This is a genomic window from Ruegeria sp. YTSC325 (assembly GCF_059609525.1).
In genome coordinates this window covers 1-57671 of the sequence record NZ_JBXWLY010000013.1, presented here as the reverse complement: position 1 = coordinate 57671, position 57671 = coordinate 1, and the positions used below count along the sequence as shown (strand labels likewise).

Below are 57671 nucleotides of genomic sequence, written 5' to 3'. Positions count from 1 at the left end.
TCGCTCACCCGACGACCTCAGCCAGATCAAACGCCCGGTCCCTGTCGAAGTGCATGGAATTGTCCGAACACTGAACCGACTGTTTGGGCAGGTCGAACACAGCATTAACGCCCATCAAGTGTTTATCTCTGAAGCCGCGCATCAGCTACGAAATCCGGCAGCCGCAGTCCAGTCCATGGCCGAGGCTCTGCGCGATGCAAAAACGGATGAGGACAGGGCCAAACGCATTGTTGAGCTTGTGGCAGCCGCAAAGAATTCGGCCACAGTCGCGGATCAGTTATTGTCATTGGAACGGCTACGGCAACCTACGCATCAAGATCAGATGGAGAAGATTGATTTCCGCTTGGTCGTCGAAGAGGCTTGCGCGGAAATGGGGGTGCACATCCTCGCAAAAGGGATCGATTTTGAGGTGTCGATGCCGGGCTCGGCAATTATGGCTTCAGGAGATCAGGTCTTCTTGACTGAGGCCATAAAAAACCTGCTGGATAACTCAGTTAAGCACGGTGGTACTCAGTTGAGCCGAATTTCTGTCACGCTGCGCCGTGATGGCGGGCACGTAAAGCTTACGGTGGCCGATGACGGAACAGGTCTTTCGCCCGACCAAAGCGAAGCAGCATTCAGTCGGTTTTCGCAGCTGGAGTATTCCCAAGGCAGCGGTTTAGGGTTGTCAATTGTTTCAGCGGTGGCGGAGCGCCATCGAGGAACGGTCGCAATCAATCAAGTCGAAAAAGGAGCGAGCATTACACTGGAGCTCCCAATAGTCCTGTAAGTCGTTTCGGTTTTTAGGAGCCCGAAACACTTCATGATCAAAGCGCATTCTTTACTACTGCAACTAAGTGCCTCTCCGTTACGCATTGCAATTGTCGTCGCACAGCACCCTGAATGGCCGGTTTCGCAACCATTGGATGATTGGCAAGATCATAACGAACCGCGAACACCGTTGAAGCCGTTTTATGTGAAGCGATCTCTGGTTGCGTAGTGGTCATTCAGTGGAACAAGTACGAAAGGCTGCCTCTTGGAAAAAACGGTCTTTTGATCATTCGACGCGAACTTGCCTTGTTGCGGTGCGTAGAGACATTGATGCGACGGCAGGTTGAACTTTCCTGCCAGTCCTATCGTATGTTAAACAACTATGTTCCATGTACATTCGCCAATGCCTTCGAAAGCTGGACTATTCGGGATCGGCCAGCGATCGAAAGCCGCCAACCCACTACGCCAGCGGTTTAGCCTCAGAGCTTTCGGCGCGTTCGACCTTGCCGATCAGAATTCGGTGCGTGCCGAAGGAAACAGTTTGGATGTGCAAGCAAGTAAAAATTGCTGTCGCGCCAGATAGAACCGGCAGGCCTGTCTGTTGATCAACCATCCAACGCACAGATGCGAAGTTACGCTGACCCACGAATTCGGAGGCACCGGCAAAGGCAAGCGCCAGCTTGTCATGCTGCTGCGCGATGTAGTTGACACAATAAACACCGTGTTCCTTAATCATCTCCAGAATGCGGCTTTTCTTGTTGATACAAATCAACACTGCTGGTGGCGCCGCCGTTAGGGAACAAACTGCGCTGACGGTGGCGCCATAGGGACGGTTTTCGCCGCTTTGCGCATTGCGTTTGTGAATTCGGTCGGGGCCAACATTTCGCCCCTTTCTGTTTCGAACCCTTCTGCCGGTGCCACCGCCTTGATCACAGGAACGAATTACTTACGCTTTGCCCAACGAAAACTTATGCAGGTATGTGATGCGACATGCCCTTTAAAACAAATTGGACCTTCTTCGGACCGGTGCATTGTCAAGACTTGAACCGGTTGGCTTTGACAGCAACCGAATGCGGCGTCTGCTGCCGCCGTTGCAGACTTTGATCGCCTTTGAGGCCGCCGCACGAGCAGCCGTTCCATAGGTCATGACCGCCTGAAAAGCCTCGACTTGGCGAATGTCCATGGCTGCCCCATTCCTTTTTGGCATACGTTAATCCAGATTTTCTGTTAATGGAGTTGCCTGATGCAGCGGTCGCAGGCCCCAAATGTTTAGGACCCCGTCAGACCACCAGGCTTGATCCAGATGCTTTGATCAGTGCTATAAGCACATAACCGGACAATTGTTCGACGTATGCGTCGGTTCAGGATCGGAGGCGCTCCAAGTGCTCAACCAAAACGCTTCATTTTGGGGCCCTAACGGTCTTCTCTGCACTTTCCGGGGGCGTTTGATCCGGTTTTCGAGTCTGACCCTATTGGTCATCGGCGCATTTCTGGCGGCAATTTCGTACCCTCACTCTGCGCACGCCTGCCCGGTTTGCGTCACGTTACCAAACGCATCGCTTGCCGATCATTTGATCGGGGCCGAGATCATCGTATTGGCTGCTCCGTCCGCCGAAAATCCATTTAGTTTTGCCCCGGTGAAGCTGATCAAAGGGACCCAACAGCGCCTCGAACGAGCGCCCGAGATTCCGTTTCTCATCGACAGCACAACCCGGGCGGCCTTTCGCACTGATCCGCAAATGCGCATTCTCTTTACCTACGGAGCTGTCAACAAAGATGCCGCGGGCCGCAGTTTTTCGCGCAGTTGGAAGAGAATTTTCACACTGACCCCCGAAAGGGAGAAATTTCTGGAAAGCCTTGAAGCTGCGGCAAAAATTTGGAAACCTGACGACGTAAGTTCTCCGGAGCGTGCCGCGTTTTTTGTTCACCACATAACCTCCGATGACCCCGTACTGCGCGACACTGCGTTGATTGAGATGGATCGAGCGCCATATTCTGTAGTCCAGTCACTTCGCCCAAGGGTGCCAAAAGATCAGCTGCTGAACGAGTTTCGCAATATTTACCGTATCAGTTTTGTTCCTGTCTCGATTCGACTGTTGGGTCTGCAGACAGGAGATGCCGAGGCGGTTTCAGTCGTTAGGTCTCGGTACCCACGCGCATTGCGTTCCAGTGGAGGTTACGTATACGAATGGGCGCTGGCCGGAATTGAAGTCGATCGATCGCAAGCAGTGGAAGCCATCGATAATGCGCTGAAAATGAAGAACCGGAATTTGGAAAGCAAGCGCGGTCTTATTCGGGCATTAGCGGATGGCGGCACGGCTCTCCCAAGCCTTCGAGGCCAAATTGTTAAAGTCTTTTCCACTGAGTTGAATAGCAGCGGCGACTTGGCGTTGGATGTCGCTATCGTCGCTCGTAACTGGAATATCGCAGAATTGGATGATCAGCTTTTGGCGATGCTGGAGAACGAAGACACCGATCCAGTGACCCGATTTGTTATTGAAACCAATATCTCTTCAAACCAGTGAACCCCGAGGCTTTGGGGTGGCCAGAGAACCAGCAGCATCGCTTAAGCCTTACGGCTTAGCCAGTCCAAGACCCTCTGCGCCGTCGCCTGCCATGTGTGGTCAGACTGAGGGCAATGGCGGCCACAAAGCACGTTTTCGACGATCCCAGGGTCATGGGCGGGATCTGTTGCGAAGTCTCTGACTGAACGAAGATTTTATACCTAAACTGCCACTTGTACTGTCAGTTATGCAAATTGAGCGATCGGACAGATGCCTGACTCAAGTTGAGCTTTGTAAACCAAGTGCATCACTTCAATGTCGCCCACTGTAGCAGGCGCTGAAGCATAGGCCTTGATCGAAACGTCCGATTACTTGGAAACGACGATCCATTTGCCAAGCGCAGAGAAGGTTAGCTTTCCGCCCGATTAACTAGAATAGCAACGCGTCCTGGCGCAAAAAGTACCGGCGAGGTCTGCACCGCCGCGATTGTTTTTGGGGCTGCAGGATTTGGACAAGCCACCCCCCTGGCCATCAGGGATAAGACGCTGCCTTCCCCCTCGGGCAGCCGCAGGCGTTTTTGTGCTGTCTGGTGCATACAGTGTACCCGGCCTGTCCTCATGCATCGTCAAAGACTTGATCGACGGTCTGGATGAGATCGACCTGATCGACATTGCAATTCTGCCGGGCATGGCCTATTCCGCACTCCACCTGCTCTCTAAGGCGCTCTATCCCTTCGGAAGCGATCGCTGCGGCATGGAGGTGAGTGTTTCCGGGAAGCTCGATGGGCATCTTATAACCCACACATGGAAGTTGATCGCGGAGAAAGGGCACGGACCGTTTGTGCCTGGCGTTATGTGTCGCGCAATCTTGCGGGAGCATGCCAACATCTATGTCGGTGCGCGCCCTTGCCTGGCATAGCTGCCAAGGCCGATAGTTGAACGCGCGATGGGAGATATGGAGATTCGAACCGGGTTGGTTGAATTGCCTGATCAACACGCTTTTGTTCCGCGACGCGCTGACAAGGCGGGCAGATACCTTGGGCAGCCAGATAGATCTGGAGATAAAATCTAGTATGGACAACTACCCAACCTTTTGGACGTTTCGTCGATGCCCTTACGCGATAAGAGCCCGGCTCGCACTTGCGAGTTCAAGTGTAAAAGTCGAGCTGCGCGAAGTTCTCTTGCGGGACAAACCAGAAGCTTTCTTGCAAACATCTCCGTCCGGCACAGTGCCCGCGCTTCGACTTCCAGACAAAGTCATAGATGAAAGCTTGGAAATCATGGTTTGGGCGCTCCAACAAAATGACCCGCAACGGCTTTTGGACATGCCCTCTGAAGGCTGGGACCTAATTTCGGCAAATGACGGCCCGTTCAAAACTGCACTGGATCACACAAAATACGCTACGCGTTATCCGGATCTAGACTTCAATGAGGAACGCAAGAAAGCGATGGGATACTTGCTCGACCTCAACGAACGGTTAGTTGGGCGGGCCTGGCTTTTTGGGGAGAGACCCACCCTAGCCGATGTAGCGCTTCTGCCATTTGTTCGCCAGTTTGCACATATAGACAGGGCTTGGTTTGATGCACAGAAGTGGCCAAGTTTAATCGCTTGGTTGGATCAGTTCCTAAACAGTGAAGCTTTTTTGCTGGTGATGAGAAAGTATGCAACTTGGTCAGAAGACGATGCGCCGATTTGGTTTAACGGCTGAATGCAACAAGTCATATTCGGCCCAAACTGGGCTTTGAGTGGGGTCTGGGTCGCCGCGATGCGGTATTCGCTGAAGCTGACATTCGCAGCAGGTATTGAGCTTCCCCAACTGAACTGGTCCACCACTATGCTTGCGCCATTTATAGCGGTAGCAAGAAGCTTTTCATAAATCGCATGATCCCTGTCCCCGGACCATCTCCACGGCGGGTTGAACTATCCCAGACGACTGCATCTTTTGGCGCTGTTTTGAGATTGTATCCACTTAAGAAAGTGTCCATCGTTGTAAGAGCGGCAAAAATGCTGAATCTTGTACTGCTACCCCAGGCGACCAGCTTGGGCATTGGAGCAGGTTTTTCCGCCTCAGATGAAGGCGTAAGACGCGCAGCCGCGGTGCTTCGAAGGATCAGGGTTCCTGGACCTTCTGCATAATAGTAGATCATACGCCCCAGTATCAGCGTCGAAAGACCCAGACTGGCAATGCGTCCCATTTTCAATGTTTCGCTCATTCTGACGAAATCTGAAAACCTGAAAATCACACGCTCACCAGGTTGAAGGGACCAAGAAACAAGTTCTGCAGGCTCGTCGACTTTCAGTTCCGCGTCAAATTCATCGGGTTTCTCTGCGCGGTTGCCCTCAATCCGATTCATCGCCCATGTACCGCTGGCAATGCGTGCGACAGGCATTCGAAACCCAAGCGGGCGGCGTCGGGCGGGCGGAGGCCCTTCCAACGTTACGCCCCAACGCGCTACAAAATACGCATCTTTTTCGGTAATGGGGATGCGGTAGTGCTGCCCATGGTTAGCCAAAACAGACGCTGAAGATGGGGGGTCATCTGGCAGAAACTGTGCATGCAGACTGGCGGCCCCGTTTGGCGCAAATATCACGCGCGAGAAAACAATAAGGAAAGTCTTGAGCAGAATAATGACACTGTACAACGTCAAAAGCAGCGATACGTTGCGCCAGGTTCTAAAGCCGCCTGTTACGGTCGATGTGGTTGTCGTGTGCGTGGTTAGATAAACCTGTTGGTAGTAGCTTTGAACCCGGGTTGAAGCATCTGACACGTCATCAGCCAGAGCGACATCGCTGGGGCAGTTTCGGGGCCTGTTCGGGTCAGACGATGCCAGAGTAATGCATCCCGCAAAATCGGTGGTGCCGTCTATCATTCCGGTCCGCGCATCCACCATCATCTGGTTGGCCCCTTCGACGATCCATTCCTTTGTCTTGCAGACAGGATCAAGTGGAAAGCACCAGCCCGGCTTTTCCAACAAGGGCAAGACCTCTTTGGGAAAGGCTGTATTCATCTGGTCTTTTACAGCTAGGGGTACACGAGCAAGGTCGTTCTTTGCGTCCCGTTCAACCGTCTTAAGGTTGAGACTCACACGTTTATGCACCGAAATCAGATACAGATCCGACCACTGATTGATAGCGCGTTCCAGCGGGTCCGCGCTTGGATAGCTACGGGACCAAGACTTGACGTACGGAACATGGCTGTCTTGCGCCATCGGCTCGCTTTCGATCACCCAGATAATTGCCCGGTTTTCTAACTCGGCCGTCCGGCGTTCAACATCGGCAACCATCTGTGGTTCGATCCACAAATTTACGAGCGCCCACCAAAACCCACCGAAAAAAACAAAAACAGCCAATGCAGGGCTCCAGAGTCGTAATGTCTTGCGACTGGCGGAGCGTAGATCCGATTTAGAAAGTGTTGTGACAAACTGCCAGTTGTCACGGACCATCATCCACAGCATTCGAACCAGCACCGATATCGTCAGGAACAACAGTGCGTTCACCGGTTTGGGTTGATAGCCAAAAAACATCATACCCAGCAAGCTGGTACCCGGCGCTGCACCGAAAAGTTGCGCAATCTGTGACCCAGCTACATCCAGAAACAGAATAGTGGTAAACCCTATGAATGACGTGGAAAGCAAATGACCGTGGCGCAGAAAAAGATAGGTGCATGCGGCAGCAAGAGCGGCATAAATCACGTGCGTGGTCATCTCAAATGCGCCGCCGGCCCCCATCGAATTGAACTGATAAATCAGCGACGACCACAACAAAAAGGCCGGAATTGGCCAAAGCGACAAACGCCCGAGCCGGATGACTAGGCCCGCGGAAACAAGCCCTGCCAACCCCAAAATACCAATGGCCGGATGCCCCCAACCACGCTGCTGATAAAGCGTTATTTGATCGGTAATCGTCGTCAGAACACCCGTCTTGCCAGTGGCCACCGGGTCCAGCACAAATGCATAGGACGCCAACATAGGGACCCAGCCAATAAACAGCAGGAACCAGAGGAGTTCTTGAAAAAACCGAGATTGTTGCGTTTCGATTTTGTTCAGCTCCGTGCAAAAGCGCTTCAAAAAATAATCGAATACATAAATTTCTAACGGCAACTATGGCGTCTGTGCTTAATTCTGACAAGATGGCATCCAAAGCACACTGAAAATGGCCTAGCTCACCGTGGGTTGGGCATTAAATACCCTGTTCTAAGGCCAAGTCTTGAATACCAGAGTCTGTGACGCCGCCCGTGCCTTCGATCAGAGCGTTGTTTACTTTGGCCCTATGGTTTGCATACGATTTCGATGAATTTTCCTGAAGTTTTTACGAAAGGTTTATTGTCATGACCGAGACGCTCAACTTGCACAAATTTGAACATCTTAGCCCTTTTCAGATCAAAGACGAACTCATCAAGCTGGCTCAGAAAGAGTCGCATCAGATGGCCCTGCCCTATCTGAATGCAGGGCGTGGGAATCCCAACTGGATCGCAACCAAAGCACGCGAGGCGTTCTTCCTGCTGGGCCAGTTTGCGATGACCGAGGCAAAACGGCACCGCAATGAACCTCAGGTCGGGTTGGCCGGAATGCCTCAAGGCAACGGTTCTTACGTGAGGTTGAAAGCCTATTGCGCCAATTCTTTGGAACAGAATGGACCTCCAGGTGCCGACACGCTGGCGGCAATGGTGGATTACGCCGCTGAAAAATTTGGTTTCACGCCTGACGACTTCGTCCTTGAACTAACCGATGGCATTGTGGGCGACCACTATCCAATGCCTGACCGATGCATGAAACACAACGAAGCCATTGTGCACGAATACATAATGTGGGCGATGTGCGCCGGGCATCGGCCCGAGGCAAAATTCGACATATATGCTGTCGAAGGTGGTACCGCCGCGATGTGCTATATTTTCAAGGCGCTTAAAAACCAGCGACTGCTTAACGCAGGCGATACAATAGCTTTGGGCACACCTATCTTTACGCCCTATTTGGAAATGCCGCTTTTGGAAGACTACGGGTTGAACGTGGTCGACATATCGTCAGAGGAAGAACACCATTTTCAGTTGACGGATGATCATCTGGAGCTCTTGGCCGACCCGAAGGTCAAGGCACTTTTCCTTGTCAATCCAGGCAACCCTTCGTCGGTTGCGATCAGCCCCGAGGTCATGGCCCGGCTGGTGCATTTCGTCAATACCCGACGTCCGGATCTGATTATCCTGACCGATGATGTCTATGGCACCTTCGTGCCAGACTTTCAGTCGGTGATGGGACATTTGCCGGAAAACACGATCGGCGTTTATTCTTTTTCGAAGTATTTTGGGTGTACCGGTTGGCGTCTCGGCGCAATCCTGGTGTCTGAAAACAACATCTTCGACAAAATGATTGCCCAAGCCCCAGCGGATACGCGTGCAGTCGTTGAAGCGCGATACGAAACGCTGACCCCTGATCCGTCCTCGTTCAAATTCATCGATCGAATTGTGGCGGACAGCCGAGATGTCGCGTTGAATCATACTGCGGGTTTGTCTCTGCCACAGCAAGTTATGATGACGCTGTTTTCACTTGTTGAACTAATGGACGAAGAGAAAAAATATCAGGCGTTTTGCTGGGGTATTCTCGATCACCGTTTCAATGAGCTGGTCGAAGGTTTGGGGATCGAGGTTTCTGACAATCCGCTTTTCGACAAGTATTACGGCATTATCGACTTTGAATTCTGGCTAAGGAAATATGTAGGTGAAGAGGTTGTGGAGTGGATTAAGGAGAACGTTCACCCTCTGGATATCTCATTCAAACTGGCGCAAGACCATGGGATTGTTCTGCTCAATGGGTCGGGCTTTGACGCACCAAACTGGTCGGCACGTGTCTCTTTTGCCAATCTAGATGACAGCGCCTATCGCCAGATCGGCCGGGCAGTTCGGGCGGTCGCGGTTGGCTATGTGCAAGCCTACCGCGCCGCGAAAGGCCTGCCACTTCACGGTTAGTTTGCGACTACGAACGCTTTGATCAGGGAACAAAGGCCACAACAAGCGGGCCCCAGAGCGTTAAAAAGATATTGGCGACCGCGTAAGTCATCGTAAACGCGGGGGTTGGCGTCGCGTTTCCGGTTTTTTCCAACAACGTCGCAAAGCCTGGGTTGCCTGAGCGGGATCCGGTTACGACCGCGCATGCCTCGACCGGGTTTTTTATGCCCAGAATAAAGTAGTTGATCGTGAACTGCACAATCATCGGCATCAAGGTGACGACCACACCCAGCAGGAGCAAGGTAATGCCGTATTGCTGGATGGCTTCCAGCGCCGGTTTGCCAGCATTCAAGCCAACAACGCCGACAAATACCGCCAGTCCAAAGCTCTGAAGGAAGTTTGCAGCGCCGTGGTTGATGCCACCAATCTTGGGTCGACGAATGCGCAGATAGCCAATGATCAATCCGGTCACAAGACAGCCAAGCCCCGACCCAAGTGCGACCTTCGTTCCAGCAATGACAAAGCTGATCTCACCAATCAGGTAACCGATGGCAACACCAATACCCAGAGCGATGAAGTTCGTAGCCGAGGCCGAGGGCGGCACGTAGCCTGCCAATTTGGCCACCCGGTTCAGGTCATCTTTGTGGCCAACGATGCTGATCTCGTCACCAGCGTGGAGTTCCGTATTGTGCAGTACCGGCACGTCATGACCCATACGCGTGATCTTTGAGATGTGAACTCCACGACGCTGATCGGCGGTCAATGCAGCCCTCAGTTCTGCCAGAGTTTTTCCTGTCAGTTTGCGATTGGTGATGATCACGTTGCGGCGTTCCGCCACGACAACCAATTCCGGTGGATATTCCCCGATTTCGCCGCTTGCGGTGTCTTCGAAACTGGTAAGTGAGGCGACAAGGCCCGAGACAACGATTACATCACCTGCCCCGACAACGGTTTCAGGTTCAGGCTCTACCGGAATTCCGTTCTGCATCAGCTTCTCGACAATCAGATCGCCGCCATACCGTTCCTCGATGGCCTTGACAGATTGCCCGGCAAGTTGCGCATCAGCAGTCACTTGATAGGCGCGCGCCTCAAACCGGTTCATTGGAAGAAACTCACCCTCCTCCAGTTTGCGACCGCCGCCGCTGAGTTTGCTGGCCAGTTTGATCGCTTCTTGCCGAAGATCGCAGCGCAGAATGATAGGAATGACGCTGACGGCCAGAATCGGCCCAATTGAACCAAAGATATAGGTAACCGAGTAGCCAACCGCGATATTGGTTTTTAGCTTTTCCGCTTCATCTGCCGCGAGCCCTAGCAAATCAATCGCGTTGCCCGCTGTGCCGATGATCGCCGACTGCGTCAGCCCTCCGGCAGCCAGTCCAGCCGCAAGCCCTTTGTCCAGCCCCGCCATGCGAGCCACGACGATCACGAAGAAAAGCCCCCAAGCCGTCATCATGAACGCCGCCAACAGTTTTGTCAGAGCCGAGCGGTTAAGGGCGGCAAAGAATTGCGGCCCGCCGTTATAGCCAACCATAAAAATAAACAGGGAAAAGAAGACGTTTTGCACATCAGTGCTTAGGGTAATGCCGCCGATCTGGCCTACAAAAACCGCGACCAGAAGGGTTCCGGCAATTCCGCCCAGTTCAAACTTTCCAACCCTGAATTTCCCAATGCCGTATCCTAGACCCAGGCAAAGGAAAAGCGCCATAATCGGAAACGCGCGGAGTTGTTCTGCTAAAATATCCATATCGAAATCCCCAGAGCTTCACACTGGTCAACTTAATTCAAGATACAGGGACTGATGATTTATAAAATACTAAATTTTGATTTCGACCACAGGCACAAGGTTACATGTGGCGCAGTGCTTAATTAACTGCGCCACGAGCTACAGACTTACCCCTTCGATCGGAAGGCCAGAAAAGCCATCACTGCAACGCCAGCGAGGATTAAGAAAACCTCACTGCCATGTGTGTGAAACGCGTGATCGGTGTGGGCCATCGCGGGCGTTGCGGCCAATGCGGCTAATGATGCGAGTCTTACAGATTTCATGCTTCGATCTCCTGTTTGCGTTGGTGAAGAAAGTCGCGGATGTCTAAAGTGGATTTATCATCCATAGAGACATAGATCAGCGACATATTGGTGCGCTCCTGCACCATCTGACCGGGGAAGGGCAGATAGCTCAGCTCGCGCGAGCCGAATGAAGGCGAGGCGGTGCCCACCTGCCATTCGGTCTTCAATTCGATGTCGATCAGTTTCAGCGCCTTGGCGCCGTCCTTGGACGGGCGTTCAAAGGGGACACCGGCCAGTTTCAGATAGCTGGTTTTGTCACCGGCCTGCAGGAAACCGTCAATGAATTGCGTGGCTAGAACCTGCAGGTCCGCTGCCTCATCCTCGTGATGCATGTGGCTGTGCAGGTGGTCGCCATGGGCGTGGTTGTGGCCATGCCCGTGATGGGCATGGTCATGATCGTGGTGGTAATTGTGTGGGTGATCATGTGGCATTCGACCACCTCCGCCCTTCAAATTCGCCGTGAGGGATGGCGACGGGTTTGTCGATGAACTTCTTATGCGCGCCCATCTTGCCGTTCGACACCAACGCGCCGAGAACATCCACGATCACGCGGGTGCCCATCAGGGCGGTGATATCGGATGTGTCATAAGGCGGTGAGACCTCGACCAGTTCCATGCCACAGATGCCTTCGGCAGCGATGCCCGAGGCAAGCGCCAGCGCTTCACGCGGAAGGAAACCGCCGGGTTCAGGCCAACCGGTGCCGGGGACAAAACCGCAGTCGATGCTGTCGATGTCGAAGGACATATAAACCATATCGACACCGTCCCACGCCATCTCCAACGCCATCTCGATGGTTTTGTCGACGCCCATCTTCTCCATATCGCCCATGGTGATGATGTTGGTCTCGCGCTCGCGGGCGACCTTGACGGCCTCACGCGGGACTTGCCAGCCGCCGATGCCGATCTGCACAAGGTTCTTGGCGGGCACATTGGGCAGGTTGGTGGAGTGAAACCACGGAGTCGTGTGCATCCTCTCATCCAAGTCTTTTTCCTGAATATCTGCGTGGCGGTCGAAGTGGACGATGCCGATTTTCTTCGAGGTGCATTCGGCGATCCCGCGCACACAGGGGAAGCCAATGGAATGGTCGCCCCCGATCATGATCGGCAGCGAGCCCGAGCTGAACACATGGCTGACCGCGCGGCTGATCTGGTCAAAGCTTTTCTCGATATTGGCCGGGATGGTGAACACGTCGCCCGCATCGCACAGGGTCATCTGTTCGCGCAGGTCGACCCCGATCTCGTAGTTGTAAGGCGTATATAGCGCCGAGATCTTGCGCACCCCCTGCGGCCCGAAGCGGGTTCCGGGGCGATAGGTGGTGCCGCCGTCAAACGGGATGCCCAGCACAGTGGCGTCATAGTCAGCAACCTCCAGCACGTCTTCGGCATAGGGGGCCTTGAGGAAGGTGTTGATGCCTGCGAAATGCGGCAACTCACCCCGTGCGAATGTGGGGATCGACTTGTCCTCGATGCTGTCAGCGCCGGTCAGGCCCATGCGCAGGGCCCAGCGGCGTTCCTCGTCCCAGCGGCCTTCGGGCAGGTCGGCCTCTTTCTGCATGGCCTTCCAGCCCGCCAGTTTGGTCAGGTCAGGGTGGTGTTGGCGCTTTTCGCGGCGTTCAAGATGAGTGCGCAGGTCCATCGGGTGATGGGACTGCGTGCGCTTTGGATCCGAAAACACGGTATGTCTCCCAAATCAGTATCCCGCTGTCGGGCGGGGAATCTCCGGGCTTTGGTGAACGCAGCATGCGGAGCCCGGCGGCGCATGATGCGGTTGTTCAGGCCCCTGCCAATGAGGGGTACTGATCGAGAATGTCCTGATACGGCATGCCCTTGTTACGGGCGTCGAAATCATAGGTGATCGTGGCTCCGAACAGGCCCGGATCGTCCGGGTCCCAGCGGGGTTTGTCGAAGACCAGAACCCGGTCGCCCAGCTTGAACCCTTCTTGCAGGTCATGCGTGACCATGAAAACGGTCATGTTGGTTTCGTCCCGCAATTCCATCAGGAAATCATGCATTTGCAGGCGGGTGCCCGGATCAAGCGCACCGAAGGGTTCATCCAGCAGCAGGATGCGCGGCCGCGCCGTCATGGCCTGACCGATGGCCAACCTCTGCTGCATCCCGCCCGACAGCGCCGCCGGGAATTGATCGGCCACATGGTTCAGGCCGATCCGTTCCAGCATCGCGTCTGCACGCGCTGCGGCCTCGGTGCGTGCAGTCCCGCGCAAACGACCAAAAGGCTGTTCAAAGCTTTCGCCCGCGATCAGGTTGTCGCGCACGGTCATATGCGGAAAGACCGAGTATTTCTGAAACACCACGCCGCGTTCGCGGTTCGGCTCGACTGCCGTGTCGCCACCATCAATACTGATCTCGCCCTTATACGGTCGCTCTTCAGCCAGCAGCATACGCAGGAAGGTGGACTTACCGCAGCCTGACGCGCCGACGATCGAGATGAACTCGCCTTCATCGACCGAGACACTGACCCGCTCCAGAATGGATCGGTCGCCGTAGCGTTGCCAGACATTGCGGACGGATACAAAACTCATAGTCCGGCCTCCATCCACGGGAATGCACGGCGCGAGGTGGTTTTCAGCGCCCAGTCGATCACGAAGGCCAGCAGGGTGATCCAGATGACGTAGGTCAGGATCACATCCATCGCCAGATAGCGGCGCACCAGAAAGATGCGATAGCCAAGGCCTACGTTCGAGGCCACCGCCTCGGCCGCGATCAGGAACAGCCAGGCCGAACCTAAGGACAGACGCATATTCGAAATCAAGCGCGGCAGAATCTGCGGCAGCGCTACACGCAGAGCAATCACCGAGGTCGAGGCCCCAAGCGTTTGCGCCTTGACGATCTGTTCCTTTGGGATCTCCATCACGCGCTGCGCCAGATCGCGAGTCATAAAGGGGGTGATGCCGATGACGATCAGAACAACCTTGGACAGCTCGCCCAGCCCGAACACGATGAACAGGATCGGCAACAGGGCCAGCGGCGGCACCATCGAAATCACCGCAACAAAGCTGGACAGCAGCGACCGCGCATAGGGCAGCAAACCGATGGCCAGCCCCAATACCAAAGACAGCGCCGCCGAAATCCCGACCCCGCCCAGCAAACGCGCCAGACTGGCGAACGTGTCATTCCACAGCAGGATCTCTTTTGACCGGCGGTCAGGTTCCGTGAACAGCCGGTGCGCCGTGTCCAGAATGGTTGAGGGCGCGGGCAGCAGCTTGTCCTGCGGGTTCGCTGTCAGCCGGATATCCGAGGCAACCGCATAGGCCACAAACAGCACCACGAAGGGCAGCGCGGCCAGCAGCAACGCTCCGGGGCGTCCGGGTTTGTGATTGATCAGGCGCATGAGTGGGCGATCCTTGGCACGTCGGGGGATCGGGGCAGCCGCGCGGGCCGCCCCGAAGCTTGCTTACAGGTCGCCGTCAGCGGCCATCTGCATGTAGGTCGTGTCAAAGCGGAACTTGACGTTACCCGCGTCGCCCGTGGTCGTGCCATCGGGATAAGCGATGCCCACGAAATCAGCGCTGGGAGCGCCTTCGCCCAGAATGCCTTTGTCGAACAGGAATTCGGCGACATTGGTCATGGTCTCCGGCAGATCCCCGGCGCTAGCCTGTGCGACGGCGGCGGCCGGGTCAAAGAACATCTCAGTCGCGGCAAGCTGCGCCTTGTAGCCTTCCAGATCGGTGCCCGAGGCTTCGGCCATGGCGGTCAGAACCTCTTCGTCGCCCGCAGCCATCAGCGCCATGACCTCATACCAGGCGCCTGCCACGGCTTTGCCGAATGATGGGTTGGCTTCAAGCGTTTCAGTGTTGACCACCATCAGGTCCAGAATCTCACCGGGGATTTTCGAGCTGTCGAACAGGTTCACTGCATCAGGGTTGCTGCCCATGATTTCGGACACAAGCGGATTCCATGTCACCACTGCCTCGACATCAGGCGTGGCGAAGGCCGCGATCATGTCAGCGTCCGACGTGTTGATGACTGAGGCCAGATCAGATTCCTCAAGCCCCACGGAATCCAACCCCCGCGCCAGCAAGTAATGCGACACCGAAAGTTCCACCAGATTGACCGGCTTGCCTTTGAGGTCTTCCAGGCTGCCTGCGCCCTTCATGATCACCGCATCATTGCCGTTGGAATAGTCACCCACGATCAGCGCGGTCGTATCAACCCCGCCCCCTGAGGGGATCGACAGTGTGTCCATATTGGTGGCCGAGACACCGTCAAAGGCACCGGCGGTGTATTGGTTGATCGACTCGACATAATCGTTGAACTGCACGATCTCGACATCGATGCCGTATTTTTCGGCCCATTTGTCCATGATCCCGCTGTCTTCCAGATACCCCCAGGGCATCCAGCCTACATAGATTGACCATGCCAGCTTGAACTCGGTCTTTTCCTGTGCGGCCAGCGGCGCGGCCAGAACACCCAAGGCAAGGGCGGTCGCGGACATCAGCTTAGTCATTTTCATGTCATTCCCCGTTGTCACGTCCCGCCAAAATCGTGGAGGGTTTCCGGACCGCTGGCGGAACAATGAGATCGGGCGCGGACGAAACCAGCGCAGTAACCTCCCGGGATTTTGGCCCGCCGTGTGCCTTGTCGGAGTTTGCCGACAAGGTGATGCTTCTTGGACCTGACCTGACGATGCCAGCGGAACCCTAAGCACCCTGCTCGTTCAAAATGCTCAGAGGTTTTGATCCTGACAACAAAGGTGCCATCGGTTTCTCGGATGCTGATCTGGTTGCTTAAAAATTAAACTAAATCCTGAACGCTTGCTGCATTGCAGGGCTCAACTGTACTTTGAGTTGGCGCGAGCCGAAGCATTACAGTTGCAAACTTAGACTACCCAGCAGCAAAATCATCGCGCACATCGGCGAGGCTGATTCTCAGCAAATTTGTTCTGAGCCTAGGCTGGATTCACAGCACAGAGTCCACAATACTCAAGTTGGATTATGCCGACGATGGTGAGTTGTGTCTGATTTGAGAAAACATGGTTTCAGCTGGATGGCTGCTCTGCTCATGATGACCTTCATGGCTGACGCAATGCCTGACGAAACGCTGGATTGGGCCGAGATGCCGGACCCAGCCGCGCAAGTCTTTGAAGACCCGTTTCGGATACTCGGCACTGAAGAATTTGACGATCTGGTTTTTGCAGTACGATTGCGCGGTAGACTGCAGCAAGAAATCGGCACCCCGGACGAGAGATTGAAGTGGCAGGAGCTTCTGGCAGAAACCGAAAACGCCTTGGCGGCGAAAGGCGTGGACATTGATTGGCTTCTGGATCAGCGTGAGGCTGTGACCGCACGGCGCGAGCGTGCTGCCACGGCTGGAAACCCCAAACTGGATGGTCGGTCCTTCACTGTATCAGGGTATGCTATCCCCGCTCCGCCTGACACTGATGGTCAGCCCGTGGCTTATCTTGTGCCCCAACTGGGGATGTGCAGTCATTTTCCTCCGCCACCACCAAATCAGATGATCCGTCTGCAATTGGATTCAGACTGGGTGCCGCGTTATATGCACCAGCCCATCCGGGTGACCGGAACTTTGGCCATCGCTCCATCAGATCAAATGGTAATGGTCGTCGATGGATTTGTGCCCATGCGCGCAACATTTCAGATGACTGCCGAAAAGGTCGAGGTTTTGGAAGACGCACAGGACGCTCAAAGCCGGATCGAAACCCTTGCTGATCGCATGCGGGCGGCCCGCCACCGTAAATCCGGCGGTGCCGACCAGCTGGATTGACGGTGCAAGCCGAGGGGGGTTACCGCGCTCGTTTTATTGACAGCGCGTTAGAACCTCTTGCAGAGTTGCAAACATGGGAATCGTGGTAGTTTCAGACATACCTACTATGGCCGAGGGCTCACAGCTGGGGCGCCGCGCGACTGGCTGTGACTTGGTCGTGTGACCGTCACTAGGTGAAACGTCGTTGGGTCCGCTGTCAGCGCGACACAGGCTCAAAATCCCTTAACTCAATCCTTATGGCTTTGAATGAAACCTGAAAACGGCCTGCGTGTTGCAGTCGATATTGGTGGTACATTTACCGACACGGTCCTGGTCAACGCACATGACCAGATTTTGGCAACGACCAAAACGACCACGACACCCAGCAACCCCACTTTGGGCGCGCTGCAAGGTGTCCGGCGTGTTATGTCAGATGCCAACGCAAATTGGCGCGACATCACCGGATTTATTCACGGCACAACCCTTGCCACAAATGCGTTGATCGAACGGCGCGGTGCTCGGGTCGCGACCGTGACAACAGAAGGGTTTCGGGATATTCTGGAAATCGCCTATGAGCGCCGTTACAGCCAGTATGATATCAACCTGGTCAAGCCAGACCTGATCGTGCCGCGCACGCGCGCCTTTACAATCCGAGGGCGGATGGATGCGCGTGGCCGCGAACTGTCCGGGCTTGCAGAGGAGGATGTCACACGGCTTGTTCGCGACTTGTCCGACTGTGGCGCCGAGGCTCTCGCGATTTGCCTTTTGCATGCCTACGCCAATCCGGCGCATGAGATCAGGTTGCGGCAGCTTTTGTCCAAGGCTTTGCCAGAGGTGGCGATTTCCTTGTCGCATGAGGTCAGCCCCGAGGCGCGAGAATTCGATCGACTGTCGACAACCATTGCCAACGCGTATGTCCAGCCGCAGATGGCAGACTATTTGTCGGACTTTCAAACACGGTTTAACGCCGAAGGCTTAGATTGCCCTATTCTAATGATGACCGCAGGCGGAGGTATGACGACGCTCGAAACAGCGGCGCGCCTGCCTATCCGTTTGGTCGAGTCCGGCCCGGCCGGAGGCGCAATACTTGCGGCGCGGGTTGCCGCCGAGACGGACGAGCGGGAAGTTCTGAGCTTTGATATGGGCGGTACGACGGCCAAACTCTGCCTGATCGACGCCTTTCGCCCACAGACCGCGCGTAAATTCGAGATCGCCCGCGCGGCGCGTTTTATCAAGGGATCGGGTATGCCCGTTCGTATTCCGGTTATCGAAATGATCGAGATCGGCGCGGGCGGCGGTTCGATTGCCCATGTAGATCGTTTGGGGCGCCTGCATGTCGGCCCGCAAAGCGCTGGTTCTGAACCAGGCCCAGCGGCGTTTTCCAATGGCGGCACGCAGCCTACGGTCACTGATGCGGATGTGGCGCAAGGGTATATAGATCCGGACCGGTTTGCCGAAGGGCGTCTAAAAATAGACACGCACGCTGCGCACTGCGCTTTGGACCAGAGCATTGGAAAATCGTTGGGATTGGCGGCAGATCAGGCGGCGCTCGGTATTAGCGAAATCGTTGACGAAAACATGGCCAGCGCAGGCAGAATGCACGCTGTGGAGTCCGGCAAGGATTTAACTGCGCGCGTTATGATCGCCTTTGGCGGCAACGGGCCGTTACATGCCACCCGAGTAGCTCGGCGCGCGCAGGTCGACCGGATCGTTATTCCACACGACCCGGGCGTGGGCTCAGCGGTCGGGTTTCTGTTCGCACCGGTGTCATTCGAGATCATTCGCTCGCGTTACACAACACTCGATAAACTCGATTTGCAGGATCTCAACGCGTTTTTTGACCTGATGTTGCAAGAGGCCCGGTCTGTTGTTCGCAGCGGCGCCCCAACTGGCGCGCTAGTGCAACGAAGGCGGGCCTACATGCGGTATCACGGACAAGGTCACGAGATAGAAATTCAGCTGCCCAATAGGTCACTGCAAGAAGAAGACATTCCAGAACTGCACCATAGTTTCGAGAATGAATACATCAGACAGTTTAGCCGCGCAGTTCCGGGCATGCGCATCGAAATCATGAATTGGGGGCTTGAAGTCTCATCGCTTCCTCCCGCTTTAACACCCGCTGCGGCTTCGGCAAAAAAACGTCAAGCCAAGCCTCACGGCTTTCGGTCAATCCTGTGCGACGTCACTGGTGATTGGCGAAAGGCAGGTCTCTATGACCGCGCCACTCTGAAACCGGGTGATCATCTTGCAGGACCGGCTTTGATTATGGAACCGCAAACAACAACCTTGGTCAGCGCTGATTTCTCGGCGCGGTTGGACGAGGCCGGGAACATCTGGCTGGTCCGTAACGCTGGAGGATCATGATGAATCTGTCAGAAACAAGGTTGCAGGTCATGTGGAACCGCCTGTTGGCGGTTGTAGAAGAACAAGGACAAGCGCTGATCCGCGCCGCGTTTTCTCCGATCGTGCGAGAGTGTGGCGACATTTCGGCCGGGATATTCGATGTGCAGGGGCGGATGCTAGCGCAGGCCGTTACAGGAACCCCGGGGCATATCAACACGATGGCCGAAGCGGTGAAAACCCTGCGTGGCCGCTTTGCCGTGCAAGATATGCAGCCCGGCGACATCTACGTGACCAATGATCCCTGGATCGCATCTGGGCACCTGAACGATTTCCTGCTGATGATGCCTGTATTTCTGGATGATACGGTGATTGGTTTTACGGCCTGCACGTCTCATCTGGTCGATTTGGGCGGTCTGGGTATGGGGCCGGAAGGATCGGATGTTTACGACGAGGGGTTGCTTATTCCACCCTGCAAACTGGTAGAGGCCGGCACTGTCAACGCTCTGCTGATCGAGATCGTGAAGGCAAACTCACGTGAACCTGTTGCAAATGAAGGTGACATTTACGCCTTGATTGCATGCTGCGAGGCCGGAGCGGTTAGATTGTCTGGCATGATGCAAGAGTTCGGCATCAATCGGCTGGATGAATTGGCAAACTATATTATCGAAACATCGTATCGCGGCACGCTTGACGTCATCGCTGGATTGCCGAAAGGCACATGGCATAACGTACTGAAAGTAGACGGGTACGAGCGCGAGATTGAACTGCGCGCCGCCCTGACGATTGAGGCGGATAAGATCGTTCTGGATTTCAAGGGTACTTCGGGACTGTCCAGCAAGGGTATCAATGTACCCCTGAATTACGCGACCGCCTATTCGGTCTTTGCCCTGCGGTGCTTAATAGGCCCAGATATTCCCAACAATGCAGGATCATTGGCGGCTTTCCTCGTGTCGGGGCCGAAAGACTGCATTCTGAATGCGCAGCCGGGTGCGCCTGTTGCAATGCGTCACACGCTGGGCCAGATGACGCCGGATCTGGTGTATGGGTGCCTCGCGCAGGCCCTACCCGATCGCGTACCTGCCGAAGGCGCGTCGTGCATGTACGACCTGCCTTTGCGACATGCGCCCGAAGCGCCGCAGACCGGAGGCGAACAGTTCGCGCTTGAGTTGGTGTTCAGTGGTGGTACTGGCGCGAGACCCGGCTTGGATGGCCTCTCGGCAACTGCGTTCCCATCTGGGGTTTGGGGATCGCAGGTCGAAACGACCGAAGCGGTCGCACCAGTATTGATAACCCGACGAGAATTAAAACCAGATTCCGGCGGGGCGGGTCAAAGGCGGGGCGGTCTAGGGCAGCATATCGAGCTTCGATCCGCTTGTGACGCAGACCTGTTGCTGTTCCTTTCAGTGGAACGGGTTAAAAACCCAGCACGTGGGCGATCAGGTGGATTAGCAGGTGCCAATGGGCGCATTCGGATGGGCCACAATAGTTCTGACTTGCCAGGAAAAGGTCAGGTCCGAATACAGGCGGGTCAGACTCTTGTATTCGAAACACCGGGCGGCGGAGGTTTTGGATTACCCCAGGACCGTAGCCGAACCGAGGTTCTGCGTGACTTAGAGGCGGGTCTGATCACGGAGCAGTTCGCGCGTGACGTCTATGGGGTGGAAACATGATCCAACCAGTGTCGCATGTTTCAAGACTGTCGCCTTACGCGCTTGCTGAATTGAGCGATCTTGAAGGTAGGCGCTTAATATCCCTGGCGCAAAATGAAAGTCTGACACCGCCCAGTCCGCTGGCAGTTTCTGCCGCTGCTGGCGCTATGGAAGCAGGTCATCTTTATCCTGATCCCGATTGGCGTGATCTCCGCTCGGCACTGGCCGCGCTGCACGATCTGCCAGCCGCGTGGATATTATGTGGCAACGGGTCTATGGAGTTGATCTCATGTCTGGCCCAAGCCTACGCAGACGAAAACTGTTCGGTACTTGCACCGGCACATGCATATCCGTTTTTCAAAACCGCCGCACAAGTCGCGCGTGCACGTTTTGACACTGCCCCAGAAAAGTCGCGCGGAGTATGCGTTGATGCGCTGATCGACCATGTTCAACCCGACACACGTATCGTTTTTGTTGCCAATCCGGGAAATCCGACTGGTACCGTTATCCCGAAAGCAGATCTTGTGCGTTTGCGTGAGGCTCTTCCAGATCAGGTGTTACTGGTTGTTGACGAGGCTTACGGCGAATATGCGGACCATCTTAACGAGCCTATCTTTGATCTGGTCGAACGCGGTGACACGGTTGTTTTGCGGACGTTTTCCAAGGCCTACGGATTAGCGGGTATGCGGATCGGTTGGGGCGTGTTCCCTTTGGATATCGCGACACAGACCCGTAAGATTATGAATCCAAACAACATATCAGTGGCGGCTCAGGCTGCGGCGATAGGCGCGTTGAATGATCAGGACTATATGAAGGCCACTCGGTCAGCAACGATCCAACTGCGCGACGATTTCGCGACAAGACTACGCCGTGCGGGTTTCGAGGTTCCAGAAAGCTTCACCAATTTCGTGTTGATCCGCTTTGCAAACCCCCAAGATGCACGATCGGCCAATGATGCGCTTCGGGCCTACGGCATCATAGCACGTGGTCAGGCCGGGGCCGGCTTACCCGAATGCCTGCGGATCACTGTCGGCCAATCCGCCGAAATGGACCGCACGGCCCAACTGTTGGAAGCATGGATCGAAGGGGACACACCATGAAGCATTCCCGAGGGCTGGCTCGTTTCGGCATTCTTGTGCCCTTCACGAACACCAACCTTGAACCTGATATGTATTTGTTGCGCCCCGACGGGGTGTCGCTGCATTTCGCGAGAATGGGCGGTTATGATCAGGATGAGATTCCTGATGCCGAACAGATGCACGGCCTTGGAGCCGCAAATCTTGAAGAGCCGCTTCGTTTGCTCCAAGGGGTCCGGCCCGAGGTCATACTTTATGGATGCACATCTGCAACCCTGACCCATGGGTTCGCCTTTGACCGCACACTTGCGGCCCGGATTAAAGCCGAATGCGGAGCCGAGACTGTAACCGCTGCCGGAGCAATCGTGTTTGCACTGCGATCACTGGGCGCGAAAAATATCGGGTTTGCTTCGCCGTATGTCCCCGCAATCAACGACCTTGCCGTCAGTTTTTTGACCGAGGCCGGAATCCACACGGTCAACCGCTCGGAAGTCGCAAGTACGTTGGACAATTATGGACAGGGCACGATAGGCCCCCAAGCCGTGTTCGAACTTGGACGAGCTGCAGACCACCCGAAGGCTGATGCGATTGTTCTTTCCTGTACCGATATGCGCAGTGTCGAAGTTATCGACCAATTAGAACAGGCATTGGGCAAACCAATTGTCACGTCAAACCAAGCAATGATGTATCAGGCTCGGCACATCATGGGTCTTGCCAATTCTGTGCATGGGTATGGAAGGTTGCTGCAAACGACGGCGTCCGATCGCCCAGACACTAGTCACGAAATGCCTTCGCAAAATAGTCTGCCATAGGTTTGACCAAATACCCCAAAGGGCTGCGATCCGCGGTTCGGATGAAAGCTTCAACAGGCATGCCAGGTACAAGAATCGATCCTTCTGGCAGCCTTCGCGTTTCGCCTTCGTTCAATGTGATCTCGGCCCGGTAATATCGCAACTGACTGGTGTTATCCTCGAAAGCGTCTGCCGAAATTGTCACAACGCGACCGCTAAGTTCAGGTGTTTTGCGCTGATCCAGCGCTGGAAAACGCAGGGTGACCAGTTGGCCGATACTCAGCTTGTCAATATGAATAGCCTCAACTTGTGTGTTGATCACCAATGGTCGGTCCTGCGGCACAATGAACAGAACCGGATCCGCCTGTTGGACAACGGATTGCAGTGCAAAGACCTGCAGACTATACACTACGCCTGCGACCGGAGCCTTGATGTTAAGGCGAGCCAGACGATCCAAAAGAGCCCGGCGTTCTTCCCGCAAACCCAACTCACGAACCGTCAGGTCGCGCAACTGGGATATAGCATCTTCGCGCTGAGCAGTGGCGAGCTTGAGGATTTCGATTCCAATCTCGGTGATCCGCACCTCGGCTTCTGCCTTACGCGCCTTGAAGTCACCCATCTGGCCCGACAGGTTGGCATCTTCTCTTTGCAAGGCCAAAACACGAGACGCCTGCGCCAGGCCGCGATCCAGCAGCTCTTGCTGCCCGGCCAACTCTTGTGTGATTAATTCAAGCTGCCGGGACAGCGCCGCCTCCTGTGCCGCCAGACCATCTATCTGGTTCTTTATCTGATTGGCGCGCTTCTCAAGTTGGGCGATCTCGTTGCGCGTCGATGCCGCGCGCGCGGAAAACAGCCGCTTTTGACCCGCAATCAGATCCGCAGCATCTGAGTCTTTGGCCGCAGCTTCCGACAGAATAACGTCAAACCGGATGGATTCGCGCCCATCCCTTTCAGCTTCTAGCCGTCCGCGGCGGGCCATCAACTCATAGAGCTGGTTTTCAGCGATGGCCAACTCGGACTCCAAAGCGCTTGGATCCAGACGAATTAGGGTCTCACCTGCCCTGACCACGTCTCCTTCATCCACCAGAATTTCTGCCACCACGCCACCATCGGGGTGCTGAACCACCTGACGGTTCTGATCGACCTCAATCTGTCCGCTAGCGATGATCGCGCCCGAGATACGGGCAAGTACCGCCCAGGCGCCAAAACCTCCAAGTAACAGAAACAGTGTCAAAACGCCCAGAATTAACGGCCCCTTCGCGGACCATTGCCCGTTGTTTTGCTGAACCGGTCGGGTCACTGGACACCTCCCTGCGCATCTTTTCGGGCGACATCACTGCTGTTCCTGACCACTTTTCGCAAAACCTCGTCTCGGGGTCCAAAGGCCCGTACAGTTCCGCCATCCAACATCAACAACAGATCGCATTCTGCCAGAACCGCGGGCCGATGCGCGATAATCAACAGGGACTTGCCATCAGCCTTGAGCCCCCGGATCGCCTTGTTCACTGCTTCGCTTCCCTCATTGTCCAAGTTCGAGTTCGGCTCATCCAGAACAAGAATGACAGGATCGCTATACATCGCTCGGGCCAGACCAATGCGTTGAATCTGACCACCAGACAGACGATTGGCCGTGGCCCTGACAGGCGTGTCATAACCCCTTGGCAACTTAATGATCATTTCATGCGCATCCGCCTTACGCGCAGCTGATACCACCTTTTCAGCTTCGGGGTCCGGGGCCAGTTTAGCTATGTTCTCGGCGATTGTTCCGTCAAACAAGGTCACCTCCTGCGGAAGATACCCGATATGCGACCCCAGAACATCTGGCGTATACTGATCAAGACTGGCCCCATCCAACCGGATGTACCCCCCTGCAGAAGGCCATACGCCGGTTAACGCCCTTGCGAGGCTTGATTTACCAGCACCTGACGGACCGATCACCCCCACGGCTTGCCCTGGTGAAACAGCGAAGTTGACAGCTTTTAGGACGGCTTGCGTTTCACCGGGTGGAACAATGGTGAGGTTACGTATTTCAAGTCGAGCTTTCGGCGTTGGCAGCGGTGTTCGCTTTGTTTCGATTGGAACCGTTCCCAAAAGCTCGGCCAGTTGTCCCCAGCCTCGCATAGCAGCCTGAACCATTGGCCATTGACCGACGATCTGTTCGATAGGTGCAAGGGCACGGCCCATCAGGATCGAACCTGCAATCATTGCCCCTGGCGTCATCTGACCCCGTAGCACAAGCAGTGCGCCAAGCCCCAGCATTGCAGATTGTAAGAACAGTCGGAATGTCTTTGTCGTGGTGGTGAACGTCCCTCCAAGATCGGCCGAGCGCATATGTTCGGACAATGCGTTGTCACGTGCTTTGCTCCACCTTGTAAAGGCTGCGCCACGCATTCCCAGCGCCTGCACCATTTCGGCCTCATTTTGCATTTGGTCCGAGATGACTTGCGCCTCGACAGAAGCCCGGTTGGCCGCTTGACTAGGTGCGCGCGTGGTGACCTGGTTGATGACGGTTACTGCAATAAGAATGACCCCACCGACGAGGGCCAGTATGCCCAGCCAAGGGTGGAAAACCCAAATTCCAAGGAAAAATACCGGGGTCCAGGGCAGATCAAAAACCGCTCCGAAAACTGGTGACGAGAACAACCGCGAAATGGCAACCAGATCAGCTGGACCGGCAGTGTTATCTGATTTCCCCGGACCTGACGCCCTACGCAGCGCCGCATCAAAAACACGAGGATCAAGGTCGGATTGGAACCGCGCGCCTATTCGGCCCAAAAGTCGACCTCGCGCGTAGTCCAGCAATCCCATCATACCGTAGAGAAAGACCACCAGCACAGAGAGGGCGACCAGTGTCTCGACCGAGCGGCTACCCAAGACGCGATCATATACCTGGAGCATGTATAGCGGGCCAGTGAGCATCAACAGGTTCGCAAAAAAGCTGAAAATGGCGACACACCAAAACAGGCTGCGGCTTTGACGCCGTGCACCGCGCAATTCGGCGCGCCCCGCCTGAATCTGCCTGGCCTCTGAAGGTGCCATTTTTTGCCTCGTCTTTTCAGCGCCTTAAGCCAGAAGTATCTTCCTGGCTTTGCCAGAGCCCGTTGCCTGAAAGCCTATGAGAATCCAACTCAGCCTAGGCATCGGTTTCGGACGTTTTTTCCACGTGTTTGTAGATTTCTTTCTCTTCAAGCACCTTGATCATGGTTGAAATCTGCGCATGGCATTGCAGAAGCGCATGAAGCGACATGTTGATCATCAGGGTGTTTTCGCTTGCCGGAGCTTCCCCCTCGGTCGCGGATTTTTTCAGACACCCACAAGTGACACGTACCACTCCGTTGATCGTCGAGATATCCGTGATGCCATCAATATAAACGTGTTGCATTTAACGCTCCTTACGCAGAGGGATGTTAGTGGCCCGGCGCAGGACAACGCGCCGAGCCGGGGGGATCAGACAAAGACCAGATTGTCGCTACTGAGGATCGACAGATCGTCGTATATTGACGAAACTTCCTGGAAAGCACCGTTTTCGATACTGCGTGTTGCGGAAGTGTTACTGGCTGCAAGATCGGCCACGCCTTCACTGAGATACGCGATCGTTGCATCAACTCCGGACTGGATTGCGGCAACAACATCAAACTCGGTGAAAGGGTCTTGCGCATCAGTCGAGTTTGAAATGAGCTGCCCGAACGTGATCTCTGAGGTGCTGTCATGATCCACGACGCGGATTATGTCGTCACTGCCGAACTGGTTGATCTGCACCTGACCCAGCGAGGCCCCGTCAACCACAACGTCAATCGTGTCATCCGCATCCGAGAAGACAAGGTTGTCGGTAGCGATATCGGTGGTATCCCCGTTGGCAGTACGGAAGATCAGCACATCGACAAAAGCATCGTTGCTGAGAACCGATGCGGCGGACCCCGAGGCATCTCCTAGCACCCCGTTTTCGACGTCGTCGAAATAGGTGCCGAATGCTGCGTCATCGCCGTTGGACAATTGCGACAGACCTTCGCCTGTTGTCGCCGCCAGAGCAGATGCGCTGTCCTGCAGGTTGGTCTGAATCTGGTCGCTAACCACAAAGCGCCCGCTGCCCAGCGTATAGATATATTGGTCCGCGCCGCTGCCACCAAAGGCCACCGAGTTCCCAAAGCCCGCCACGAACACATCGCTATCCGCGCCGCCGTTCAGTACCGAGTTTTCGACAAAGCTGAAGACGCCGCCCAACGCGGCTGATCCGCTGACTTCGAAGGATTCCAGCACTGTATCCAGGGCGCCAACCACATTTGCCAGCGCTTCCGACACAACCGAAATCCCCGCGTTGAACAGGAAGTCCAACGTCCCGGTCCCGAAGTTCAGGAAGACGTCCTGATCGTCGCCACCATCCAGATATCCGTTGCCGATACCAAGGAACACATCGTTCCCAGAACCCCCAAGGCTAGCATAGCGCGCGCCGACGTTGATGATGGTGTCATCCCCAAGACCACCGGTTGTCAGGCTGGCCACACCTATGGTGATGCCGATATCATCACCCGACCCCAACGAGGTCAGGTTGCGCGATCCAGTGCTGACCACAAGATCATCGTCTCCGCCGGCCAATACTGTGTTATAGAGACCGGCAACAAAGATGCTGTCATTGCCTCCGTTGCCTTCGATCTTGTTGCGGCCACCCAAGGCAAAGATGATGTCATCGCCATTTAAGTCAGTCTGTTTGTCACCGTTGATTTCGGTTTTGACCCCCAACACAAGGGCAACGTCGCTGCCGCGCCCCAGATCGACGGTGTTCTCTTTACCAATGCTGACCACGATGTCGTTGCCGCCACCGGTGCCGGTGTCGTTTTTGACCCCGACGCTAAGAACTGTATCGTCACCGCCGCCGGTGCGGACCTTGTTTTCCGAGCCGATCGCGATGGCAATGTCGACGCCACCATTCAGATCATTGCCATTGTTGGACGAGTCGATGTCGTTCTTCTTGCCGATGGCGATCAGAATGTTGTCGTCGGTCACGCCGGGTTTGGGATCAGTGCCGCCGCGGACGGTGTTGGATTCCCCAATGGCAAAGACAATATCGTTGCCCGCCCCGCCATTCAGGCTGTTGGTCTTGCCCACGGCTAGCAGGATATCCGCACCAGCGCCTGCGTTGACAAAGTTGCGCTCGGTCCCGAACACGGCGGCGGCGTCATTGCCCGCGCCCAGATAGACACTGTTGGCTTTGCCAAGAACCAACGCCGCGTCGTCGCCTCCGCCGGTGTAGACACGGTTTTCGCGTCCACCGACCACTGCAATGTCACCTTCGCCGCCATCCGCATCGGTTTGCAGGAAGTTGTAGGTTTGGTTAAAGCTGCCAAACCGTTGTGCCCAGTTGACGCCAGCAACCGTGGGCAAGGCCAGTTCCGGGATCGTGAAGGTCTGTGCGCCCAGCGTCACCGCATCACGGCTGGCGAAGTCGTCCAGATCAAAATCGGAAATCTCCAGATACTCGGCCGGAATGTCGAATTCGGGGATCGACAGACCAAAGAACTCGCGTCCTCCCAAAATGGTGTCGATATCCGACAGGCCCGACAGATCTGCTCCGCCGATGGCAAAAGAGGGCACCGAGATTTCAGGCAGCGTAAAGGTTGGCAGACTGATTGTCGTGGGTTGAGCGGTTTCCGGCGCGGCTTCGGCAGGATTGACCTGAACGTCAAACTCATCCCCGGTCTGCAGTGCCTGATACCCACCATTGGCACTGCCCGTGAACGAAGGCGAATTGGTCAGATCGGTGCCGGTAAAGAAGGTGTTGTTGCCCCCGCTTGCAGGCCCGACATCGCCGCGCTGTTCGGTGTAGGCTTGGAATTCCGCATTGCCGCTGTTGGGGCTGAGGCGAATTCCGTTGGACGAGTTGAAGATGCCCGCCTTCCCGTCCGCGCTTTCGACGCCAACAAGGTCTTTGTAGACATTGCTGATTTCGGCGTAAGCGCTGGGGTTAAAGTCGATATCCAACGTGAAGTCGAAATCCAACCCGTCATCGCGGAACCCGAAATCTGACACATCGGGCAGCGACAAGCTGGGCAGAGCCTGCCCGGCGACCGTCAGGTCGGGGATCGTCAGGTCCGGCAGGCTGATTTCTGGCAGACCATAGGCGCCCAACTCACCATATTGGTAATCAGGCCGACTGCGCAGTTCCGGAATATCGGGAATATCCAGATTGATCTGCGGCGTGCTGAACCCCGGGATGTAGACATCCGGCACCCCTTCTGTCGAGAATTCGAGATCGGGAAACAGCACCGAAGCCGACCCCGATACCGCGATACCGGCTGTAAAGCTGGCTCCGATATCCTTGTCTTCGTATTTGGTGCTGACACCCGTGGCATTGGTCGTGTTGGTGGTAGAGCTGGTTGGTGTTTCCTGCGCAGTTTTTTCCGGCAGGCCCTTGGCTTTTCGATCAGCCGCATCCGCTGCGGCCTTGTCGGCCTCTTTCTTGTCTTTGACGCGCTTTTGGTAATCGGCGATCTCTTGCGGGTCGATCGTGATTTCATTGTCGGTCACAACAAAGTTGGTCTGACCAAAGGCAATCACAACGTCCGAGCCGCTGCCTGAAGCCACAAGGTTGAACTTGCCAAAGGCCGCAACAGTATCGTCACCGCTGGCTGTCAGCACGAAATTGTCCTTGCCCGCAGTCAGAACGGTATCGTCCCCGGCTTCGGTCAAAAGGATATTGTATTGGCCGACCGAGACGACAACGTCATCGCCAGTGCCTGAAAGGGCAAAGTTGCGCTGGCCTGCGATGGTGACAAAATCGTCATCGGCACCGGACAGAACCACGTTGGCCTGACCCGCGGCAATGATCGTGTCTTCGCCTGCCGCAGTCGAGATCGCGTTGTACCGGCCACCTGCATAAACCGTGTCGCTGTGCGATCCGGTGAAGACCACGTTGCTGTAGCCCAGCGTGATCACATCGTTGTTGCCATTGCCCAGCAACGAGACGTTGTTGCCACCCAGGATCAGCGCCTGATCGTTGTCGTCGCCACCCAGCACATAGTTGGTGACACCGGCCACTGCGATGCTGTTTGTGCCGCTGGCTGCGTTGACAAAGTTGAAGTTGCCAAGTGCAAAGATCGTGTCCTCGCCGTCGCCGCCCAGAACGATATTGCTCTGGCCAATGGTCAGCACGTTATTGGTGCCGCTGCCCAGGAACAGGAAGTTCGAGCCGCCGGTGATCACGATGTCATCGGTATCCCCTGCATTGCCGCCGCCCACGATCAGGTTTTGCCCCAGCGCCAGACCAGTCACGGTATTGTCGCCGGTGCCCAGCAGCAGGATGTTGTTTCCGCCGATCAGGTCGATCTCATCATCGCCGCTGCCGCCCCAATACGCGTTGAGCGAGCCGACAAGCTGCGCATCGTTGTTGCCATTACCGGCCACCACAAGGTTGGCATTGCCGATCGCGGTGATGTCGTCATCGCCTTCTCCGGCCTGCACAAGGTTGTGGCCGCCATAAGCCTTGATCTGGTTGTTGCCATTGCCCGCGATGACCACGTTGGCCAGGTTGGTCACGCTGGCCAGCGCGTTGATCAGAATGGACCCGGCCTGATCTTCTCCAAAGGCCGTGCCATCCGACGTTCCGAACAGGCCGCCGACCAGCCCGCTATCGTCGCTGGCGGCAGCGGCATCCACTGCAACAAGCGCTGCCAGGTTCAACAGGCTACCCGCAACGATGCGGTCACTGCCGCTACCGCTAACCACAAGGTTACCAACGCCGTAAGCCTGAATGTCATTGCCGGGCTCATCGGCTGCAGGCTGCGCTCCTTCGACGATACGCTCGACCCGCACATCGTCGATCAGCCCGCCCAGATGGGTGCTGTCGGTTGTGCGCAGCTCCAGCCGCGACGTATCCCCGGCCGCGCCCGAGACTTCGAATGTATAGGTCCGCCAATCCGTATGCGCCTCGGAAATCACTCCGACCTGTACGCCGTCCCACCAGACCTCGATCGCGTTATCCGCCCCGTTTGCGCCATCCCGTCCCCGGAAATTCAGCGAAATCTGGTAGGTCTCGCCCGAGCTGGTGTCGACATCCTGATAAACGCCCGAGCCAAATCCGCCGTTGACTGCACCGCCGGCCAGTTCAAGAGCAAACTCACCGTCGGCAGCAGCACCCAGACCAATTGTACTGGTTTTCAGGAACTCAGGCGTGCCAAAGGACGAGGACCAGCCATAGGGCAGAGACAGTCCGAAATTGGCATCGCCGTAGTTGCCGAACTCGAAACTGCCATTGGTAATCAGATTGTCACCCGCGCCCGGATTGCTCAGGCCAGCGGTCAGGTTTGCGTTCAGCTCGCCGGTCTCGACGACGCGCACATCGTCGATCAGCCCGCCCAGATGAGTGCTGTCATTTGCGCGCAGTTCCAGCCGCGACGTATCCCCGGCCGCGCCGTTCACGTCGAACGTGTAAGTCCGCCAGTCCGAATGCGCCTCGGAGATCACTCCGACCTTTGCGCCGTCCCACCAGACCTCGATGGCGTTGTCTGCCCCATTTGCACCATCCCGTCCCCGGAAATTCAGCGAGACCTGATAAGTGCTGCCCGAATTGGTGTCGACATCTTGGTAAATGCCCGAACCAAAGCCACCGTCGACCGCACCGCCGGCCAGTTCGATGATATAGTCGCCGTCGGCGGCATCTCCGTACCCTGCATTTGCCAGTTTAATGAACTCGGGTGTGCCGAAGGACGATGTCCAGCCGTCTGGCAGACCAAGACCGAAATTGGCATCGCCATAGTTACCTTGTTCAAAACTGCCGTTGGTCAGAAGGTTACCGTCGGTTGCTTGCGAATTCGCAACAACCCGTACGTTGTCAATGGCTCCGCCCAACAGGTCGGATGTTCCCGCCGCCCGGAATTCAAGACGTGATGTATCCTCCCCAGTGACCCGGAAAGTGTAGTCGCGCCAATCAGTGTGGGTATCTGCAACCGTCCCAACCAGTTGCCCGGCCCACCAAACCTCAATCGAGTTGCTTTCCGCAGACACCGTTGTCGTTCCGCGATAGCTGATGGTGATATCATATTCGAGACCAGCCCGCGTGTTTAGGTCCTGGTAAATTCCTGAATTCTCGGTTCCGTCCAATTCCAGAATGTGGTCACCATGGCCAGATGCGCTGTGGCCGAACTGGTTAATGCTGTCATTGATCAAGTTGGTGTTGTGGACTTCGAGTCGCCCAAAGGACTGTGTCCAGCCCGTCGGCACATAAAACGAAATGGCGGTATCTGCCTGTGTGCCCAGCTCGAACGACCCGTTCTGAACGATGTTTTCCGACAGGTCCTGCACGTTTTCAGCGGCGGTTGCATTGAAATCCGCATCCAACACGCCGTCACCGATGTCTCGGGTGCCCAGGATTTCATTCACGCGCACGTTGTCAACGGCTCCGCCCAGCAGATCCGAGTTGCCCGCTGCGCGCAGTTCCAGCCGCGAGGTGTCGCCGCCGGTGACCGCAAAGGAATAGTCACGCCAATCGGTATGGGTCGCGGCGATCTCGCCAACCTTTTCGCCATCCCACCAGACTTCGATCGTGTTGCTTTCCACCGACACGGTGGTCGTCCCGCGGTAGCTGAGCGTGATCTCGTAGGTCGCCCCGTCACGGGTGTCGATATCCTGGTACACACCCGAGTTCCGCGTGCCGTCCAGTTCCAGAATGTGCCGTCCGCTGCCCGAAGCCGAGAACCCATACGGGCTGACCTGATCGTTAAAGATCGAAGTGTCGTGAATTTCCAACTGGCCGAAGGATTGCGTCCAGCCATCAGGGACGCGGAAAAAAATACCGGTTCCGATATCGGTGCCAAGCTCGAACGAGCCGTTCTCGACCAGATTTGCGCCGCGATCCGAATTGGTGACCACCTGCGCGCGAGTGTTCAGGCTGGAATCTCCGTTGCCCGCGAGGATGATGTTCAGACCCCCTGCGGCGAAGATGTTGTTTTCGCCATCCCCTACCGCGATGATGTTGAGGCCACCGCCGGCGACGACTTCGTTGTTTCCATCCCCGAGGAAAACGGCATTGGCGCCGCCAAAGGCGTCTACATCGTTGTTGCCGTGGCCCGACAGAACCACGTTTGCGCCGCCATAAGCGTCGATCACGTTGTTGCCGTAGCCTGCTTGTACGACGTTCAGGCCACCCGCGACCTCGACCTGATTGTGGCCATGCCCGGCATGGACCACGTTGACCCCGCCATAGGCGGTGACAATGTCATTGCCATCACCGCTGTCAATTTCTTGTCCGCCTACGCCCAAGGACCAGATACGGTCATTGCCTGACCCGGTTTCCGCCGAAAAGCCAAAGCCCTTTGCGGTGATGATATTGTCACCGTTGCCCGCGTTCAGATCCGCGCCCAAAGCGTTGACCACGAACGTGTCGTCGCCATCGCCCACCGTGATGTTGCCACCAACTGCATTCAGTTCGACAACGTTGTTTCCCTCGCCCAGGTTCAGCAAGCCAACAGCAGCCCCAACAAACGCGGTGTCATCGCCATCGCCCGCAGTCAGGCTTGCGCCTGCGGCTTGAACGTCAAAGAAGTTGTTCCCATGACCTGCGTCGATCGAGGCTCCGACCACCCGCGCAAGGATCGTGTCGTCGCCAGACCCGACTCGGATAGATCCTCCGATGGCGTGCAACTCGATCGTATTGTTGCCCTCACCCAAATCCAGAACACCAACAGCGGCACCAACATAAGCGCTGTCATTCCCGCTGCCTGCAGTCAGGTTTGCCCCCAACGCGCGCACGTCGAAATGGTTGTTGCCCTCACCGGCGTCAATGCCGACACCCACAGCGTTCACATAGATTCTGTCGTTGCCCCCACCAACGGTGATATCGCCTGCAAACCCGTTGAAATGGATCGAGTTATCCCCTTCGCCAGCATTCAGGCGGACACCCGCTGCGTTGACGTGAACCGTATCATTGCCGCTGCCCACCGATATATCCCCGGCAAAGCCGTTGAAACGAATGGTGTTGTTGCCTTCGCCCGCGTTGATCGCAGCACCTGCCGCGTTGACGTTGATTGTATCGTCGCCGGACCCAACCGTGACCGAGCCAACCCCCACGTTGAAATTCACTGTGTTGTGACCATCGCCAAGGCTGGCGTAACCGATGGCAGCATCAACTGTCAGCGTATCGTTGCCCGACCCGGCAACAACGCCCACACCGACCCCACTGGCGGTAATCGTGTTGTGGCCGCTGCCTGCATCAATATAGGCATCCGCTCCACGGGCAATGATCGTGTCGTCGCCTGCCCCTGCATAAACATTGATCTTAAACGCTCCGGTCGAGTCGATATAGTCGTTCCCGCCATGCGTGTAGATATAAGATCCACCAGCCCCTGCAATGACAGTATCATCGGTGTTGCCATAGGTGTTGACTGTCGCCTCGAACCCGCCCGCAGTGGTGATGTGGTTGGTTCCCGTGCCGCCATGCACGGTGATATCGGCGCTGAACTCGGCCGTCGAGTGAATACGGGTGGTGTTGCGTCCGACCAAATGCAGCGCCACGTCATCCACATCGGTCAATGTGATATTGTTTTCGCCATAGCCATGGGTGTTGATGTCTATATCAGTGGCGTTGTTGACACTGATGGTGTTGAACCCGCCGCGAATATCCAAGTCTAGGTCAAAGATATCGTCTACGTTCAGGGTGTTGCTGCCGCCGTAGATATCAACGTCAGAATTTGCGAACGAGATCCCGTTCTCAGCGACGTTAAATAGATTCAAGGTGTTGTTGCCGCCGCGAATATCGACGGTCACAAACTCTACATCGTTGAGGTAAACATAGTTGTCACCGCCCGAGATATAGAGGCGTTCGATATCGAAGGCGTCGATGATTGTGATCGTCTGACCACCCCCATAGGCATCCAGCCATACATCATCAACGTCGTAAGCATATAGAGAGTTATAGTTGCCCCAAAGGTCGACATCGATATTCCAGAAGTCGACAATACTGATATTGTTGTTCCCATTGACGCCATTGTCATGAAACCACAGCTCCAGGTTGAAGCCGTCCACAAGGTTAACGTCAGACCCGGATGTCCACAGCTCGATATTGGCGTCGGCCTGCGAGATATTATCTTCACGAATACGGCTGATATCAATGTCCAGGTTGTTGCCCCGGGCGTCAAAATTGTAAATGTATTCAACATCATCCAGATAGATGATGTTGTTGTCACCATGGATGATCAGGTTCTCGATGTCGAAAGTGTTGGTGATCCTGATGGTGCTGTTGCTGCCGTAGTGTTCAACATAAATATCGCCCACGTCGTCGATATGCGCGTAGCGGCCGTTGTCGTAGGTCGTGCTGTAGAATGACTCGTAGGAAGAACCCATTATACCGTATCCCTTTTCTTAACGCTCTGGACGGGTGAGCAGCATCACCGCAGCCAGGCCGTGTCCGTGGTGTGTTGTTTAGTTTCGAATGATGTGGAACTTGGCGACGCGGATATCGCGCCCTTGATTTCTAACTCTGTGCGCCAAAACAAACTGAACGTCGGGAAACGTGTCGCGCACGAAGTCATGCATCACCCGAGTCATTTTTCGAGTACCCCCATAAGGCGCTGCGAATTCCATAAACCAAAGGTTACTGCCCGAATTCCAATCCTCAGGCCGCAGCTCAAACGGCCCCTGGTGCCTCATTTTTTCGCTCAACTCGTCGGACAACCAGGCGTAACTCAGAATGCCAAATGGCTTTCCATTCCGATCCTTAAAAATACGACCTTGACCAATGCTTATCGGAAAGAGGAAACGTTCACCCAAGTGCCGAAGGGGCATCCGTGCGTAGTGGGGCGAACGGGACAATACCAAGCAAATCTCTCCAATTTGCTGGCATTTAAATCTCTCGTTCTCGCCGTATTTTCCCGCCGCATTCGAATTGGAACCGCTAATTAAAGACGGTCCTTCATTTGAAGAATAACCAGTTATTTCACCATCTCTGTGCTGGTTCATATTCTGCATAACCGTCATCTTCTTCTCCACCCAGGTGACCACATATGCTCTCCACAACTTTGTGAAAGAAAAGTGGCGTAGATTTTAGGCAAGACTTTACGAAGCAACTGCAGCAGTCAAATTCGAAAGTTGAATGAGGTATTGAAAAAACTTTAACCCAGCCCCAGACATCAAAAACTTTGCTTGTCTTTGCTTTCCGGCTCGGAGGAGTTGCAGTCTAACTATATGATAAGTTTATGTTTATAATTATTTTGAATTTTTTTTCGATTGCACGTGAATATATATTGGTTCTCGCGTGTTTATTTATTTGCGCAAAGTAGTTTGATCTGTTTTAGGGCTATATTGACCGCTTCCTTGAAAAGAAAAAAGGATCATTTTGGAACTATATTAGCGTAATTGGGGTGGAGAAAGACATGAACACAATACCGCATAGTTTTACTTATAATATCCAAATGTTTTTTTATTCGTCTTTCTAGATCACATCCCTATCAGGAAATAAAAAGATGCCAATATCGACTGACCTCGTAAAAGCGTTTGTGACCTTGTGTCAGGTGAAGTCATATTCAGAAACCGCAAAGATGCTCCGACGGTCTCAGCCTACGATCAGCAATCGGATTCGCTTGCTGGAAAATCAAGTTGGATTTGCACTGTTCAAGGATAAGACACCGCACTCGGGGCTGAGCGCGCAGGCCGAGCTGTTGTATCAACGATGCCTTTCGATCCAGAATGAGTTGGATCAGATCTCGGTTCTGACGCAAACCCAAGTCGGGAAAGTCATCCGGATCGGTGTGTCCGCCAGCCTGGAAAACTTGTGCTCGAGCTCAGCGATCGCAAGCCTCGGTTTGGGCCGGGCTGACACGACACTTTCAATCCCGACAGATGACACGGAAAACCTGCTGGCTTCCGTGGAAAAGGGCAATTTGGATGCGTGCTATATTTGCAATCGTGAGGTGCCCAGCCCGCTGACCCAAAAAAGTTGGCCATTTGACGTTCGCTGGGTCGCGGCCAAGTCTGTCGATGTAGATGACCTTCTGGCGCGTCCCATTGTCCCTATCGTTGGTTGGCACGAACAATGGCAGCCGGCGCAGATTTTCTCGGCGTATTTCGAAAAATCATCATACAGGTTTCGGCCGATCTACCAGACTCAAAACCTGAGCAACTATCTGAATGCGGTGCAAGCTGGCGTTGGGTTGGGGTATGTAGGGGATATATTTCTTCACAATCTGCCTGTGGCCAGTGACCTGCACTACATTGACGATAGGCTCAAACCTTTCGGTCAATTCTATATTCATCGCCTAAACCAAGCTGAGCCTGCGGCAAATCTGCGTCGAGTGCTAAGCATTATTGACAGCCATCTGGATCGTCTAGCCACAACCACGCTGTGAATTCTCAGGAGTACAAGCGCCACGGAGCGCTTGGGTATTCCGTGGCGCGTGTCTGGCAACTAGCCGCGTCCGCGATAAGGAGGCACGCCTTGATCGGGAATCCAGACATGGTTTGGAGTGGCTCCGGTCTGCCAGAATACGTCAATGGGGATGCCGCCGCGCGGATACCAGTACCCACCAATCCGCAGCCAGCGCGGGTTCAGAAAATCAACCAAACGACGTGCGATGGATACTGTGCAGTCTTCATGAAACGCACCGTGATTGCGGAACGAGCCCAGAAACAGCTTCAACGATTTTGATTCAACCAGCCAATCACCAGGCACATAGTCGATCACCAAGTGCGCGAAATCCGGCTGCCCCGTCATCGGACACAGCGAGGTAAACTCGGGCGCAGTGAACCGCACGCAATAGTCGATATCGGCCTGCGGGTTCTGTACCCGTTCCAGTTCTGCCGCCTCGGGCGAGGTAGGCAGTTCGGTTTTCCCGCCCAATTGGGTCAGATCGCTGTAGATGGTTTCCATTGTCTTCTCCTGATGGGGTTTCAGACCCCGCGTTTGTTGCCCCACAAAAGGACATGCAGTTGCGGCAGCACCCGAGGGGTGAACCAGCCATCTGCGGTGACTTTATCGACCAGCCACAACAGCCGGTCCGACAGGATTTGCGGATCGACAGGCTGAGTGGGGTCGACCGTCTCATTGCCCGGCTGTAGATACAGTGGCAGCGCCGGATAGCGATCCGCCGCGGCACGGGCCCAAGCGTAGTCACGCTCGTCAAAGATCACGATTTTCATCACTGTTTTGGGGCCGTTTCCAGCAGCCAACAAGCAGGCGTCGAACGCAGCCCAATCTACCGTCTCCCCACTGGAGGGCGGTTTGGGACTAAGAACCAGCGTATCCAGTTCGCTGAACCACGGTTTTGCGATGGAGCCCTGCGTCTCGCAGGCGAACCGATAACCCTCTGTCCGTCCCAACGTGATCAGAGGGGCAAAGTCCTGAATGGCAGGGTTGCCACCCGACAGCGAAACGGTCAAAGGCCGCCCGCCCGACAGGTCGCGCACCCGGCTCCAGACTGCATCCGTGGTCATCGCCGCCCAGTCATGACGATAGGCAGTATCAACCGCATGCAGGCTGTCGCACCAGCTGCACCGGTAATCGCACCCGCCGGTGCGCACGAATACAGTTGGTTCACCGATCAGCGCGCCTTCGCCCTGAATCGTGGGGCCGAAAATCTCGGCAATGCGTAGGCGGGTCATGGGCGATACTCGGCCCATGTTTTCGGCGTTTCGCTGACCCGTACGGCGGCGGTCTCCGGCCAGCGGGCGGCGCACCAGTCATAGAAATGCCGCGCCATGTTTTCAGCCGTGGTCAGGATGTTCATCACATCGTTCAGATGGCGATGATCGAACGTCTCGTCGATATAAGCCTTGAGCGGCTTCAGCTCGCCATAGTCGCGGACAAACCCGTCGGCGTTCAGGTCCTTGGCAGCCAGTTCAACCTCGACGATGTAATTGTGACCGTGCATCCGCGCGCATTGGTGATCGTCGGGCAGATGGGTCAGCTGGTGCGAGGCAGAAAAGCGGAATTCCTTGGTAATCCGGTACATCAGGCGCTTTCCTTCTGTGCCGTGGCGGCCACCCAGAAATCGGGGTCGTCATAGATGGTTGGGTCGGGGATACCCGCCAGATGGAACGCCTCGCGCCGTTCGACGCAGGTGCCGCAGCGCCCGCAGTGATTGTCACCACCCTTGTAGCAAGACCATGTCTGCGCAAAGGGGGTGTTCACACGCGCGCCCTCGGTCACGATGTCGGCTTTACTGCGATGCACGAACGGCGTGAACAGCGATACATCGGCATAGCCGTCCAGCGCCAGTTTCTGCATCGCTTCAAAAGCCTCGGTGAAGGCGGGGCGACAATCGGGATAGATAAAGTGATCCCCACCGTGCACTGCAGTGGCCACGGCATCCGCCCCACGGGCGGCGGCGGCACCGAATGCAACGGTCAGCATGATGGCATTGCGGTTGGGCACCACGGTCACTTTCATGCCGTCTTCGGCATAGTGCCCGTCAGGCACATCCACATCATCGGTCAGCGCCGAACCGGTCAGAACCGCCCCAACGGGGCGCAGGTCGATGATGTCATGGGGAACGCCAAGGCGCAGCGCGCATAGCGCAGCATAGTCCAGCTCTTTGCGGTGACGCTGGCCATAGTCGAAAGAGATCAGGCCCGCCAATTCGTGATCCTGCGCAACCATATGCGCCAAAGATACCGAATCCAGCCCGCCCGAGCAGATTACGATCGTTTTCATATTTTGAACCCTTGTTTTGTTACCCGGGTAGGCTGCGACCGGGATGTGCCCTGTTATACAGGGGCCTTAGACTTGGCAAGCGGCAACGAAACACCCAATCCACACTGTCGCACACGTTTTCGGCATAGCTATTGGTCGCGTCGTCTACGCCGGGCGGAATGCCCGAATGTAATCGATAGCAAAGCCCTCAGTTCTTCACACGACAGTGAGCAAAGCGCTAATTGGAAAAAAAATATTACCAATTTCTGGCTCACAGGTTATGCTATCCTCGCATCGACATGGCCTGACATGTGCATGGCGATGATCAATGGGAGGAAGAAATGACCAAAAAGCTCATCACGCGCCGCAGCGCGTTTAGAACTATTGCAGGTGCAAGTGCGGCCACGCTGGCGGCCCCTCATATCGCGACCGCAGCGGGTGAAACCACCACCTGGAAGATACAAACATCCTGGCCCGGGGGCATCGGGTTGCAGACGTTCAAAGACTGGTGCGCTACGATCGAAGAAAAAACCGGCGGTGAGCTGGCCTTCCAGGCCTTTGGCGCCAATGACGTGGTTGGGGATTTCCAACTGGCCGACGCGGTGAAGAACGGTGTGCTGGACGCTATCAACCCGTTCACCATCTACTATCAGGGCATCATCCCTGCCGCCGTTTTCCTCAGCTCATACCCGCTGGGGTTGCGTCAGCCGCATGAATATGACACGTTCTATTACGGTCTGGGCGGCATCGACATCGCGCGCGAGCTGCTGGGCCGTCAGGGTCTGCACTTTGTGGGGCCGGTGCATCACGGGCCGAACATCATCCACTCGAAGGTTCCGATCCGCTCGGTTGACGACTTCGCGGGCCGCAAGATGCGCCTGCCAGGCGGTATGGTTGCCGAGGTTTTCTCGGAACTGGGTGCTGAGACAACCGTTCTACCGGGCTCGGAAATCTTCCCGGCGCTGGAAAAGGGCACTATCGACGTGGCCGACTTTGTGGGCCCCGCCGTGAACCACGCCTTGGGCTTCAGCCAGGTGACGGACTATATCGTCATGGGCCCTCCGGGCTTTATGTCAGTTTATCAGCCGGTCGACATCATGGACATCACCGTGGGCAAGGCCGCGTGGGACAAGCTGAGCCCACAGATGCAGGAATTCGTGGAAATGGAAACCCACGTCTATTCGGATTTGCACCACGCCGCCATTCAGGCCGCCGACCAGGAAGCTTGGAAAAAATTCGAAGCGGAAGGCACCGAGATCACTCGCTTGTCGCAGGACGATGTCGAGCTGATGACCGAGGTCGCCGTGCCGATCTGGTTCAAATATGCCAACCGCGACAAAGATGCGGCGCGGGTCTTCAAGATCCAACTTGACTACATGATGTCGGGTTCCTTGGGCTATGTGACGCCTGAAATGATCGAAGGCTATACGCTGGACCTGTAGTCCGCTGAAGCCTAACCAAAAGTCCGCGCGAATTTCGCGCGGGCATGCCTTTTCCTTGGAATTCGGAACGTACTATGCCGAGCGTCGATTTCACGCTGCCGCACTGGCTATATTGGGTCGGGCTGATCGCCTTTCCGGCCCTGGCCATGGTGCTGGCACGCAAAGCCCAACCTGAACAGCGCACCTACGGGTTACCGTTGGGCTATCTGATCCTTGTCACCGGAGGAATGCTGGGCCTGCACCGCTTTTACTTGCGCAGCTTGCTGGGGTTGGTCTATCTGCCAGTTTTCCTGCTGATCCTCTACGCCAATGGCGAAGAGCGAACGGCCCGCAACGAATTCTCGAATGCGGTCAATATCGTCCGTCAGGCCGAGCGTACGATCACGCGCGAAGCCGAACGGGTTGCAACCGCCGAGGAAGGGCTGGAAGAACTGCGCGCCGCCGCCGAGTCTGCGCAGGATGGGACAGCATTGCAAAAACGCCGAGCCGAGCGTGCTCTGGAGCGGGCCGAGAAGGCCATTGAAACCGGGCGCGAACGTCTGGCCGAATCCGAAACCGCCCTAGCCGAGGCGCAACCTCTGGCCGAGGCCAGCGGTGCAAACCGCGCTTTGTGGAGTTCGGTAGCACGTTATGCGTTCTATGCAATTCTGGCCTTTATGGCGATCGATGCTCTAATGCTACCGCGACTAGTGGCAAGTGCGCGCGCCAAGGCTGCTGCGGATCCGCATGAGCCTGAAATGGAGATTGATGAAGAAACTGCTGCACGGGCTGCAGAAATGGACCCCGGTGCACGCAAGGCGGACCAGGATTATGCCGAGAACTGGATTGACCGCCTGTCTCTCTATGCAGGTGAGTTCGTCAGCTATTGGGCCGTAATCGCGGTATTCGTCTACTACTACGAAGTGATCGTCCGCTATGTGTTCAACGCCCCCACAAACTGGGCGCATGAATCCATGTATCTGATGTTCGGGATGCAGTACCTGATCGCCGGGTCCTATGCGATGCTGACCGAAAGCCATGTGCGTGTGGACATCTTCTATGCACCGCTGACCAAGCCGAAACGGGCGTGGGCGGACCTGTTCACCTCGGTCTTCTTCTTCATCTTCGCCGGAACCCTGCTGGTGACGTCCTACATCTTCGCGATGGATGCGATTGCGGTTCCGACCGGCAACTCGGTCGTCTCGGACTGGGCGCGCGGAGAGATGAGCTTTTTCCAGATGTTCGGAGCGCTGACTTTTGGCGATTGGACCGATCCGAATATTCGCTGGGGTGAGATCAGCTTTAACGAATGGGAAATCCCGCTGTGGCCAATGAAATGGATGATGGTCGTGGGCGCGGTTCTGTTGATTTTGCAAGGGGTGTCGAAACTGTCCAAAGACATCCGAACGATTGCACGGGGGTACTGACCGATGGGTCTTGATATGTCCATCGAGCTGTTGACGCTCGTTATGTTCGGCTCGCTGCTGGTTCTGCTAATGGCAGGCCTGCCGCTGGCCTTTGTGACCGGAGGCCTGGCCTGTGTCTTCCTGTTCGTTCTGGGGGATGCGCGTGCACTGAACATTGTGCCCAGTCGGATTTTCCCGCTCATGACGAACTATCAGCTATCCGCAATTCCACTTTTCATCTTTATGGCCTCGATGTTGGAAAGGGCCGGGATCATCAACGACATGTTCGATGTGATCTACAAGGTGCTCGGTGGGCTTAAAGGTGGTCTGGCTGCGGCAACAATCATCGCCTCGACCGTTCTGGCGGCGATGGTGGGTGTGATCGGCGCAGCTGTGGTGACGATGGGCATCATCGCCCTGCCCGCCATGCTGAAACGCGGCTATGACACAAAGATCGCCATGGGTTCGATCATGGCCGGGGGGACGTTGGGCATCCTGATCCCGCCCTCAATTCTGGCCATTATCTACGCCGTTGTTGCCGAACAATCGGTTGGGGAGCTGTTCATCGGCGCGGTCATTCCCGGCCTGATGCTGTCGGGTATGTACATCATCTATGTGGTGGTGCGGTCCTATATCAACCCGGTTCTTGGCCCGCCAATCCCGGTTGACGAGCGTATCTCGAACCGAGAAAAAATGCGCCTGCTGGGCAAGATGTCCGCGCCCATTGCGCTGATCGTAATTGTTCTGGGCGTGATCTTCTCGGGCGTTGCAACCCCGGTTGAGGCGGCGGGTATCGGCACCTTCGGCGCCTTCATCGTGGCCGCGATCCACAACAAACTGGACTGGCCCACAGTGCGCGAGGCATGTCTGACCACGCTGAAAGCCTCGGCTATGGTGATTTGGATCATGTTCGGTGCAACGATCTTTGTGGGACTTTACGTTCTGGAAGGCGGTCAGCAATTCGTCCAAGAGACGATGCAAGGCGCGGGTCTGGGCCCTTGGGGTATCCTGATCGTGATGCAGATTCTGCTGGTGGTTCTGGGCATGTTCTTGGACTGGGTCGGCATCCTGTTGCTGTGTGTCCCGATCTTTGTACCGATCATCAAGGCGCTGGGGGCGGCTGCCTTTGGGTTTGATGACCCCAATGATTTGGTCTTGTGGTTCGGAGTTCTGTATCTTGTGAACATGCAGATGAGCTTTTTGTCACCACCTTTCGGCTATGCGCTGTTCTACTTGCGCGGTGTAGCGCCACCGTCGATCCCAATGACGGACATTTTTAAAGCCGCCTTGCCGTTCTTGTTCCTTCAAATTGTCGGGTTGGTGATCTGTATGCTGTTCCCTTGGGTGGTGACCTGGTTACCAAGCATTGTTTACGGATAGACGTCAGGCGCGGGCAGAGTAAAATCTCTGCCCGCGGGCGTTAAACCTAGGCACAATCAAGCGGCGGACGCGCCTTTCAGTGCGCTTTCGATAATTGATTTCAGGTGCCGAGCGTCAATCGGCTTTCGCAGCAAAGGCAGACCCACTTCCTCACAATACTCGGTCAATTCTGGCGAACGATTGGCCGAGATCACGCAGGCAGGTAATGGACCGAATTCCTGCCATAACACGTCTATCGCCTCAGTTCCGGTCATACCTTTGTTCAACTGGTAGTCGGCAACCACAATATCCGGAAGAATGCCAATTTCCTGCAGCAAGCCAACCGCTTGTGCCTGACTTTCGCATTCCAAAACCTGCACGCCCCAGGATTCCATTGTCATGGTCAACGCCGTGCGCAGATTTTCGTCGTTCTCAATCAACAAAACAACCGCGCGTGTCAGAACCTTGGTGTCTGGCGAAGCCAAATCAGCAGACCGGCTATAACAATGAGACGCCGGTTTAGCCAAAGGCACCTCTACCGAGAAGACCGACCCCTTTCCCAATTCGGAACGTAACTTCATAGGATGTTTCAACAGGACACACGCGCGCTCAACGATAGCCAGCCCAAGTCCCATTCCTTCGGCAGCGCTGGCATCCGAATGAAGCCGTTGGAATTCCTGAAAGATGATATCTCTCTGATCCGGTGCAATTCCGATACCGGTATCCCAAACCTCGATCACGATAGAATCTTTTCGACGCCGGGCGCCAACCAGTACCTTGCCTGCTTCAGTGTAGCGAATGGCGTTTGACAGAAGGTTCTGCAGGATGCGCCTCAAATAACTTGCATCGCTTTGAACCAGCGCGCCGCAAGAGACGACGCACAGCTCCAATCCCTTGGCCTGTGCGACCGGACGAAAGGAATCTTCGAGCTGCGAAAACACGTCATCTATTGGCAATGTCGACAAATGGACAGTTGCCCGTCCTGAATCCAGTTTAGAAATATCAAGCAGCGCATCCAAAATATGTTCAACGCTGCTAAGTGCACTTTCCGCCTTGGCGGCCACGTCCCTCGCGTCTGTTTCGTTCAACCCACTTCCAAGAGTGGCAACGTAGAGCTTAGCCGCCGACAGCGGTTGCAGCAGGTCGTGACTTGCTGCGGCAACAAAGCGCGATTTCGAAGCATTTGCCCGTTCCGCGTCCTTAAGCGCATCCGCAAGCTCTTCGGTGCGGGCTGCGACGCGCTGTTCCAGCAAGGCTTTCGAGTCGTACAACGCCTGGGCAGATTTACGCTCAGCGGTCACATCGGTGAACGAAATCACAAATCCCCGGTCGGACATTTCCTGCGCGAAAACAGACAGGATCTTTGCCCGACCGCTATGCATCTCGAACCTCAACGGTGGCCGTTCGGACGTTCGGTTAACCCACGCAAGCAGGTCGGCGTCACTTACGCCCTGTGCAAAGCGGATTGTGGTGCTCAGGCGATTGAACAGAGTTTTGAACTGCGCACCCATCTGGAACTGCGCATTTGGGATTGCCAACAATTCACTGGCCCGGTTGTTCCAACCAATAAGCCTCAGCTTACTGTCAAAGATACATACACCCTGATCGATATGTTCCAGAGTAGCACGGATAAGTCGGGCCTTGTCGTCAAGAATGCGGTCCCTCTCCTGACGTTCGATACGCATGATATCCGTGACATCAGTTTGCAAGATCACTGTGCCACCGTCGGGTGTCCGATGTTCAGAGACTTGCATCCAACGATTGCCATTCAACCTGACGTTAAAAACAACGTGGTCATCCGCATGGCGCGCGATACGACGTTGTGCCCAGTCCCACGGCGACACTGCCTCGGGGAGTGACAAAAACCGCGAGCGACTAACCAGTTCAACGTACTCGGTAAATTGCAAACCAGGCACCAGATGAGGCTGGATATCGGGCATGTGTATACCAAAGCGGCTGTTGCACAGCACAAGCTCTTCTTCCAAGTTGAACAGGGCAAAGCCCTCTTGCACCGTTTCTATTGCATTCGCGAGGTCCGCCCGCGCCGCCTCTGTTGCCTGATTGGCTTGAGCCAGACGAGCATTGGAGTCGTTCAGTAGATCCAGCGCACGTTCAAGATCGAATGTACGAGCGCGGACCTCCTGTTCCAACACTGCAGCCCTTTGAAACTGTGCGTAAGCCGCGCCGCTTGCATCAGTCGATTCCTCAACCCTGCGCATCAGTGCCTCGGCAATCTTCAGCAGCTTTTCATTCTGCCGGTCTGGCGGGTCGTCCGGGTTGATCAGGGATTCAATCATGTCGATCCTCTTCCGGCGGGTAAATCGCAACCCCCGTCAACGTTTGGTTGACATGGATCGAATTGAATTGCTCGCCATAAGTAGAAAACCCAACCACGTGATTGTCGGCGAGGATTGCAGACAAAGCACCCGTCATCTGTTTTTCCTGCGCTTCCAGACGCCTGAGGATACAGTCGCACCCAAGAATAGTATCCGGAGCCTCGGCTTCTGTTAGGCCCTCGATCTCTTGCTCGAGATGCTCGACCATGTCGCGAGGTTCAGCCAAAGTCAGAACCAATCCTTCGTCGATGGCCGAGAAAAACACCAAATCCCCGTTCTCATCCACGCGCTGAATGGCCCGAACGTGATGCTGCCCGCCAATCTGTACGACGACCGGATGCGCAGCAAAGGTGAAGGTCGTCAACTGTTCGGGGTCTTTGCCCAGAATACGGGCGTATTCGCGCGCGGCAGGTTCTGCGTTGATCTCACGAACGATCCGCCGGGCGGGGTCGGCTTTGGTCACGACCATCCGTTGCGCTGTTGGCACCAGATGATCTGTCTTGAAAACCTTGATCGGACATCGAGTTCGTATTTGCGCCAGGATTGCAGCATTTTCCAATGCCTGCCCGTCGTGCAGGACGTAAGTTGTTTCGAAATCCGTTCCATCCCCGGCGGAACCCCCAAACAACGGAACTGGCCCTAACCCCAACGCGAGTTCTGAAGTCAGCGCGTCTTCTTTCGTTGAAAGCCCGTCAATCAATAAAAAGGTGAATTCGTGGTGCCAGTCAGGGTTTGCCTCCGTCATTTCATTACGGTTTCGGATCATCTGATGAATCAGATCCTTAGCCAGAAATGTATCCAGATCAGGTACTGGCAAGATGCGAGCGTCGAAATGTGATGCAGGCAAGCCGATGGCCACGATCTGGTTTTCTGTATAGCCGGCCCCCGCCAATTCACCGGCTGTTGTACAACCAACCACTGGCGCGGGCGCAAAGGCTTCGGTTGCCTGTGCAATAACCGATGCAGCGTCAGCTCTATCCGTCACAAAAAGAATGACCAGAGATAACTCTCCGGCACCGAAAGTCTTCAATAGTCCGGTGACCGCGTCTTCGGTGTCGTATGGCACACATGCAGTTCTTACGATACCTGGCGCGCGGGTCGGAGCCGTTGCCCACCCGACAGCTTGGTCCATCGAGCCTCCTCCCTAAAGCGCGACGATTTTCTGTGAGTATGCAGCTTAACTCGACTCTTGCAAGACACTGGCAAAGGACGCTTTCTTTGCTATCAAAACGGCCTGCGTACGACTTTGGACACCCAGCTTGCGCATGATTGCAGTGACATGCGCTTTGACCGTGGTTTCGGCGATCGAAAGGTCATAGGCAATTTGCTTGTTCAGCTTGCCTTCACAGATCAGCTGAAGAATACGGGACTGCTGATTGGTCAACGTTGCAAGCCGCCCGACTGCATCGCTTTGTTCATCTGCGCCGTCCAGATCGATCAGAACGCATCCATCCGGCAAAAAGACATTGCCCGCGTGAACGGTTTCAAACGCGGTTCGAAAGACGTCACGCTGGCTGTGTTTTGGAACGTACCCAGACGCACCCGCGTGAATAACCTGGCTAATCACCCGATTGTCCGTCATTGAAGACACAACGATCACAGGCGCATTTGCGACGGCCTTCAGACGGACAAGCCCATCCAATCCGTCAACGTCAGGCAAGTTCAGATCCAGCATTATTGCGTCAGGCTTCAAACCTCCTGCAATCATCTCAAGCGCATCTTCCAGACGGTCGGCGGTGTGGATTTCACGGATATGAGCCACGCTTTGTAATGTCATCGACAAAGCGTCACAAAACAAAGGATGATCATCGACGATCAGCACATTCTCGAAATCGTTTTGCCCGACGGCATTTGCAAGCATTCGCATTGGCCTTTGCAATCATGTTGCCCAACCTACCAAAGCGTAGCAAGAGAACAGAGTCACGCCAACTGGCGGAAAGTCGTATAAAAAACGCGCGCCCAAGCGAGGCGCGCGTTAAAGTCATGAGTTGCGAAGAAGATCAATTTGCCGACGCTAGCTCCTTGGGCAATCGGAAAGTCCACAGCGTGCCGCCCTGGTTCAGATAGTTAACCTTCTTTGCCACTTCGCCACCCCAAAGCGGAACTGCGCCACCCCAGCCAGAGATGATCGAGACATACTGCTCGCCATCCTGTTCCCATGTCACAGGCTGGCCGACAATCCCGGACCCTGTTTGGAACGACCAGAGTTTCTCGCCGGTCTCATCATCCAGCGCGATGAACTCGCCTTCGGGTGTGCCAAAGAACACCAAACCACCGGCAGTGGTCATCACACCTGACCATAACGGCGCGTCGTTTTTGTACTCCCATTTCCACTCCCCGGTATCCGGGTCGATGGCTTTAAGAGAACCGATGTGGTCTTCGTAATTGGGCTTGATGGTAAAGCCCGCGCCCAGATAGGCGGCACCTTTCTTGTAGGTGATCGGCTCGTTCCAGATATCCATACCCCATTCGTTTGAAGGCACATAGAAATTACCGGTGTTTTGAGAGAAGGCCATTGGCATCCAGTTCTTGCCGCCCAGGAAGGACGGCGAGGCAAAGATAACCTCACCTTTCTTACCATCGGCTGCTGCAGCCGGGTCACCGGGACGATTGTTTTCGACAAAGATCGGGCGACCCGTGTCATCCACGCCATCGGCCCAAGTAATGTCTTTGACAAAAGGCGTCGCCGAGACGAAAGCACCGTCTTCGCGGTTCAGAACATAGAAGTAACCGTTGCGATCCGCTGTGGCAAAACGCTTGTTGCCATCACGGTCTGTATAGGCCACGACTTCGTTGACACCGTCATAATCCCAACCCTCGCGCGGGGTGGTTTGAAAGTGCCACTTGATGTCGCCAGTCTTTGGGTCGATCCCAATACGGCTGGCGGCATAGAGGTTGTCGCCTTTGTTGCCTTCAGTCGGAGTTCCAGCGTCCCGCAGCCACGAGTTCCAAGGCGCTGGGTTGCCCGCGCCAAAGACCAGCGTATCCGTGTCCGCATCATAAGACCCACCCAGCCAGGTCGCCCCGCCACCGGTTTTCCACATGTCACCGGGCCACGTTGCGTTCAGCTCTCCGGTCATAGTGCTTTCTTCACCATTCAACGTGCCCATGTGGCCTTCAATCACCGGGCGTTCCCAGACCAGATCACCAGTGTTCACATCGCGCGCTTGAACGGCCCCGACGATGCCAAACTCGCCCCCGGAATTGCCGGTGATCACCAGTCCATCTACGATCAATGGAGCAGCGGTATAGGAATATCCCGCCTTGTAGTCGGCAATCTTATCACGCCAGACAACGTCTCCAGTGTCCTTGTTCAGCGCCACAATCCGTGCATCCAACGTTCCGAAGATTATCTTGTCGCCGTATATTGCGGCCCCGCGATTAACCACGTCACAACAGGGCAGGATACCTTCGGGTAGACGGGCATCGTATTGCCAGACCTCTTTACCGGTCTCAAGATCAATCGCATACAGGCGAGAGTAAGAGCCGGTGATATACATCGTGCCGTCGTAGATCAGCGGCTGGGTTTCCTGTCCGCGTTGTTTTTCCCCTCCAAGGCTGAAAGCCCAGGCCGGCAGCAGGTTTTTGACGTTGTCCTTGTTAAGCATGTCCAGTGGGCTATAGCGCTGAAGGTGCCGCCCCATACCGTTGGTTACGACTTGCGTGGTGATCGTTTGGTCATTGGCCAGATCGTCTTCGGTAACTTCTGCATAGGCCGCGCCTGCTGCAATCACACTTGCAACAGTTGCCATGATAAACCGGCTCATCTGTGTCCTCCCTAGACTTATGTCTTTCCTCCGCGCCGAATCTCCGACGCATCGGGATTGCAGGCGAGAGTATTATTGGCGGGCAGAACTCGTGGTGAAATTGCACAATGGTCGTAGGGCGGAAATCATGGCTTTCAAGCGCGATCGTCAATTATTCTGGACAAACCAGTTTTCCTGACCAGCTTCGGCCAACGCTCGGTTCTAGTCTGAGATGCTGCTTAGATATGCCAGAATAAAGTCTTGAACCGTGCGATCATCGATGCCGACATGCCGCATCTTGGTGCCCGGCATGAAGCCGTCGTTGTCTTCCATCCATGCCCGCAGAGCGGCCGGTGTCCAAACGATACTGGAACCAGCCAGAGCATCCGAATACTGATAACCTTCTACAGTCCCTGCTCTGCGCCCAACGACACCGTCAAGTTGCGGACCATAACTTGGACCAGTTGCATCTGGCGCGTGGCAGCGTCGGCATTCAGAGAAAAAGAGCGTCTCGCCCGCCTCAATCTTGACTCGGTCGAATGTGGATTGAGCAAGTGTTGGCGCTGTCGAAACGGAACTGACGGCGAGGCCGAGTAGCAGGGTAAGATGTTTCATGTGGTCCTCCTAACGTTGGCCGAACTGTAAATCCGCGTCCATCGATACCGGCTTGACGTGGGTCAAGAAAACCGAGGAAGAGCATCATCCTTTAGTCGTAGTTCTCAGAAAAAAACTGGGTTCAGAATAGAGGTGCGTATTTCCACTCGTCAGCGTCGGGTGTGACTTCGTTAGGATCATAGCCCGAATCCCTTAGGCGTTTGGCGATCCTGAGGCCGTCCTGTGCGGCCTCGTCAACATAGGCCCGACCCAGTTCCTCGTTCCTTGTTACACCGTGACCACGCAAAAGGTTGAGACCATAGTTGAACTTGCCCACCGGATCGCCCAGATCGGCGGCGCGCTTGTCCCATGCGGCCGCTGCATCAGGGTCATAGGGTCCGGCCAGCCCATTGTTATCCAACTGACCCATCCAGGTCATTGCACCGGTGTACCCTGCTTCGGCACAGGTGCGAAACAAGCGTCGCGCCAGATCGTGGCGGCCTGACTTTGTCATGTAGTAACCCGAAGCGCAGGTGGTCATGTCGGTTACGCCATTGTCGATGTTGCTGAGGATTTTGCCCCAGCCCGTGTCCTGCGGGTTAAGCGTTCCGTACTCGTCCTCAATGGTCTGCGCCGTGACTGCAGACGCCAAAAGCAGAAAAAACGCAGCAATGCGGATCATGGCAGTACCCTCCGGTTTTCGACAATGTACAGTAGTCGGCCCACGATTTCACCGTGGTATTGGTCGTAGATGCTTAGCCGCGCTTCATGCCACGCGCCGGATCGTAGCCCCAAAAAGCAAACCCAAGAAAAATAATACCCGCCAATATCGTCCACCCCAATGCCACAGCATTAAACTGCCCATAGAGCGCGAAACGGATTAGCTCGACCGCGTGCGTAAAAGGGTTAAGCGCGCAGATATCTCTTAATAAGGCCGAACTTTCTGCCATCTTCCAAAGTGGATAAAGTGCTGAAGACAGAAAAAACATTGGAAAGATCACAAAGTTCATGACGCCCGCAAAATTCTCAAGCTGCCTGATCGCCGAGGACAAAGCCAAGCCCAACGCGCCCAGCATCAATCCAGCGACGATCAGCGCTGGAAACACGTAGGCGTATCCGATCCAGGGCATGTCGATACCGTAAACCGCAGCGACCGCCAGAAAAGTATAAACCTGCAGGATCGATATCGTCGTGCTTGCCAACAAGCGACAAAACAGCAACCACCACCGCGGCAAAGGGCTGGTGAGCAGTAGCCGCATCGACCCCATTTCACGGTCGTAAACCAGGCTGAGAGAGCTTTGCATGCCATTGAACAACATGATCATGCCGCACAGGCCGGGGACGATGTAGATCTCATAGGTGATATAAGTCTGGTACGGCGGAGTAATCGACAAACCCAATGCTGCGCGAAAACCAGCAGCGAAGACCACTAGCCAAACCAGAGGACGTACAAGCGCCGCAACAAACCGGCTGCGTTGCCGCACGAACCGCAAGGCTTCTCGGATCAAGATTGCGCGCAAAGCGATCATTGCATCGATCATGAAGCCGCTCTGGTCATCGACAAAAAGGTATCCTGCATCGGAGCGCCGCCAGTGATGTCTCGGCAAATACCCTGATCCAGCAACTTACCACGATGAAGGATCGCCACTTGGTCGTCTGGCCCGATCTCGTCGGTCAAGTGGGTAGCCCACAACACCGTCAAACCGTCTTGCGAAGACAGGTCATGCACATGTTTGGTGATGGCATGACGCGACGCAGCATCAAGTCCAACGGTTGGCTCGTCCAACAAAAGGACCGAAGGCACATGTATCAGGCATCGTGCTATTTCCAACCGTCTGCGATGACCTCCATTCAGATCACGCGCACGTTCAGTAGCACGTTCAGCCATATCCAGACGCTCTAGTACGGCCGTGATGCGGCCCTCAGCTTGGCGGCCGGACATACCGTGCAAAGCGGCAAAATAACTGAGGTTTCGATGAACCGTCAGGTCCAGATCAAGCGTAGGCTGTTGAAAAACGACCCCTATCTTAGCCAAGGCTTTCCGCGGGTGTTTCGCGATGTCAATTCCAGCGATTTCAATCTCACCCTGCCTGGTGGTGAACAATCGTGTCAGCAGGGAAAACAGCGTTGACTTACCTGCCCCATTCGGGCCCAGCAACGCACAAAACGCGCCCTGCGGGACGTGAAAACTCACATCATCAAGAGCGCGTTTATCGCCATAGGCATAGCTGACGTTTCGGACCGTTAGCCCTGTCACTTAATGGTAATCTCCAGCCGCTGTGTCTCACCGGTGCTTCCCGGCACTTTCAGATAGTAGCTGCCCGGCTTGATCGCGACAAAGCCTATTTCCATTTCACCGGCTTCGTCGAATTCGATCGAATCCAAACCCAGCGGCCGGATCTCTAAACCTTCTACCACGATCTCATCGACCCAGATGGCACGAAAGAACTCGGGGCCGATGATGGCAAGCTCCTGACTTCCGTCACCTTGAATTTCGAACTCGTAGTAAGTGCCGGATTTTAGTTCCCATGGAGAATCGGCCAAGGGTTCTCCGGCTGAAAGGATGATGGGCGGTAGGTCTTCTTTGTTTTTGGCCGACAACAACCCGGCCAGACCGAACCCCGAGTCATCGTCGGCATTAACGACGCTGGGTAAGGTCATCGCGGCAGCAATTGCCAGCGTGGATAAACGCTTCATTTGAATTCTCCCTGATCAGTTTGTCGGGCGGAACGCTGCGCCCCATGGGAACCGCCCGACCTTGATGGTTTTGATTGGTTCACGTTTTGCAACATCGATGACGGTCACATCGCCGGACACACCATTTGTGGTGAACAAGAGTGATTTGTCCGCGTTGAAATCCACGTGCCAAACCCGACGACCGACGAGGATGTAATCCTCAACCTCATAGGTGTAGGGATTGACCGCTGCGACGTGGTTCGAAGGTCCAAGCGCGACAAAGGCAGTTTTGTCTTCGTTGGACAGTTCAAACCCTACGGGCTGAACTCGATCAGGATGCACACCTTCGACTTCAAATTCAATCTTGGCTTTTTCGGTCTGGGTTTCCACATCAAAGACAGTGATCGTACCGCCAATCTCGGAACTCACCCAAAGCTCGGTTCCATCCTTAAGGAATTCGGCGTGGCGTGGGCGGGAATCGACCAGAGTATTGGCGAAAAGCTCCTGCGTTTCCGTGTCGATCCAATGAGCCATATTGGTGGTTTCAGAAGTCGTGATTGCGATTTTTCCATCCGGCGACACCGCCATGCCTTCGGGTTCGATCCCGACGTCGATCTGCGCGATAACCGTTCGCGTTTCAGTATCGACCACAGTGGTGATCGCGTCATCCTCGTTGGCGATGTAAAGATGACGATCATTGGGATGTAGAACGAACTGCTCAGGGTCTTCGCCAGATGGCAAGTCGTGCAGTATCTCTCCGGTTTCGGGATCCATGACCTGAACCGAGTCGCTGTCGGAGGCGCAGATGTACAGCACCGAGAAATCCTTCGAAAACGTAATTCCCCTCGGCCGCTCACCAGTTTCAATCGTGCGGATGACCTCAAGAGTCTCGATGTCAATCACGCTGAGCGTGTCGTCTTTTTCGTTGCTGATCCACATCTCATCCGCTGCTGCGGGAACGCACAATGCAGCAGAGGCCAATAGTGTCGCTAGTCTCATGCCCGTTACTCCTTGAATGCCTGACACTGACTTTCCGCCTCATCAACTCCAAGCGTATCCAGTTCTGTACTCTGATGTAGAAAGCCTTCCAGTGGCGCCATGGCGACCACCGCGCGGTCTGTGACCAAAGGAATTGGTTGCCGCAATTGCCCATTCCAAAACCTGAAGTTCATCGCCCTACCCTTGAACCCGGCAAGTTCGAATTCATCCGACAAAATATAGTCACGCAAGACCGCAGGGTCGTCGGACTGGGTACGTGTCACGGCTTCGCCCAGCGTTCGGTATGCCGCCCATGCGGCGTAGTCTTTGGACATCATGGTTCGGCCCGACTGCTCAAAGAACCGATTCTGCATCTGGGCCGCACCCCATTGTTCGACCACACGCGACCATGTGACGGGCTTAAGACCATCGGAACCAGCAACAGGGCGCGCCTTCCAGGTGTTGAATTCGACGTAGCGGCCGAAATCGTCCAATTCATCGGCCAATAACAGGACGTCATAGTCGCCGAATTCCTGCGTGAACAACGGAACTTCTTGCGCTGCGTTGCGACGCAGGTCAGCATCAAAAACCCAGGTCTTTTCAGCCCTCAGATCAAGACGGAATTTCTGCAATGACCGTTTCAGCGCGTCGGCAAAAGCTTGATCTTCTGGGTGGTTTCCAGAGATCAGAACGAGATCCTGCCAGCGGCGTTTGACCAGAAATTGAGCCAATGCGTCCGTGCGCATTAGCCCAGACGGCAAAGTGTGCAGCAGGTTCGGCCGACAGTCCTGCTCGCGTATGGAAAGTTCAGGGGAAGATGCATTGAAAAGCACCGCACCATCGGCCTCGGCCAAGTCCGCGACCTGCAACTGAGCAGAGGCAGGCGCATCAAGAATTAGAAACGGACTGTCCGACAATGCCTTACGCGCTGCTGTAATCCAATCCTCACCGTCAGAAACGGTAGTGACTGTAAGCGTGTAGTCGTGTTCCAGAAACTTAGCGGTCGTCAGATTGTCTTCCAGCGCCAGTTTGGCACCCGCCGAACCAAGATCATCTGGAATCGGATCAAGGTTGGATAAAACGGGTGGACGCGCGACCTGCTGTTGTAGGTAAGTCACTGAAATACCAATCTCTGCCAATGCAGTGCCAGGCAGAAGTATCAGTGCCGCTACCGCACGGAACATCTTAATCATTTTCGCGCCTCCTCCTGCGCCGCCTTAGTAAAAACGGCCAAAATGCAGCCCACCATAAGACCTTAGTCGCAAACCTGCACGGATGTGCAACCAAGGTCGAATTTCACGCTGAGTCCTGCTGCGGTATGACCGTGAAAAGCATCGTAAAGGAGGAGAAGATGCGTCTTGGATTTCACAGCACATTGCTGGGCGGCCTTGTTGCCGGAGGTATGGCGCTGGCCCATGGCGATGTCGCCCCACAACCAGTCAACACAGACATCCTTCCAGATGTTGGAGAAGATTGGCTGATTGAAAACCCCTATCGCGACCAGGGCGAAGAGGTATGGCAGGCTGCAATCGAAATAGGCGATTCCGGCTATAACCAGAATTGTGCCCGCTGCCATGGTCTTGGTGTCGTATCGGGAGGGTTAGCCCCTGATTTGCGGTATCTTGAAGCCGAGGAATATGGCGACGAATGGTATGTAGAGCGGTTCCGCGAAGGTTATACGCAAAACGGTATTACTAAGATGCCCGCCTTTGGCGAATTGTTAGGACAAAAAGCAGCGTGGGCCATTCGAACCTATATCGAAACGCGTCCGGATGACGGCGCGCTGGACGATCACTCGGACCGCCTGAAGGAAATCAGGGATCTTCTGGCAGCAATGGCCGGCGGCGCCGAGGGGGACACGGCAGCGCTTCAATCGGAATTGACCCAGATAGCCGAAACTATCGAAACCGGATCCGGCGCGCCCGTGGCCGACAGCGTGGCTCTGCGTGCGGCGGTATTGATATCTGGGAATGCACCCAATTTCGCCGAAGCCGCTGAACAACTTACCATTGGATTGTCCGCCGCGCAGTAGCGCGGCAGAATGGGGCGCATGATCAAGTACGTTTTCGTTTTCTCCCTGTTGGCCACCACCCTGTTTTCAGGACCGGTTTTGGCCAGGTGCGAAGATCATGTGCCCCAGCCCAAACCTCAGAACGCAAGCCGAGATATCGTCGGTGCCGATCTCGATACCATAATCGACCGCGGTTATATTGAATTCGCAGCCTACGAAGACTTTCCCCCTTGGTCGTTTGAGAGAGACGGTACTATCCAAGGTGTCGATATTGAGATTGGAAAACTCATCGCCAGTGATCTAGGGGTCGAAGCTCGGTTCAATCTGGTCGCTGCCGGAGAAAACCTTGAAGCCGACTTGCGCAATTGGATCTGGAAAGGCCCGCTGATTAACGGCCGAGTTGCAAATGTGATGTTGCATATCCCCTACGACAGCGAGTTCGCGTGCCGGGTCGAGCAGGTTGTTTTTACTGGCCAGTACCACGACGAAGAAATCGCAATTGCCTATCGTCGGGATGCCTACCCCGAGGATCCTCCGGTCCCGGCTTATTTCCGGTTCGATTCGGTAGCGGTCGAAAATGACTCAATCGCGGATTTCTACCTATCCGCCTTTCCGGGGGGGCAACTTTCGCGCAACATTCGTCGGTTCAAGACAGCCGAAAAAGCTATGGAGGCATTGGCGGCAGGCGAAACCATGGCTGCTATGGGACCTCGGGGCCAGCTTGAGACCGGATTGACGCCTGACTTGGGAGTCCATGCGCCACCGCTTCCTGGGTTTGCTGTCAGCACCTGGACGAATGGTGTCGCCGTTCACTTTGCGTATCGCGGCCTCAGCTACGCCGTGGATGACGCCATTTTTGCAGCGCTTCAGGACGGGCGTATTGCTAATATCTTTGCGGAATATGGCCTGACACATTCGCCCCCGAAACTGCGGTGACTACACCCAAGGTCTTATAGGCACCGGGCAGATCACCGCGTAGCTTAACCGAAAATACTGGAGGGAGTGACATGGAACTACATGACAGCCGCGTCATTGCGGCCCCACGTTCCAAAGTCTGGGAGGCACTGCTATCGGCCGACATTCTGAAAGAATGTGTCCCCGGCTGCAAAGAAATGTCGGGAACAGCCGAAGATGGGTTTGCCGCGACAGTGGTGCAGAAGGTCGGACCCGTAAAGGCGACCTTCAAAGGTGAAGTGACCCTTTCGGACATGGTGGATCAGGAAAGCGTCAAGTTATCTGGGGAAGGCAAAGGCGGGGCCGCCGGATTTGCCAAGGGTGCAGCAGATGTCACCTTGTCGGATGCGCCCGAGGGAACATTGCTGGCCTACAATGTCGATGCGCGTGTGGGCGGCAAGCTGGCTCAGCTAGGGGGGCGGGTCATTGATGGTGTGGCCAAGAAAATGGCCGACCAGTTCTTTGAAAATTTCCAGAATGCGGTCGAGGAAGAACCTCAGCCCGTGCCTACCGAGGCTGCGCCCGAACCGGCAGCGGCCGCTGCTGTGTCCGAAGTGTCGCCTGAGCCAGCTCCGGCAGCGCCGCCGCCGGAAGAGAAAAAAGGATGGTTCAAGCGCCTGTTCGGTGGTTGAACCGAAAATTAAAGGGAGGAAAATCTGATGAAGGTTTCGATGACTGTGAACGGCGTAGCTGTGAGCGGTGATGTTGAGGGTCGGACGTTATTGTCTGGATTTTTGCGT

46 protein-coding genes, 1 pseudogene and 1 riboswitch (1 of these 48 running past the window's edge) are annotated in these 57671 nt (G+C 55.4%); of the genes and pseudogenes, 18 read left to right on the top strand and 29 right to left on the bottom strand.

Annotated elements, in window-relative coordinates; translation table 11 throughout:
* A protein-coding gene (locus AC2FF7_RS17170; protein ID WP_496906013.1) for a sensor histidine kinase crosses the window boundary here: on the top strand, nt 1-769 show its 3' portion. The gene continues 599 nt to the left of window position 1, outside the view; 769 of the gene's 1368 nt are visible here — the last part of the coding sequence; the start codon falls outside the window, past its left edge; the stop codon is at nt 767-769.
* Nucleotides 770-1210: 441 nt separating this feature from the next.
* Here the strand turns inward: AC2FF7_RS17170 and AC2FF7_RS17165 are convergent, their stop codons facing one another.
* The gene (locus AC2FF7_RS17165) at nt 1211-1615 is read right to left on the bottom strand and encodes a flavin reductase family protein (RefSeq protein WP_496906042.1); all 405 of its coding nucleotides are present in this window, start codon (nt 1613-1615) and stop codon (nt 1211-1213) included.
* A gap of 517 nt (nt 1616-2132) precedes the next feature.
* On the opposite strand from AC2FF7_RS17165, the gene AC2FF7_RS17160 reads away from it, so the two are divergent.
* From AC2FF7_RS17160 to AC2FF7_RS17150, 3 genes are all read left to right on the top strand, one after another.
* Nucleotides 2133-3275 (top strand): hypothetical protein, encoded by a 1143-nt coding sequence (locus AC2FF7_RS17160; protein WP_480869693.1) that lies wholly within the window; start codon nt 2133-2135, stop codon nt 3273-3275.
* Nucleotides 3276-3833: 558 nt separating this feature from the next.
* Nucleotides 3834-4172 carry a hypothetical protein gene (locus tag AC2FF7_RS17155; RefSeq protein ID WP_496906012.1) on the top strand — a complete coding sequence of 113 codons (339 nt, stop codon included), beginning with the start codon at nt 3834-3836 and terminating at the stop codon, nt 4170-4172.
* 154 nt (nt 4173-4326) lie between these two features.
* Complete coding sequence (locus AC2FF7_RS17150) at nt 4327-4962, top strand: glutathione S-transferase (protein ID WP_496906011.1); 636 nt, start codon at nt 4327-4329, stop codon at nt 4960-4962.
* A gap of 139 nt (nt 4963-5101) precedes the next feature.
* On the opposite strand, the gene AC2FF7_RS17145 is transcribed toward AC2FF7_RS17150, so the two are convergent.
* Nucleotides 5102-7354, bottom strand: coding sequence for a hypothetical protein (locus tag AC2FF7_RS17145; protein ID WP_496906010.1), 2253 nt, complete (start codon nt 7352-7354; stop codon nt 5102-5104).
* 227 nt (nt 7355-7581) lie between these two features.
* On the opposite strand from AC2FF7_RS17145, the gene AC2FF7_RS17140 reads away from it, so the two are divergent.
* Nucleotides 7582-9213, top strand: a complete 1632-nt coding sequence (locus AC2FF7_RS17140) for a bifunctional aspartate transaminase/aspartate 4-decarboxylase (RefSeq protein ID WP_480869697.1) — start codon at nt 7582-7584, stop codon at nt 9211-9213.
* Between the two features lie 22 nt (nt 9214-9235).
* Here the strand turns inward: AC2FF7_RS17140 and aspT are convergent, their stop codons facing one another.
* The 7 genes from aspT to AC2FF7_RS17105 form a co-directional block, all read right to left on the bottom strand.
* Nucleotides 9236-10936 (bottom strand): aspartate-alanine antiporter, encoded by a 1701-nt coding sequence (gene aspT, locus AC2FF7_RS17135; protein ID WP_480869698.1) that lies wholly within the window; start codon nt 10934-10936, stop codon nt 9236-9238.
* Between the two features lie 146 nt (nt 10937-11082).
* Entirely contained in the window at nt 11083-11238 is a 156-nt protein-coding gene (locus AC2FF7_RS17130) for a hypothetical protein (protein WP_480869699.1), read from the bottom strand.
* Nucleotides 11235-11690 (bottom strand): hypothetical protein, encoded by a 456-nt coding sequence (locus AC2FF7_RS17125; RefSeq protein WP_480869701.1) that lies wholly within the window; start codon nt 11688-11690, stop codon nt 11235-11237. Before AC2FF7_RS17125 ends, AC2FF7_RS17130 begins: the two co-directional genes overlap by 4 nt.
* Nucleotides 11680-12933 (bottom strand): agmatinase family protein, encoded by a 1254-nt coding sequence (locus AC2FF7_RS17120; RefSeq protein ID WP_209196120.1) that lies wholly within the window; start codon nt 12931-12933, stop codon nt 11680-11682. The genes AC2FF7_RS17125 and AC2FF7_RS17120 overlap by 11 nt, the downstream gene beginning before the upstream one ends.
* Before the next feature lie 97 nt (nt 12934-13030).
* Nucleotides 13031-13798, bottom strand: coding sequence for an ATP-binding cassette domain-containing protein (locus tag AC2FF7_RS17115; RefSeq protein ID WP_496906009.1), 768 nt, complete (start codon nt 13796-13798; stop codon nt 13031-13033).
* Nucleotides 13795-14607 carry an ABC transporter permease gene (locus AC2FF7_RS17110; RefSeq protein WP_170756040.1) on the bottom strand — a complete coding sequence of 271 codons (813 nt, stop codon included), beginning with the start codon at nt 14605-14607 and terminating at the stop codon, nt 13795-13797. The genes AC2FF7_RS17115 and AC2FF7_RS17110 overlap by 4 nt, the downstream gene beginning before the upstream one ends.
* Before the next feature lie 63 nt (nt 14608-14670).
* On the bottom strand, nt 14671-15729 hold the full coding sequence (locus tag AC2FF7_RS17105) for a putative urea ABC transporter substrate-binding protein (RefSeq protein ID WP_496906008.1): 1059 nt from the start codon (nt 15727-15729) through the stop codon (nt 14671-14673).
* A 95-nt stretch (nt 15730-15824) separates the two neighbouring features.
* Nucleotides 15825-15931: riboswitch (guanidine-I (ykkC/yxkD leader) on the bottom strand.
* A gap of 331 nt (nt 15932-16262) precedes the next feature.
* On the opposite strand from AC2FF7_RS17105, the gene AC2FF7_RS17100 reads away from it, so the two are divergent.
* The 5 genes from AC2FF7_RS17100 to AC2FF7_RS17080 all read left to right on the top strand — a co-directional run bounded on the left by AC2FF7_RS17100 (nt 16263) and on the right by AC2FF7_RS17080 (nt 22859).
* The gene (locus AC2FF7_RS17100; RefSeq protein ID WP_480869709.1) at nt 16263-17000 is read left to right on the top strand and encodes a DUF3299 domain-containing protein; all 738 of its coding nucleotides are present in this window, start codon (nt 16263-16265) and stop codon (nt 16998-17000) included.
* Between the two features lie 246 nt (nt 17001-17246).
* Nucleotides 17247-19343 carry a hydantoinase/oxoprolinase family protein gene (locus AC2FF7_RS17095; protein WP_496906007.1) on the top strand — a complete coding sequence of 699 codons (2097 nt, stop codon included), beginning with the start codon at nt 17247-17249 and terminating at the stop codon, nt 19341-19343.
* Nucleotides 19343-20992, top strand: a complete 1650-nt coding sequence (locus AC2FF7_RS17090; protein ID WP_480869713.1) for a hydantoinase B/oxoprolinase family protein — start codon at nt 19343-19345, stop codon at nt 20990-20992. The genes AC2FF7_RS17095 and AC2FF7_RS17090 overlap by 1 nt, the downstream gene beginning before the upstream one ends.
* Nucleotides 20989-22071: a pyridoxal phosphate-dependent aminotransferase gene (locus tag AC2FF7_RS17085; protein ID WP_496906006.1), complete on the top strand. Its 1083-nt coding sequence runs from the start codon at nt 20989-20991 to the stop codon at nt 22069-22071. Before AC2FF7_RS17090 ends, AC2FF7_RS17085 begins: the two co-directional genes overlap by 4 nt.
* Nucleotides 22068-22859 carry a maleate cis-trans isomerase family protein gene (locus AC2FF7_RS17080; protein ID WP_496906005.1) on the top strand — a complete coding sequence of 264 codons (792 nt, stop codon included), beginning with the start codon at nt 22068-22070 and terminating at the stop codon, nt 22857-22859. The genes AC2FF7_RS17085 and AC2FF7_RS17080 overlap by 4 nt, the downstream gene beginning before the upstream one ends.
* On the opposite strand, the gene AC2FF7_RS17075 is transcribed toward AC2FF7_RS17080, so the two are convergent.
* The 5 genes from AC2FF7_RS17075 to AC2FF7_RS17055 form a co-directional block, all read right to left on the bottom strand.
* Nucleotides 22822-24138: an HlyD family type I secretion periplasmic adaptor subunit gene (locus tag AC2FF7_RS17075; RefSeq protein WP_480869719.1), complete on the bottom strand. Its 1317-nt coding sequence runs from the start codon at nt 24136-24138 to the stop codon at nt 22822-22824. The genes AC2FF7_RS17080 and AC2FF7_RS17075 overlap by 38 nt on opposite strands.
* Complete coding sequence (locus tag AC2FF7_RS17070; protein ID WP_496906004.1) at nt 24135-25877, bottom strand: type I secretion system permease/ATPase; 1743 nt, start codon at nt 25875-25877, stop codon at nt 24135-24137. The genes AC2FF7_RS17075 and AC2FF7_RS17070 overlap by 4 nt, the downstream gene beginning before the upstream one ends.
* A 94-nt stretch (nt 25878-25971) precedes the next feature.
* Nucleotides 25972-26220 carry a hypothetical protein gene (locus tag AC2FF7_RS17065; protein WP_170356233.1) on the bottom strand — a complete coding sequence of 83 codons (249 nt, stop codon included), beginning with the start codon at nt 26218-26220 and terminating at the stop codon, nt 25972-25974.
* 65 nt (nt 26221-26285) lie between these two features.
* Nucleotides 26286-35168 (bottom strand): beta strand repeat-containing protein, encoded by an 8883-nt coding sequence (locus tag AC2FF7_RS17060; RefSeq protein WP_496906003.1) that lies wholly within the window; start codon nt 35166-35168, stop codon nt 26286-26288.
* Between the two features lie 78 nt (nt 35169-35246).
* The gene (locus AC2FF7_RS17055; RefSeq protein WP_480869726.1) at nt 35247-35801 is read right to left on the bottom strand and encodes a toxin-activating lysine-acyltransferase; all 555 of its coding nucleotides are present in this window, start codon (nt 35799-35801) and stop codon (nt 35247-35249) included.
* A 485-nt stretch (nt 35802-36286) separates the two neighbouring features.
* Between AC2FF7_RS17055 and AC2FF7_RS17050 the strand changes: the two genes are divergently transcribed.
* The gene (locus AC2FF7_RS17050) at nt 36287-37168 is read left to right on the top strand and encodes a LysR family transcriptional regulator (RefSeq protein ID WP_496906002.1); all 882 of its coding nucleotides are present in this window, start codon (nt 36287-36289) and stop codon (nt 37166-37168) included.
* A 59-nt stretch (nt 37169-37227) separates the two neighbouring features.
* Here the strand turns inward: AC2FF7_RS17050 and queF are convergent, their stop codons facing one another.
* The 4 genes from queF to queC are packed head-to-tail and all read right to left on the bottom strand — an operon-like array spanning nt 37228 to nt 39471.
* Nucleotides 37228-37689: a preQ(1) synthase gene (gene queF / locus AC2FF7_RS17045; protein WP_170756028.1), complete on the bottom strand. Its 462-nt coding sequence runs from the start codon at nt 37687-37689 to the stop codon at nt 37228-37230.
* 20 nt (nt 37690-37709) lie between these two features.
* Complete coding sequence (queE, locus tag AC2FF7_RS17040; protein WP_480869730.1) at nt 37710-38420, bottom strand: 7-carboxy-7-deazaguanine synthase QueE; 711 nt, start codon at nt 38418-38420, stop codon at nt 37710-37712.
* On the bottom strand, nt 38417-38770 hold the full coding sequence (queD, locus tag AC2FF7_RS17035; RefSeq protein ID WP_480869732.1) for a 6-carboxytetrahydropterin synthase QueD: 354 nt from the start codon (nt 38768-38770) through the stop codon (nt 38417-38419). Before queD ends, queE begins: the two co-directional genes overlap by 4 nt.
* Nucleotides 38770-39471, bottom strand: coding sequence for a 7-cyano-7-deazaguanine synthase QueC (gene queC / locus AC2FF7_RS17030; RefSeq protein WP_496906001.1), 702 nt, complete (start codon nt 39469-39471; stop codon nt 38770-38772). The genes queD and queC overlap by 1 nt, the downstream gene beginning before the upstream one ends.
* Nucleotides 39472-39791: 320 nt before the next feature.
* On the opposite strand from queC, the gene dctP reads away from it, so the two are divergent.
* The 3 genes from dctP to AC2FF7_RS17015 all read left to right on the top strand — a co-directional run bounded on the left by dctP (nt 39792) and on the right by AC2FF7_RS17015 (nt 43657).
* Nucleotides 39792-40892: a TRAP transporter substrate-binding protein DctP gene (gene dctP, locus AC2FF7_RS17025; RefSeq protein ID WP_170356225.1), complete on the top strand. Its 1101-nt coding sequence runs from the start codon at nt 39792-39794 to the stop codon at nt 40890-40892.
* Between the two features lie 74 nt (nt 40893-40966).
* Entirely contained in the window at nt 40967-42298 is a 1332-nt protein-coding gene (locus AC2FF7_RS17020) for a TRAP transporter small permease subunit (RefSeq protein ID WP_480869737.1), read from the top strand.
* A gap of 15 nt (nt 42299-42313) precedes the next feature.
* A complete protein-coding gene (locus AC2FF7_RS17015) occupies nt 42314-43657 on the top strand; it encodes a TRAP transporter large permease (RefSeq protein ID WP_496906000.1) in 1344 nt (447 codons plus the stop codon).
* Between the two features lie 56 nt (nt 43658-43713).
* On the opposite strand, the gene AC2FF7_RS17010 is transcribed toward AC2FF7_RS17015, so the two are convergent.
* The 11 genes from AC2FF7_RS17010 to AC2FF7_RS16960 form a co-directional block, all read right to left on the bottom strand.
* Entirely contained in the window at nt 43714-45933 is a 2220-nt protein-coding gene (locus AC2FF7_RS17010) for a hybrid sensor histidine kinase/response regulator (RefSeq protein WP_496905999.1), read from the bottom strand.
* Nucleotides 45926-47104 (bottom strand): FIST N-terminal domain-containing protein, encoded by a 1179-nt coding sequence (locus AC2FF7_RS17005; RefSeq protein WP_480869743.1) that lies wholly within the window; start codon nt 47102-47104, stop codon nt 45926-45928. The genes AC2FF7_RS17010 and AC2FF7_RS17005 overlap by 8 nt, the downstream gene beginning before the upstream one ends.
* A gap of 45 nt (nt 47105-47149) precedes the next feature.
* Nucleotides 47150-47839 (bottom strand): response regulator, encoded by a 690-nt coding sequence (locus AC2FF7_RS17000; protein WP_170756021.1) that lies wholly within the window; start codon nt 47837-47839, stop codon nt 47150-47152.
* Between the two features lie 133 nt (nt 47840-47972).
* Nucleotides 47973-49739: a PQQ-dependent methanol/ethanol family dehydrogenase gene (locus AC2FF7_RS16995; protein WP_480869745.1), complete on the bottom strand. Its 1767-nt coding sequence runs from the start codon at nt 49737-49739 to the stop codon at nt 47973-47975.
* A 201-nt stretch (nt 49740-49940) separates the two neighbouring features.
* Complete coding sequence (locus tag AC2FF7_RS16990) at nt 49941-50333, bottom strand: c-type cytochrome (protein WP_496905998.1); 393 nt, start codon at nt 50331-50333, stop codon at nt 49941-49943.
* A 121-nt stretch (nt 50334-50454) separates the two neighbouring features.
* On the bottom strand, nt 50455-50994 hold the full coding sequence (locus tag AC2FF7_RS16985; protein WP_480847336.1) for an SEL1-like repeat protein: 540 nt from the start codon (nt 50992-50994) through the stop codon (nt 50455-50457).
* A 73-nt stretch (nt 50995-51067) separates the two neighbouring features.
* Nucleotides 51068-51853 (bottom strand): ABC transporter permease, encoded by a 786-nt coding sequence (locus AC2FF7_RS16980; RefSeq protein WP_170356217.1) that lies wholly within the window; start codon nt 51851-51853, stop codon nt 51068-51070.
* Entirely contained in the window at nt 51850-52569 is a 720-nt protein-coding gene (locus AC2FF7_RS16975; protein ID WP_496905997.1) for an ABC transporter ATP-binding protein, read from the bottom strand. Before AC2FF7_RS16975 ends, AC2FF7_RS16980 begins: the two co-directional genes overlap by 4 nt.
* A complete protein-coding gene (locus AC2FF7_RS16970) occupies nt 52566-53009 on the bottom strand; it encodes a cupredoxin domain-containing protein (protein WP_480869752.1) in 444 nt (147 codons plus the stop codon). Before AC2FF7_RS16970 ends, AC2FF7_RS16975 begins: the two co-directional genes overlap by 4 nt.
* 15 nt (nt 53010-53024) lie before the next feature.
* On the bottom strand, nt 53025-53987 hold the full coding sequence (locus tag AC2FF7_RS16965) for a YVTN family beta-propeller repeat protein (RefSeq protein ID WP_496905996.1): 963 nt from the start codon (nt 53985-53987) through the stop codon (nt 53025-53027).
* 5 nt (nt 53988-53992) lie between these two features.
* Nucleotides 53993-55159 carry an ABC transporter substrate-binding protein gene (locus tag AC2FF7_RS16960; protein WP_496905995.1) on the bottom strand — a complete coding sequence of 389 codons (1167 nt, stop codon included), beginning with the start codon at nt 55157-55159 and terminating at the stop codon, nt 53993-53995.
* A gap of 158 nt (nt 55160-55317) precedes the next feature.
* Here AC2FF7_RS16960 and pedF point away from each other — a divergent pair, with 158 nt between their 5' ends.
* From pedF to AC2FF7_RS16940, 4 genes and pseudogenes are all read left to right on the top strand, one after another.
* Entirely contained in the window at nt 55318-55998 is a 681-nt protein-coding gene (gene pedF / locus AC2FF7_RS16955; protein WP_480869758.1) for a cytochrome c-550 PedF, read from the top strand.
* An 18-nt stretch (nt 55999-56016) separates the two neighbouring features.
* Nucleotides 56017-56913, top strand: coding sequence for a substrate-binding periplasmic protein (locus AC2FF7_RS16950; protein ID WP_414478925.1), 897 nt, complete (start codon nt 56017-56019; stop codon nt 56911-56913).
* 71 nt (nt 56914-56984) lie between these two features.
* Nucleotides 56985-57563: an SRPBCC family protein gene (locus AC2FF7_RS16945; protein ID WP_480869762.1), complete on the top strand. Its 579-nt coding sequence runs from the start codon at nt 56985-56987 to the stop codon at nt 57561-57563.
* A gap of 24 nt (nt 57564-57587) precedes the next feature.
* A pseudogene (locus AC2FF7_RS16940) lies at nt 57588-57671 on the top strand ((2Fe-2S)-binding protein); the annotation flags it as partial.

What these genes read in the sequence shown, in the direction of transcription:
- AC2FF7_RS17085 (WP_496906006.1), top strand. Translation starts at nt 20,989, where the DNA reads ATGATCCAACCAGTGTCGCATGTTTCAAGACTGTCGCCTTACGCGCTT.
- AC2FF7_RS17065 (WP_170356233.1), bottom strand. Translation starts at nt 26,220, where the DNA reads ATGCAACACGTTTATATTGATGGCATCACGGATATCTCGACGATCAAC.
- AC2FF7_RS16980 (WP_170356217.1), bottom strand. Translation starts at nt 51,853, where the DNA reads ATGATCGATGCAATGATCGCTTTGCGCGCAATCTTGATCCGAGAAGCC.
- AC2FF7_RS17055 (WP_480869726.1), bottom strand. Translation starts at nt 35,801, where the DNA reads ATGACGGTTATGCAGAATATGAACCAGCACAGAGATGGTGAAATAACT.
- AC2FF7_RS17020 (WP_480869737.1), top strand. Translation starts at nt 40,967, where the DNA reads ATGCCGAGCGTCGATTTCACGCTGCCGCACTGGCTATATTGGGTCGGG.
- dctP (WP_170356225.1), top strand. Translation starts at nt 39,792, where the DNA reads ATGACCAAAAAGCTCATCACGCGCCGCAGCGCGTTTAGAACTATTGCA.
- queE (WP_480869730.1), bottom strand. Translation starts at nt 38,420, where the DNA reads ATGACCCGCCTACGCATTGCCGAGATTTTCGGCCCCACGATTCAGGGC.
- AC2FF7_RS16945 (WP_480869762.1), top strand. Translation starts at nt 56,985, where the DNA reads ATGGAACTACATGACAGCCGCGTCATTGCGGCCCCACGTTCCAAAGTC.
- AC2FF7_RS17150 (WP_496906011.1), top strand. Translation starts at nt 4,327, where the DNA reads ATGGACAACTACCCAACCTTTTGGACGTTTCGTCGATGCCCTTACGCG.
- AC2FF7_RS17060 (WP_496906003.1), bottom strand. Translation starts at nt 35,168, where the DNA reads ATGGGTTCTTCCTACGAGTCATTCTACAGCACGACCTACGACAACGGC.
- AC2FF7_RS16970 (WP_480869752.1), bottom strand. Translation starts at nt 53,009, where the DNA reads ATGAAGCGTTTATCCACGCTGGCAATTGCTGCCGCGATGACCTTACCC.
- pedF (WP_480869758.1), top strand. Translation starts at nt 55,318, where the DNA reads ATGCGTCTTGGATTTCACAGCACATTGCTGGGCGGCCTTGTTGCCGGA.
- AC2FF7_RS17140 (WP_480869697.1), top strand. Translation starts at nt 7,582, where the DNA reads ATGACCGAGACGCTCAACTTGCACAAATTTGAACATCTTAGCCCTTTT.
- AC2FF7_RS17115 (WP_496906009.1), bottom strand. Translation starts at nt 13,798, where the DNA reads ATGAGTTTTGTATCCGTCCGCAATGTCTGGCAACGCTACGGCGACCGA.
- AC2FF7_RS16990 (WP_496905998.1), bottom strand. Translation starts at nt 50,333, where the DNA reads ATGAAACATCTTACCCTGCTACTCGGCCTCGCCGTCAGTTCCGTTTCG.
- AC2FF7_RS17090 (WP_480869713.1), top strand. Translation starts at nt 19,343, where the DNA reads ATGAATCTGTCAGAAACAAGGTTGCAGGTCATGTGGAACCGCCTGTTG.
- AC2FF7_RS17050 (WP_496906002.1), top strand. Translation starts at nt 36,287, where the DNA reads ATGCCAATATCGACTGACCTCGTAAAAGCGTTTGTGACCTTGTGTCAG.
- AC2FF7_RS17005 (WP_480869743.1), bottom strand. Translation starts at nt 47,104, where the DNA reads ATGGACCAAGCTGTCGGGTGGGCAACGGCTCCGACCCGCGCGCCAGGT.
- queD (WP_480869732.1), bottom strand. Translation starts at nt 38,770, where the DNA reads ATGTACCGGATTACCAAGGAATTCCGCTTTTCTGCCTCGCACCAGCTG.
- AC2FF7_RS17010 (WP_496905999.1), bottom strand. Translation starts at nt 45,933, where the DNA reads ATGATTGAATCCCTGATCAACCCGGACGACCCGCCAGACCGGCAGAAT.
- AC2FF7_RS17095 (WP_496906007.1), top strand. Translation starts at nt 17,247, where the DNA reads ATGAAACCTGAAAACGGCCTGCGTGTTGCAGTCGATATTGGTGGTACA.
- AC2FF7_RS16960 (WP_496905995.1), bottom strand. Translation starts at nt 55,159, where the DNA reads ATGATTAAGATGTTCCGTGCGGTAGCGGCACTGATACTTCTGCCTGGC.
- AC2FF7_RS16950 (WP_414478925.1), top strand. Translation starts at nt 56,017, where the DNA reads ATGATCAAGTACGTTTTCGTTTTCTCCCTGTTGGCCACCACCCTGTTT.
- queC (WP_496906001.1), bottom strand. Translation starts at nt 39,471, where the DNA reads ATGAAAACGATCGTAATCTGCTCGGGCGGGCTGGATTCGGTATCTTTG.
- AC2FF7_RS17100 (WP_480869709.1), top strand. Translation starts at nt 16,263, where the DNA reads ATGGCTGCTCTGCTCATGATGACCTTCATGGCTGACGCAATGCCTGAC.
- AC2FF7_RS17015 (WP_496906000.1), top strand. Translation starts at nt 42,314, where the DNA reads ATGTCCATCGAGCTGTTGACGCTCGTTATGTTCGGCTCGCTGCTGGTT.
- aspT (WP_480869698.1), bottom strand. Translation starts at nt 10,936, where the DNA reads ATGGATATTTTAGCAGAACAACTCCGCGCGTTTCCGATTATGGCGCTT.
- AC2FF7_RS17080 (WP_496906005.1), top strand. Translation starts at nt 22,068, where the DNA reads ATGAAGCATTCCCGAGGGCTGGCTCGTTTCGGCATTCTTGTGCCCTTC.
- queF (WP_170756028.1), bottom strand. Translation starts at nt 37,689, where the DNA reads ATGGAAACCATCTACAGCGATCTGACCCAATTGGGCGGGAAAACCGAA.
- AC2FF7_RS17110 (WP_170756040.1), bottom strand. Translation starts at nt 14,607, where the DNA reads ATGCGCCTGATCAATCACAAACCCGGACGCCCCGGAGCGTTGCTGCTG.
- AC2FF7_RS17125 (WP_480869701.1), bottom strand. Translation starts at nt 11,690, where the DNA reads ATGCCACATGATCACCCACACAATTACCACCACGATCATGACCATGCC.
- AC2FF7_RS17070 (WP_496906004.1), bottom strand. Translation starts at nt 25,877, where the DNA reads ATGGCACCTTCAGAGGCCAGGCAGATTCAGGCGGGGCGCGCCGAATTG.
- AC2FF7_RS17000 (WP_170756021.1), bottom strand. Translation starts at nt 47,839, where the DNA reads ATGCGAATGCTTGCAAATGCCGTCGGGCAAAACGATTTCGAGAATGTG.
- AC2FF7_RS17130 (WP_480869699.1), bottom strand. Translation starts at nt 11,238, where the DNA reads ATGAAATCTGTAAGACTCGCATCATTAGCCGCATTGGCCGCAACGCCC.
- AC2FF7_RS16995 (WP_480869745.1), bottom strand. Translation starts at nt 49,739, where the DNA reads ATGAGCCGGTTTATCATGGCAACTGTTGCAAGTGTGATTGCAGCAGGC.
- AC2FF7_RS17105 (WP_496906008.1), bottom strand. Translation starts at nt 15,729, where the DNA reads ATGAAAATGACTAAGCTGATGTCCGCGACCGCCCTTGCCTTGGGTGTT.
- AC2FF7_RS16965 (WP_496905996.1), bottom strand. Translation starts at nt 53,987, where the DNA reads ATGAGACTAGCGACACTATTGGCCTCTGCTGCATTGTGCGTTCCCGCA.
- AC2FF7_RS16985 (WP_480847336.1), bottom strand. Translation starts at nt 50,994, where the DNA reads ATGATCCGCATTGCTGCGTTTTTTCTGCTTTTGGCGTCTGCAGTCACG.